The sequence below is a fragment of the Anaeromyxobacter oryzae genome (assembly GCF_023169945.1).
In the GTDB taxonomy this organism is placed as follows: domain Bacteria; phylum Myxococcota; class Myxococcia; order Myxococcales; family Anaeromyxobacteraceae; genus Anaeromyxobacter; species Anaeromyxobacter oryzae.
The window spans coordinates 4,020,596-4,076,102 of the sequence record NZ_AP025591.1 but is presented as its reverse complement, the minus strand read 5'-3'; the positions used below and the strand labels follow the sequence as shown (position 1 = coordinate 4,076,102).

Genomic DNA, 55,507 nt, shown 5'->3' with positions numbered 1-55,507 from the left:
TCGCGCGCTCGCTCGGCCTCCGCGCGAGCGACGACGAGGCCGCCGCCGCGGAGCGGACCTGGCTCTCGCGGGCCGGCGTGCCGCCCCGGCGGCGCGCCGCCTTCCTCGCCGCGCTCGGGCTGGACGAAGGCGCCGCCCGCAGGCTCGCCGAGGACCTCGCGCTCGACGCCAGGGCGCTCGCGCTGGCCGAGCGGCTCGTCCCCGACGGCCCGGCATGGCAGGAGGGCCTCGCGCTCGCGGCGCGGCTCTCCGGCGCATGGCTCGAGGAGGCGCTCCGGGTGGCGGCGCCTCCGGGCGGCTCGCCCTTCGACTTCGCGTCCCCGCGGACGCGGCGACGCGACCCTCGGGGCGGACGGAGGAAGGCGGGCGCTTCCCGCTCGCAGTCGCCGTCGAGCTCGCAGTCCCGTTCCCGCTCGCCTTCGCGCCCGCGCCCGAGGAGCCCCCGGTGACGAAGAAGAAGCCCCCCGTCGATGCGCCCGCCGGTCCGTTCAACCCGGCCCTGGCCGCCCTGCGCGACCGGCTCCCCGCCGGCTACACGCCGCCCGCCCCGTCCCCCGCTGCCGCCGCCTCGTCCTCCCCGGCGCCGGAGAAGGCGCCCGCCCGCGCGGTGGTCCGCATGGAGCGCAAGGGCCGCGGCGGCAAGGAGGCGACCGTGGTCGAGAAGCTCGAGCTCGCGCCGAAGGCGCTCGCCGGCTGGGCCGACGCGCTCAAGCGCGCGCTCGGGTGCGGGGGCGGCGTCGAGGGCGACGCCATCGTGGTCCAGGGCGACCAGCGCGACCGCGTGGCGCGCTGGCTCGAGGAGCGGGGCGTCCGGAAGGTGACGATCGGCTGAGGCCCCGCGGGGAGTGACCGCCGTCGCGCCGCGGGTTACAGGTGGCGCGTGCCCACCAGCGTCTTCGACCTCTTCAAGATCGGCATCGGTCCGAGCTCCTCGCACACGGTCGGCCCGATGCGCGCCGCCCGGTCCTTCGCCGGGGGGCTCGCCGCCTCCGGCGTGCTCGACCGCACGGCGGAGGTGCTCGCGACGCTCCACGGCTCGCTCGGCGCGACCGGAAGGGGGCACGGCACCGACCGGGCGGTCGTCCTCGGGCTGCTCGGCGAGACGCCCGACGGCGTGGACCCCGACGCCATCCCGGCCCTCCTCGCCGGCGTCCGCGCGCGGGGGCGGCTCGCGCTCCTCGGGCGCCGCGAGATCCCGTTCCGCGAGGCGGAGCACCTGCGCTTCGTGCACGAGGCGCTCCCGTTCCACCCGAACGCGATGCGCTTCGTCGCGCGCGACGCCGCCGGTCGCGTCCTCGCGGACCGCGTGTCGTACTCGATCGGCGGCGGCTTCGTCGTCGACGAGGGCGCCGGCGCGACGACCGGCGACGCGACGCTCGCGCCGTGCCCGTTCCACTCCGCCCGGGAGCTCCTCGCGCTCTGCGCGGCCCGCGGCGCCCGGCCGTCGGACGTCATGCTGGAGAACGAGTGTGCGACGCGGCCGGCCGCCGAGGTGTCGGCGCGGCTGCTGCGGATCTGGGAGGTGATGCAGGCCTGCGTGGAGCGCGGATGCCGGACGGAGGGCGTCCTCCCCGGCGGCCTCGAGGTGCCCCGCCGCGCGCCCGGACTGCACGCGGCGCTGTCCTCGCGCGCCGCGAAGGACGATCCGCTCGCGGCGATGGACTGGGTGAACCTGTGGGCGCTCGCGGTGAACGAGGAGAACGCCGCGGGCGGGCGCGTCGTCACCGCGCCGACGAACGGCGCGGCCGGCATCGTCCCGGCGGTGCTGCACTACTGGCGCCGGCTCGTGCCCGGCTCCGACGACGCAGGCGTCGTCCGCTTCCTCCTCACCGCCGGCGCGATCGGCGCGCTCTACAAGGAGAACGCGTCCATCAGCGGGGCCGAGGTGGGGTGCCAGGGCGAGGTCGGAACCGCGTGCTCGATGGCGGCCGGCGCGCTCACGGAGGTGCTCGGCGGGACGCCCGCGCAGGTCGAGAACGCCGCCGAGATCGGGATGGAGCACAACCTCGGCCTCACCTGCGATCCCGTCGGCGGCCTCGTGCAGATCCCCTGCATCGAGCGGAACGCCATGGCCGCGGTGCAGGCGATCAACGCCGCCCGGATCGCGCTCCGCGGGGACGGGCGCCACGCCGTCTCGCTCGATGCGGTGATGCGGACGATGCGGGAGACCGGCGCCGACATGAAGGCCAAGTACAAGGAGACCGCCCTCGGAGGGCTGGCCGTGCACGCCCCGGGCGCGCTCGTCCGGATCGGGGTCCACCTCCCGGAGTGCTGATCCGCCGCGTTGCGGGGCCTCTCCCGGCTGGCCAAGCTCGAGGGGCATGTCGAAGCCCACGGACGTGCCCGGGCTCGGACCGCACGCGCGCCTGTCCCTGGCCGGCCCGCTCCTCGTGCGGGCCCGCCTCGCGGACGTGCGCCGGTACGAGGGCGCCCTCTCCGGGGACGGGGAGCCCGACCCGGATGCGGTGCACGACATGCGCGTCGCGGCGCGCCGGCTCCGGGCCGCGCTCCAGCTGTTCGGCGACGCCGACCTCCTCGCGCTCGAGCGGCAGGTGAAGGCGCTGCAGGACGCGCTCGGCGCGGTGCGCGACGTCCAGGTGCAGCGGGAGTGGTTGCGAGGCGCGGCGGGCGGCGCGCGCGCCGCCGGGGCGCGGGCGCTCGCGGATGCCGTCGACGCGGCGCGACCGAGGCTCGAGAAGAAGCTGCATCGCGCGCTGCGGGGGTGGGCGGGGGCGATCGCGCCGGCCCTGGAGCGGAGCGCCCAGGCCGCCGGCGGGAAGGGGCGGCTCGGAGGCAAGCGGATCGCGAAGGAGCTCCGGCGCGCGCTGCGCCGCCTCGGGCGGCGCGCCGAGGCCGCGGAGGCGGACCCCGCGCCCGCTCCCGCGCACCGGCTGCGGATCGCCGCGAAGCGGGTGCGGTATCTCGGCGAGCTCGTGCAGGACGGCCGACCCGAGGCCGCGGAGCGGCTGCTCGCGGAGCTGGTCCCGCTGCAGGAGCGGCTCGGCGCCCTGCACGACACGGACGTGCGCATCGAGCGGCTCGCGGACCTCGGCCCGCGGACGCCGCCCCGGGCCCGCGTCACGGCGCGGGCGCTGCTCGAGGACGTGCGGCGGGACCGGACGCGTCAGGAGCAGGAGCTCCGGCGCGTGCTCGAGCGGTGGCGCGAGGAGGACCTGATCCCGGCGCTCGCGGCCGCGTTCGCGAGGAAGCGGCGCCGCGGGCGGGAGGCGGCGCGGCACGTCCCGGCGGTGGACGGGTCCGGCGCGCCGGCGTGATGCCAGCGACCGGTCGTGGTGAGCCTGTCGAACCACGAGCTCGCGCGGCTTGCCTTTCGACGGGCTCGGGGCGAGCGAGTGACCTCAGGCGCCGCCGAGGAGCTCCTTCGGCTCCAGGAACGCGGCCGCGGCGAACCCGCCGACGAACTGCGCCTCCTGGAGCTCGAGGACGTACAGCGCGAAGTCGAGGCTCAGGAGCCCGCGGGCGCCCCGGTGGCGCGCGGCGTAGCGGGCCTCCGCGTCCGGCCGCCCGGCCTCGCCGACCCGCGCGACGCGGCCGACGAGCGTGAGCCGCGCGGCGGTGCGCGGATCGCCGGCGGCCGCGGCCGCGTCGAAGACGAGCAGCGACGCCCGCGGGTCCACCTCGAGATTCTGCGTGTGCTGGGCGAGCGACGAGAGGAGCAGGAGCGGCGCGCCTCGCGCGTCGAGCGCGTACGGCACGAGGGTGCCGTACGGATGGCCCGGGTACCGCCGCGAGATCGTGGAGAGCACCCCGAAGCGCTCCCGCTCGAGCAGCTCCCGCGCCGCCTGCGCGCCCCCCAGGGCGTCCACTCCGGCCCGCCCCTTCCGCTCGAGCTCCTCGTTCTCCGCCATCGCGTCCTCCCGCCGCGGCACCACGCCGCCTGGCGTCCAGGTAGCGCGCACGGCGAAGGCCGGCCGCTCCCGGAGGGGCGGCGCGGCCGGGTGCCGCTAGAGCACCACGAGCCCCATCCGCGCGGCGCGGACGATCGCCTCCGCGCGCGATCCCGCCCCGAGCTTCGACAGGATCGCGTTCACGTGGAACTTCGCGGTGTGCTCCGAGATCCCGAGGCGCGACGCGATCGCCTTGTTCGCGAGCCCCTCGGCCAGGAGCGCGAGCACCTCGCGCTCGCGCGGCGTGAGCGGCTCGTCCGGCTCGGGGGCCTCCGGCGGACGCACGAACCCGCCGGCGAGCGCGGGGTCGAGCACCTCGAGGCCGCGCGCCGCCGCGATGGCGGCCGCCGCGAGGACCTCGGGCGGCGCGCCGCGGAAGATCACGCCGCGTGCCCCTGCGCGGAGCGCCTCCGCCGCCTGCGCCTCGTCGGCCGCGAGCGCCAGCACCGGGACGTCGCCCAGCGCGGCGAGGCCCCCGGCTCCGCCCGGCCCCGCGCCGAGGTCCCAGAGCACGACCTCCGGCGCCGACTCGGCCGCGAGCCGGCCGGCGTCGCGAGGCGCCGACTCGCCGGCGAGCGCGAGCTCCGCGCGAGCCGCGACGCGCGCCGCGAGGCCGCCGCGCGCGAGCGGGTCCGGGGAGACGACGAGCACGGGAACGGGCTCCATCGCGTCGTTCCTAACGGCCGGCCGGGCCCGGGGCTCGCGCACGCCGCGCCCCAGGGGCGCCCGCCTCGCGCTACACTCGCTCCCCGATGCGCACCCCCGCCCCGCTCGACGACGCCGGGATGGCGCTCGGCGCGCTCCGGGCGAGCCCGCTCCGGTCCCTCCTCACCGCCCTCGGCGTGGTGATCGGCGCCGCCACGGTCGTCGCCATGATGTCCCTCACGGAGGGGCTGCGGGTCGAGGTGACGCGCCAGATGGCGCTCCTCGAGGCGGGCGCGTTCCGGGTCGACAAGTGGCCGATGATCGTGATGGGCCACGCGGAGTGGCACCGGTACGCCCGGCGGAAGGACATCACGCGCGAGCAGGGCGAGGCGCTCCGGGCGCTGCCCCACGTGGCCTACGTCTCCGTCGAGGAGAGCGGCCGGCGGCCCGAGGCGCTCGCCACGCGCGCGCGCCGGACCCGCTCCGAGATCGAGGTCATCGGCGCCGTCCCGGACTACGAGTTCGCGAACGCGTTCACGGTCGCGCGCGGCCGCTTCCTGTCGCACGTCGACGTCGCGCTCGCGCGGCGGGTGGCCTTCATCGGCGCCGCGGTGGCGGACCTGCTGTTCCCGGGCGAGGACCCGGTCGGCCAGGAGGTCCGGATCCGGGGCGTGCCGTTCGAGGTGATCGGCGTCGCCGAGCGGATGGGGACCGTGCTCGGCCTCGAGTCGAAGGACGGGTTCGCGGTGGTGCCCTGGACCGCGTACGACGCGGTGATCGGCCGGTCGCGGAACACGAGCATCGCCGTCCGCGCGACCTCGATCGAGGACCAGGCGCAGGCCATGGTGGAGGTGAAGGCCGCGCTCCGCAGGAGCCGCGGGCTCGCGCCGCAGGAGGAGGACGACTTCGAGGTCTTCTCGAACGAGACGGCCGCGAACCTGTTCGACGACCTCGCGCGGCTGGTGGGCGCCGCCACGTTCGGGCTCTGCGCCCTGTCCCTGCTCGTCGGGGGCATCGGCATCATGAACATCATGCTGGTCTCGGTGACCGAGCGGACCCGCGAGATCGGCCTCCGGATGGCGCTCGGGGCCCGGCGGCGGCGCATCCTCGCCCAGTTCCTCGTGGAGTCGCTCGTTCTCTCGGTGGCCGGCGGGCTCCTCGGCGTCGCCCTCGGCGGCGCCGTCGCGGTCGCGGCCCGCGGCCTCGACCTCCTCCCCGCCCGTGTGCCCGCCTGGTCGATCGCGCTCGCGGTCGGCTCCGCGGCGGCGGCCGGCCTCCTCTTCGGGATCTACCCGGCGGCGCGCGCGTCGCGGCTGGATCCGGTCGAGGCCATGCGAACGGAGTGAGGCTCCCCAGCCGTTCGGGCAGGTCCGACGCCGTCCGTCCCGCCGATGTGCCGGGCGGACGGCGCGCCTAGGCTTCCTCTCGCGGCGCCAAGCCGCCGAAAGGAAGCACCGGAATCATGGAACCCGACGTCCTCACCCAGCTCTCGATCCGCGTCGCCGACCTCGCCGCGCGCGGCGCCACCCACGTCGTCCGCGTCGACGGGCGGCGCGTCCCCTCCTCCGGCGTGGTCTGGTCCGCCGACGGCGTGATCGTCACCGCCCACCACACCCTCGACCGCGACGAGGCCGTCACGGTCGCGCTCCCCTCGGGGGACGAGGCCGAGGCCGAGATCATCGGCCGCGACCCGACGACGGATCTCGCGGCCCTGCGCGTGAAGGCGAGCGGCCTCGAGGCGGTCGCCTGGGCGGACGAGGCGGCGCTCCGGCCGGGCCAGCTCGTCGTAGGGGTCTCGCGCCCGGGCCGGACGCCGCGCGCCGAGCTCGCGACGCTCGTCCGCGCCGGCGGCGAGTTCCGCGGCCCCGGCGGCGGGAAGATCGGCCGATTCCTCGAGACGACCGTCGAGCGCCACCCCGGCGTCTCCGGCGCGCTCGTGCTCGGGACGGACGGCGCGGGGATCGGCGTCGCGACCGCCGGACTGCACCGCGGCGCCGTGCTCGCGATCCCCGCGTCGACGCTCCGGCGCGTGGTGAAGGCCCTCCTCGCGCACGGAGAGGTGCGCCGCGGCTACCTCGGCATCGCCACGTCTCCCGTGCCGCTCCCGACCGCCGTCCGCGCGGCGACCGGCGAGGAGCTCGCGCTGCTCGTCTCGCGCGTCGAGCCGGAGAGCCCGGCGGCGCGCGCCGGCCTCCTGCTCGGCGACGCGATCCTCTCCGTCGGCGGAGAGCGGCTCCAGGACGCCTCCGAGCTCCTGGCGCTCCTCGCGGAGGACCGGATCGGAGACGCCGTCACCGTCCGGATCCTCCGCGCGGGAGAGGTCCGCGACGTCTCGATCACGGTGGGCGCCCGCGGCGAACGGAGGGGATCGTGACCGCGCTCCAGGCCTTCTCCCGCGACGTGGCGGACCTCGTGGCGCGCGCGGCCCCGGCCGTCGTCGGCGTCGAGCACCGGCGCGGACAGGGCTCGGGCGTCGTGCTCGCCGGGGACGGGTACGTCCTCACGAACGCACACGTCGCCCGGGGCGGTGGCCCGCTCCGCGTCCGGATCTCCGGGTCGCGCGTCGCCGCCGGCACCCTCGTCGGCGCGGACGAGCGGACCGACCTCGCCGTCGTCCGCGTCGAGGCGCGCGACCTGCCCGTCCTCGCGCTGTCCGAGCGCCGCCTCGACGTCGGCGAGATCGTCCTCGCCATCGGGAACCCGCTCGGCTTCGAGCGGTCCGTGACGGTCGGCGTCGTCTCCGCGCTCTACCGGAACCTCCCCGCGCCCCAGGGCGGGACGCTCGAGGGGCTCGTGCAGACCGACGCCTCGATCAACCCCGGCAACTCGGGCGGCCCGCTCCTCGACGCGCACGGCGAGGTCGTGGGGATCGCCACCGCGATGCTCCCGTGGGCGCGCGGGATCGGCTTCGCGATCCCCGCCCACACGGCGAGCTGGGTCGCCTCGGTGCTGATCCGCGAGGGCGAGGTCCGCCGCCCGTTCCTCGGCATCGCGGCGCGCGGCGAGGACCTCGAGCCCGCCGTCGCGACCGAGGCGGGCCACCCGCGCGCGGTGCGCGTGCTCGAGATCGTGGAGGGCTCGCCGGCGCAGGCGGCGGGGGTCCGCCGCGACGACCTGCTCGTCGCCGCGGACGGGAGCCCGGTGCAGACGCTGGACGATCTGCAGCGCGTGCTGGTGCTCTCGGCACGCCCGGAGATCGGTCTCGAGGTGCTGCGCGGCGGCCGGAGGCAGGCGCTCGCGATCCGGCCGCGGCCGCCGGCGGCGAGGGCGGCGTGAGCGGGCGCGGCCCCGGGGTTCACCCCGGGGCCGCGGCCGAGCCGCGCTCGCTGCGCCGCTCGTGGTGAGCCTGTCGTACCTCGAGCTCGGACCGTGGGCCCGAGCGGGAACCCGCGGGTTCCCTCACATCGACGTCTTCGGCGTGCCGGGCTTGTAGCCCGCCTTCTCGATCGCCTTCACGATCGCCGCGACCTCGACCTTCGACGCGTCGTACGTGACGACGGTCTGGGCCTTGTCGATGTCGGTGTCGGCGCTCTTCACGCCCTGCAGCGCCGTCACGGCCTTGTCGATGTTGGCGGCACAGCCGCCGCAGTGCATCCCGGACACCGGGATCACGACCTTCGCGTCCGCGCGGGCAGCGGCGGGCGCCTCGCCGGCGGCGGCGAGGACGGGCACGGAGAGGAAGAGGGCGGCGACTGCAGCGGCGACGAAGGTTCGCATCGATCGGGCTCCTGTTCGGGGAGCGGCGAGCATGCGTCCGGCCGCCCGCTCGCGCCACGTCACGGTTGGGCCCCTCGCGCGGACGGGCGCTCACGCGCTCCGGGAGGAGCCCCGGCAAGGCGAGCACGAGCTGCGGGAGCGGCGGGCCCTCGACCCGGGCCGCGGTCCGTCGACCCCGAGGGTCGCGTCCACCGCGGCGAGGCGGCCGAGGTCGCCGAGGCACGAGAGCTCGCCGGTGTAGCGCCGGCCCTCCCCGCGCGCGTCCTCGACCTCGAGGCCGCACCGCCCGAGGCTCCCATCCGGTGTAGATCAAGCTCTCGAATGCAGAGCCCTCGCCGCACCGCCCTCCTCGGCCTCGCCGTCTCGCTGCTCCTGCTCGTGCTCGTCGCGCTCGGGCTGCGCCTCCTCTCGCCCGCCCCCGCCCCCGCCCCCGCGCCGGCGCGGCCGACGCCGCCCGGGTCCTCCTCTGCGCCCGCGGTCGGCGCGACCGCGCCTCCGCCGGCCGGCCTCCCGATCCGCCTCGCGCCCCCGCCCGCCGCGCCGCGCACGCCGGACGCGGGGCCCGCGAGCTTCGAGGGGCGCGTCGTGAGCTCCGCGTCGGGCGACGGCATCCCCGGCGCAGAGCTCACGTTCTCGCGGGGTGGCGCCGCCGCGTCGGTGCGCGCCGGGAGGGACGGCGCGTTCCGCTTCGAGCCGCCCGCGGAGGGCCGGTGGCTCCTCGCGGCGGTCACCGCGCCGGGGTTCTTCCCGTTCGCGCCGGAGTGGGGCCATAGCCCGGTCCAGCTCGACGCGACGGCCGGGCGCCGCGTGTCCGGCGTCGAGGTCCACCTCGTCCCCGCCGCCGAGCTGACCGGGCGCGTCGTCGACGATCACGGCGCGCCGGTCGCGGGCGCCGAGGTCCGCCTGCTCGGCGCCACGGCGGAGGCCGCGCTCGTGCCCATCACCGATCGGTTCACGAGCGACGCGCGCGGCGCGTTCCGCTTCGCGGCGCCGGAGGGCGCCGTGCTCGAGGCGCGGAAGCCGGGGTTCCTCCCGGGGCGCGCCGAGGTGAGCACGCTGGCGACGCTGAACGGACAGGTCACCATCGAGCTCGGCCCGACGCACGCGCCGCTCGGCGCGCCGGCGCCCATCGCGGGGCAGGTCGTCGCGCGGGGCGCCGGGCCCATCGCCGGCGCGCTCGTCGTCGCCGAGGGCGAGCGCCGCTTCGGCGTGGACGTCCCCTCCGCGCAGGCCGTCACGAGTGGCGACGGGCGGTTCACGCTGGACGGGCTCGACCCCGGCACGTACCGGATCACGGCGCGGGCGGAGGGCCGCGCCCCGGGCTCGGTCCGGCGCGTCGAGCCCGGCGCGACGGGCGTGGTCGTGGAGCTCGCCCTGGGCGGCCGGCTCCGCGGCTGCGTCCGCGCCGCCGCGAGCGGCGCGCCGGTGGCGCCGTTCACGGTGCTCGTGCTCGAGCGCAGGTCGGCGCTGCGCCTCGTCCCGCAGCGGAGCCGATCCGTCATCGACGCGTCCGGCTGCTATGCGCTCGACGACCTCCTGCCCGGGCCGGCGGTGGTGGTCGTCTCCGCGCCGGGCTTCGCCCCCTCGCCGGAGCAGGCGGTGGAGATCCCGGCCCCGCCGGGCGAGGCGGTCGCGGACGCGGCGCTCGAGGCGGGCGGCCGGCTCTCCGGCGTGGTGCGCGACGACGCCTCCGGCGCGCCGCTCGCGGGCGCGCGCCTCTCGGTCGAGGGCGCGCTCTCCGGCGCCGCGTCGACCTTCCCGGTCCTCTCCGAGGCGACGACCGGCCCCGACGGCGCCTTCGTCCTGGGCGGCCTCCCGCGCCGCGTCTCGGTGCTCGCCGCCGCCGCGGGCCACCACGGCCGGATCGTGGGCGGCGTGGAGGTCCCTCCGGGCGGGGCCCGCGGGCCGGTGGAGATCCGGCTCCGCCCCGCCGCGGAGGGCGAGGAGCCAGAGGTCGATCTCGCCGGCATCGGCGTCGTGCTGACGCCGCTCGGGGACGCACTCGCGGTGACGTCGGTGGTGGCCGGCGGCGGCGCCGCGGAGGTGGGCCTCACCCGCGGCGATCTCGTCCGGGAGGTGGATGGGCGGCCGGTCTCGGAGCTCGGCCTCGGCGGCGCCATCGAGGCGATCCGCGGGCCGGAGGGGACCTTCGTGGTCCTCAAGGTGGAGCGCGGCTCGACGACGTTCGAGGCGCGCGTTCCGCGCCGGCTCGTGCGCGGCTGACCCTGGAGACGGCGGAGACGCCGACGGCCGGGCCCGTGGAGCGCCCGGCCGTCGTCTCGATCCAGGGTCGACGCCGGCTACTTGCCGGTGCCGCCGGGGGCGCCGGGCTCGGTGCTCGGCTGGCCCGCGCCCGTCGACGTGCCGCGGCTGCCCGTGTCGGTGGCGCCGGGGGTCGCCGTCTTCGACGCGCCGGACGCGCTCGACTTCGGCTCCTGCGCGCCGGGCTCGGTGCCCGCGCTCGAGCCGGTGCCCATCGAGCTCGAGCCGGTGCCCGTCGCGGCGGAGGTCCCGTGCGCACCCTTCTTCTCGGCCTTCGCGACCTTCTCGGTCTGCTTCGCCGCCTGGAGGTGGGACTGGAGCGTCGAGTGGGTCTGCTGGAGGAACGAGGCGAGCTCGGTGTGCTTCTCCTTGGTCGCCTCCTTCGCGAGCTTGTCGACGCTCTTCACGTCCTTCTCGTGGTCCTTCACCATCTGCTCCATGTACGCCTTGTCGAAGTCCGCGCCGGACTTCGACTGCAGCTTCTGCATCGTCTTCTGGTCCGTCTTCTGCTGGTCCTGGAAGGCCTTGCCGTTCAGGTCGGCGCCCATGGTCTGGGCCATCTGCGTGAGCTGCTCGTCGTTCTTCTGGTGATCGTCGACCATCCGCTGCGCGAACTGCTTCACCTGATCGTCCTGCGCGGAGCTCTGGGCCGCCTGCCCCATCGCGACCTCCGCCTGGTTCGCGGCGTGCAGCTTCTCGAGCCCGTCGGAGAGCGACTTCTTCAGCTTCACGGGCGCGCCGGTCGACGCCGCGGAGGAGCCGGTGCCCCCCTGCGTCGCCGTCGACCCCGCGGACGAGCTCGTCCCGCTCGTCCCGCCGCCCGCCCCGGCCGCACCTTGCGTCTCGGCGCTGCTGCCGCGCTCGCTCGCGCTCGTCCCGCTCGTCCCGCCGCCCTTTCCAGCCGCGCCTTGCGTGCCGGCGCTGTCCTGCGCGTGCGCGTTGCCGGCGAATGCCAGCGCCGCGGCCAGGCTGGCCGCGAGTCCCCATCGATTCCACGTCATTCCGTGTCCCTCCCTTTCGAGTACCGTCCGTGCCTTCGGCGGAAAAGGTGCGGAGGGCTCGGACCCACGGCACGCGCCGCGCGGGCATGCGCCCCCGAGCAGCGCCGGCACCCGGGGGGCCGTGGCGCAGGCGAGCGACCTCGCGCGTGGTGAGCACGCGGATCAGGCTGGGTGGAGCGCGGCCTCGATCCGGTCGAGCACGGCGGCGCCGAGCTTCACGCCCGACGCGCGCGCGTTCTCGGCCACCTGCTCGGGCCGGCTCGCGCCGATGATCGCGGACGACACCTCGGGTCGGCGAAGGACCCACGCGAGCGCGAGCTGAGCGAGCGTGAGCCCGAGCTCCGCGGCGATCGGGACGAGGCGCTGGACGGCCTCGAGCACGCGGGGGTCGAGCCGGCCCTGGAGGAACCCGCCCATCTGCTCGCTCGCCGCGCGGGAGTCCGCCGGCGGAGCTGCGCCGGGCCGGTACTTGCCGGTGAGGACGCCCTGCGCGAGCGGCGACCAGACGATCTGCCCGATCCCCTCGCGCGCGCAGAGCGGGAAGACCTCGGCCTCCGGCGCGCGCCAGAGCAGCGAGTACTGAGGCTGGCTCGACACGAACCGCTCGACGCCGGGGAGGGCGAGCGCGGCGCGGATCTGGTCCGGGCTCCACTCGGAGAACCCGAGCCAGCGCGCCTTCCCCTGCCGCACCGCCGCGGTGAGCGCCGCCATCGTCTCCTCGAGCGGCGTGTCCGTGTCGTAGCGATGGCACTGGTAGAGGTCCACGTGGTCGACGCGGAGTCGCCGCAGCGAGGCGTCGAGCTGCTTCGCGATCTGCCCCGCCGACAGGCCGCGGTCGGTCGGCGACATCGGGAAGTAGACCTTCGTCGCGAGGACGTATCGGTCGCGCGGCACGCCCGCGAGCGCCTCGCCGAGGAAGCTCTCGGCCCCGCCGGTCGCATAGACGTTCGCCGTGTCGATGAAGTTGACTCCCGCGTCGAACGCGGCCCGGAGGCAAGCCTCCGCGCGCTCGCGCGAGACGCCGCCGCCGTAGGTGAGCCACGACCCGAGGCTCACCTCCGAGACCACGAGATCGCTCCGCCCGAGCTTCCGGTACAGCATGGAGTCCCCTCCCGCTCGCGCGCCGGCGGCCCGGCGGCCGCGGGCGACGATGAGGGAATATGGATACCAGGCCGGCCCCCTTCACGGAGGCGCCCGCGCGTGCTAACGCCATGGGCATGCCGAACTTCGACGAGACCCGGGTGGGCGGCGCTCCGCAGGACACCGGCCGGGCGGCGACGGCGCGGGCGTCGCTCGTGGTGGTCCACTCCGCGAACGCGGACGAGCGCACGAGGCGCTATCCGCTCGGCGACGAGGACGTGACGCTCGGGCGCGAGGGCGAGAACACCGTCGTGATCGCGTCGGACCAGGCGTCGCGCCGCCACGCGCGGATCTTCGTCTCGGGCGGCGCGCACGTCCTCGTCGATCTCGACTCGACGAACGGCACGTACCTGAACTCGAAGCTCGTGAAGGAGCAGACCCTCCGGCACGGCGACGTCGTGCGGATCGCGTCGACCGTCCTGAAGTACGTCGTGGACGCGTAGCGACGACGCGCCGCTACATCATCCCCAGCTGCAGCTTCGCGGCCTCGGACATCCGCGACGGGTCCCACGGCGGCTCGAACACGAGCTCGACGGAGACGTCCTTCACGCCCTGGACGCCGAGCACCTTGTGCCGGACGTCCTCGACCAGCACCGGCCCGATCCCGCACGCGGGCGCCGTGAGCGTCATGTGGACGAGGACCCGGTGCCCGCCCTCCATCGGCTCGGAGGCGACGAGGTAGACGAGCCCCAGCTCGACGATGCTCGCCGGGATCTCGGGATCGTAGACCGTCCCGAGCGCGTCCCAGACCTTCTGCTCGTCGAACGGTCCCTCCGCCGCCGCGGCTCGCTCCGCGGTGGCCTTCGCGACCTCGGCGACGAGCTCCGGCCCGAGCGCGTCGGCGTCCTTGCCGTCCACGCGGACGAGGGCGCCGCGATCCGTCATCGCGGTGAGCTGGCCGCCGAGCGTCTGCTGGACCGAGAGCCAGGTGCCGGCGGGCAGCGTGACGCGCTCGCCCTGGGGAATCAGGAGCGCCTCCACGTCCCGGAGCGTCCTCAGGGGGGTGTGTGCCGTCGCCATTCGCTACTCCGTGGAGACCGGCGCCGCGGAGCCCTTCAGCGCCTGCCGGAGCGCGTGCCAGGCGAGGCTCGCGCACTTCACGCGCGTCGGGTAGTCGTGCACGCCGCCGAACACCGCGAGCTTCCCGAGGGCCTCCTCGTCGCCCGCGCGCGGGCCCTCGGTCACGAGGGCGTGGAACCGCTCGAACAGCCGGTCGATCTCGGGCGCGCTCTTCCCCTTCACGACGCCGGTCATGACGGACGCGGACGCCTTCGAGATCGCGCAGCCGCTGCCCTCGAACCGGACGTCGGCGACGCGGCCGCCGTCCACCTTCACGTGCACGGTGATGCGGTCGCCGCAGAGGGGGTTCAGGCCCTCCGCGTGGTGGGTCTCGCCCTCGAGCGGCCCGAAGTTCCGGGGGCGCTTGCCGTGGTCGAGGACGACCTCCTGGTACAGATCGGTCAGCTCGGACATCGATCGTTCACCTCGAGCGGGAGCCTGAAGGTTCACGCGAACACGTCCCTCACCGCGTGGAGCCCGCGCACCAGCTGGTCCACGTCCCGCGTGGTGTTGTACGCCGCGAACGAGGCCCGCAGCGTCGCCGGCACGCCGAACCGCGCGAGCAGCGGCTGCGCGCAGTGGTGGCCGGCGCGGACGGCGACCCCGTGCCGATCGAGGATGGTCCCCGCGTCGTGCGGATGGACGTCGCCGACCAGGAACGAGAGGACGCCCGCCCGCTCGCGCGGCGCGCCGACGAGGCGCAGCCCGGGGATCTCCGAGAGCGCCGCGTGCGCCTCCTTGATGAGCGCCCGCTCGTGCGCGGCGATGCGCTCGAGGCCGAGCTCTCCCACCCAGTCGAGCGCCGCCCCCAGCCCGATCGCGCCGGAGATGTTCGGGGTCCCCGCCTCGAGCTTGTACGGCAGCGCGTTGAAGGTCGTCTTCTCGAACGAGACGGAGAGGATCATGTCGCCGCCCCCCTGCCACGGCGGCATCTCCTCGAGGAGCGCGCGCCGTCCCCACAGGGCGCCGATGCCGGTCGGCCCGTAGACCTTGTGGCCGCTGAACGCGTAGAAGTCCGCGCCGACGAGGCCGACGTCGAACCCGAGGTGCGGCGCGCCCTGCGCGCCGTCCACGAGCACCGGGACGCCCTTCGCGTGTGCGCGCGCGACGATCTCCGCGATCGGCGTCACGGTACCGAGCGCGTTCGAGACCTGGGTCACCGCCAGGATCCGCGTCCGCGGCCCGAGGAGCCGGTCGAGGGCGTCGAGATCGAGGTCGCCCGCGTCGTCCACCGGCACGACCTTCAGCGTCGCGCCCTTCTCCTGGCACAGGAGCTGCCACGGGACGATGTTCGAGTGGTGCTCGAGCCAGGTGACGAGGACCTCGTCGCCGGGGCCGACGCGCTGCCGCCCGAACGTCTGCGCGACGAGGTTGATCGCCTCGGTGGTGCCGCGCACGAAGATCACCTCGTGCGGATCGCCGGCGCCGAGGAAGCGCGCCACCTTCACGCGCGACTCCTCGTACGCCCGCGTCGCGCGCTCGGAGAGCAGGTGCACGCCGCGATGGACGTTCGCGTTGTCCTCCTCGTAGTAGCGGCGGATCGCGTCGATCACGACGCGGGGCTTCTGCGAGGTCGCCGCGTTGTCGAGGTACGCGAGCGGCTTCCCGCGGACCGGCCGGGAGAGGATGGGGAACTGGGCGCGGATCGCGTCCACGTCGTAGTCCGGCCGCGGGGGCGTCTCCCGGCGGGAGATGCCGCGCGCCGCGACCTTGCGTTCGTCGAGGGCCCGGGACGTCATGCCGCCTCCAGCACGCGAGCGCCGGCGGGGAGCCGCGCCGCGACGAGCGCCTTCGCCCGGGCGCGCAGGGCCGTGGGCGAGACGCGATCCACCATCTCCGCGGCGAACGCCCAGATGAGGAGGCTCCGGGCCTCCGCCTCCGGGACGCCGCGCGACCGCAGGTAGAAGAGCGACGCCTCGTCGAGCTGGCCGACGGTGCCGCCGTGCCCGCACTTCACGTCGTCCGCGAAGATCTCGAGCTGCGGCTTCGTGTCGACGACGGCATCGTCGGAGAGGAGCAGGTTCGAGCTCATCTGGTACGCGCTGGTCTTCTGCGCGCCGGGGAGGACGCGGATCCGCCCGGAGAAGACGCCGCGCGACCGGCCGTCGAGGATGCCCTTGTACGTCTCCGTCGTGGTGCAGCGCGGGACGGCGTGCTCGACCCAGGAGAAGGCGTCCTGCACCCGCGTCGCGTCGGCCATGAAGAGGCCGGAGACCGCGATCTCCGCGCCCTCGCCGGCGAGGCGCGCGCGGATCTCGCTCCGCCCGATCTGCGCACCGAGGGAGACGCCGTGCGCCACGAGCCGCGAGGCCGCGGCCTGCTCGGCGAAGATCGTGCTCACGTGGAACGCGCGGACGCCCTCGTCCTGCAGCTTCACGTGCTCGATCCGGGCCCCCTCGCCCAGCACGAGCTCGGTCACGGCGTTCACGAGGTACACGTCGCCCGTGCCGACGTAGATCTCCGCGAGCGTGGCCCGGGCGCCGGCCTCGGCGACGACCAGCACGCGCGGCTGCGCGGAGACCGGGTGGGCAGCGCCGGTGACGAACACGAGCTCGATGGGCGCCTCGACCGCGACCCCGCGCGGCAGGAGCAGGAACGCGCCGTCCTCCAGCAGGGCCGCGTTGGCGGCGACGAACGGGAGCGCGTCGGGCGAGGCGAGCCGGCCGAGGTGCGGGCGGACCGCGTCCGGCGCGTGCCGGAGCGCGTCGGCGAGGCTCGCCAGCACCGCGCCCGCGGGGAGCTGCGCGCCGCTGGAGAGATCTCGGCGGAACCGGCCGTTCTCGAAGACTAGCCGGGCACCAGCGGGCCCGGGTGCGCTCGCGAGGAGGCGCGCCGCGGCGCCGTCCTCCTCCGGCGCGGGGCCGAACGTCACCGCGGCGAGCGGGGCGAGGTTCGTGAACCGCCAGTCCTCGTCGCGCGTCGTCGGCAGCCCGAGCGTGCGGAAGCGCGCGAGCGCCGCGCCGCGCGCTTGGGCGAGCCAGCCTGGCTCGGGCCGGGCGCGGTGGAGAGCCGCGAGGCTCGCTGCGGCGGCGGTGGTCACGAGAGCGCCCCCGCGGCCCGCTCCACCTCGGGATGCATCCCGGCGACCCAGGCGTAGCCGGTCTGCTCCAGCTCGTCGGCGAGCTCGGGGCCGCCGGAGCGGACGATCCGCCCCGCCGCCATCACGTGGACGCGGTCAGGCTTCACGTACTCGAGGAGCCGCTTGTAGTGGGTGACGAGCAGGACGGCGCGGTCCGGGCGGCGGAGCGCGTTCACGCCGCGCGCGACGACGCGGAGCGCGTCGATGTCGAGCCCGGAGTCGATCTCGTCGAGGATCGCCAGGGTCGGCTCGAGGATCGCCATCTGGAAGATCTCGTTCCGTTTCTTCTCGCCGCCGGAGAACCCCTCGTTCACGGAGCGGCTGCCGAACGCAGGGTCGAGATCGACGAGCTTCATCTTCTCCTTCGCGAAGGAGAGGAAGTCCATCGCGTCGAGCTCCTCCTCGCCACGCGCCCGGCGGATGGCGTTCAGCGCGGTGCGGAGGAAGTAGAGGTTGCCGACGCCGGGGATCTCCACCGGGTACTGGAACCCGAGGAAGACGCCGGCGGCTGCGCGCGCCTCGGGGGCGAGGGCGAGGAGGTCCTGGCCGAGGTAGGTCACCTTGCCGGCGGTGACCTCGTACGCCTCGCGACCGGCGAGCGCGCCGGCGAGCGTGGACTTGCCGGAGCCGTTCGGCCCCATGATCGCGTGGACCTCGCCGGCGCCGATCTGGAGGTCGACGCCCTTCAGGATCTCCCGATCCGCGACCTTCGCGTGGAGCCCCTCGACGTTCAGGATCGTGCCTTCCTTCACCTTCACGGCGCTCATCCGACGCTCCCTTCGAGAGACATGCCGAGGAGCTTCTGGGCTTCCACCGCGAACTCCATCGGCAGCTCCTTCAGGACCTGCTTCGCGAAGCCGTTCACGATCATCGAGACCGCGTCCTCCGGCGAGATGCCGCGCTGGCGGCAGTAGAAGAGCTGGTCGTCGCTGATCTTCGAGGTCGTCGCCTCGTGCTCGACCTTCGCCGAGGGGTTCCGGACCTCGATGTACGGGAACGTGTGGGCGCCGCAGCGGTCCCCGATGAGGAGCGAGTCGCACTGCGAGTAATTACGCGCGCCCACGGCGCCCTTCAGCATCTTCACGAGGCCGCGGTAGGTGTTCTGGCCCTTCCCGGCGCTGATCCCCTTGGAGATGATCGTCGAGCGGGTGTTCCGCCCCACGTGGATCATCTTCGTGCCCGTGTCCGCCTGCTGGTGGTGGTTCGTGAGCGCGACGGAGTAGAACTCGCCCACCGAGTCGTCGCCCTGCAGGATGCAGGACGGGTACTTCCAGGTGATGGCGGAGCCGGTCTCGACCTGGGTCCAGCTGATCTTCGCCTTCGTCATCGCCTTGCCGCGCTTCGTGACGAAGTTGTAGATGCCGCCCCGGCCCTCGGCGTCGCCCGGGTACCAGTTCTGGACCGTCGAGTACTTGATCTGCGCGCGGTCGAGGGCGACGAGCTCGACGACGGCGGCGTGGAGCTGGTTCTCGTCGCGCATCGGCGCGGTGCAGCCCTCGAGGTACGAGACGTACGCGCCCTCGTCGGCGACGATGAGCGTCCGCTCGAACTGGCCGGTGTCCTTCGCGTTGATGCGGAAGTAGGTGGAGAGCTCCATCGGGCAGCGGACGCCCTTCGGCACGTAGACGAAGCTGCCGTCGGAGAAGACCGCGCTGTTCAGCGACGCGAAGAAGTTGTCCGTCGCGGGCACGACCGAGCCGAGGTACTTCTCGACGAGCGCCGGGTGCTCGCGGACCGCCTCGGAGAACGAGCAGAAGACGATCCCGAGGTCCGCGAGCTTCTTCTTGTAGGTCGTCGCGACCGACACCGAGTCGAACACTGCGTCGACCGCGACGCCCGCGAGGCGCATCTGCTCCTCGAGCGGGATCCCGAGCTTCTGGAACGCGCGCTTCACCTCGGGGTCGACCTCGTCCATCGAGCCGAGCTGCTTCTTCTGCTTCGGCGCCGAGTAGTAGACGATGTCCTGGTAGTCGATGCGCGGGTAGTGCACGTTCGCCCAGGTCGGCTCCTCCATCTCGAGCCACTTCCGGTAGGCGTTGAGCCGCCACTCGAGCATGAAGCGCGGCTCGTCCTTCTTCGCCGAGATGAGGCGGATCGTGTCCTCGGACAGGCCCTTCGGGACCTTGTCCTCCTCGACGTCGGTGACGAAGCCGTACCGGTACTTCTGCTCGGTCAGCTCCTTCAGCTGCTCCGCCGTGCTCATGACGCGTGGGCTCCGATCGTGATGGGGGCGCTCTCCGCCGGCTCCGCGGGCGCGCGGCTCGGGGCGATGGCGGAGAGCGGCAGGTTCTGGAGGGCGCCGTGGATGGCGCGGGAGACGGGATCCCAGCTCGCCTTCGCGAGGCAGGTCGCCTCGATCCCGCAGCTCTGGGTGCCGGGCTGGGCGCACTCGGTGAGCGCGATCGGGCCCTCGAGCGCCTCGACGATCTGCGCGACCGAGATCTGCTCGGCCGGGCGGGCGAGCCCGTACCCACCGTGCCGGCCGCGGTGCGACACGACGATCCCCGCCTTCGAGAGCTCCTTGCAGAGCTTCGACACGGTGGGGAGCGGCACCTTGGAGCGGGACGCGAGATCCTGCGCCGTCATCGTGCCGCCGCTCCGCGCGAGGTGCGCGAGCAGCACGATCGCGTAGTCGGTCAGCTTGGACATCCTGATCATCCGTCCGCCCTCCGGGGCCCGGAGCGGCCTGGCGTCCTCCGGCACCGAGGGCGCGCCGCTCCGTAGCGTGGGAGCCAACATGGACCGAACCGGTCCAGTTAGACGGATATGTAAACGACGGCAGTCCGGTTTTCATCCCCGAACGCGCATCGCGGCGAGACCCTCAGGGGGCGCCCGCTCCGAATCGCCCCCGATGGAGGGGGCCATCGACCGTTCGCCCGTCGCGCTCGACGTAGAAGTGGTCGGCGACGATGGTGACGGAGGATCGGATTCTACGGTCATCACGCGCGGATAGCTCGGCGAGGAGCGCCGGCTCGACCGCCGCGAGCTCCGCCTGCGCGACGCGCCCGAGCTTCTCGCCCGCCGCTTCCGTCAGGAACGCTTCCATCCGACGCGGCGACTCGAACAGGACCGCGACCCGCGCGCCGGCATTCTGGGAGACGTCGCGCGCGATTCGCGCGGGCTCCGGCTTTCCCACCCGGACAACGAGCGAAGGCGTCCCGTCCAGGCGAGCGGCGGCGACGTCGGGCGCGTCCGGCTCGCAGAGGCCAGGGCCGAACTCGATCCGGTCCTCCCACTGCCAGAGCAGCGCCAGGACGCGTAGCCAGACACGCTCCATCGTCTCGGACGGATGGCGGGCGGCCTTGAGGACGAGCGCCTGATCGATCCCGCGGTCGACGTGCGAGAGATGAAGGTCGAGGTGGTACAGCGTCGAGGTCAGCGCCATCGCGCAGAGATCGCCGAAGAGCGCCGGAAAAGCCAGCGCGGGCAGGTTGAGTCGCGGTCGACGACGAAACGCGGGCGATCGCGTGCTGGCCCGCCTGCTGGTGCCTCGGCCGGGCGACCGTCTACACTCGGCAGACACACCCGGACGGAGGTCCGATGCGTACGCTGCTCCTTTCGATCCTCGTTGCCGCGCCGCTGGCGCGCGGCGAGGAAGCCGCGCCCGACCGCGCTCCCGCCGCCCAGGTCGCGCTCGCGGCACCTGCGACGGCGTCCTCCGGCACGGACCCGGCGGACCTTCCCCCTCCGCCCGCGCCCCCGGCCACGCCGGCCGCCACGGACGCGGCGGCGCCGCGGACCGGCTCGAGGTTCGGCGTCCAGGTCGAGACCGGCCTCCCGGAGGGCCTCGCGGTCGGAGTCACCTTCCGGCCGGTCTCCTCCGTGCGCCTCTGGGCGGGACCGGCGTGGAACTACGTATCGTTCGGCGGTCAGCTCGGTGTCGCGATCGTGCCGTTCCGGTGGGCGCTCTCGCCGGTGCTCTCGCTGGAGGCGGGCCGCTACTTCCGAGCGGATCTGTCGCGGTTCGTCAACGAGGGAACCGGCGCGCCCAAGGGCGTCGAGCCGCTGCTGAAGAACGTCTCGTACGACTACGCGGCGGCCCACCTCGGCTTCGAGCTGGGATCCCAGCGCGGCTTCGCGTTCTCGGTGCGAGCCGGCCTCGCGTACGTCCGGATGGCGACGCACGGGAGCACCGCACCGACCAGCAGCGGCACCGCAGGTGACGCTCAGGTCTACTTCGTGGATCCGCGCGTCAACGCCACGATCCCGTCGGTGAAGCTCGGGTTCCAGTACTCGTTCTAGGAGCCACCCTCATGCGCAAGTTCCTCGTCGGTGTCGCGCTCCTCGCCCTCGCCGGCTGCGGCGGTCCGCTCCTGTACGCCGAGCTCGTCATCCCCGAGCTCGGGATGACCACCCCCTCTCAGCCGTTCCCGGCGTCCAACGCCGATCCGAGCTACTGGTGCGCCGCGGACAAGCCGGACTGCATCACCACCGATTTCACGTACGACCTCGGCCAGCAGGTGGACCTCCTCACGAAGAAGGACGTCGAGTACGAGCTTCGCCTGACGGACCTGTCGATCGCGCTCGACGCGACGAGCGCCGGCACGGACCTGCACGGGGTGAAGTCCGCGGCGGTGGAGGTCATCCCGCCGGGCACGACGACGCCGGTCGAGGTCGCGTCCTACGCGCGCTCCGCGGCGAACCCGAGCCCGACCTCGATCTCGATCTCCGGGAACGCCAGCGTCGACCTCGCGCCGTTCGTGGACGCCGGCCAGGTCCACGTGCGCGTGAAGATGAGCTATGACGCGCCGACGCCCGCGTTCGCCGCGGACATCCGCGGGGTGTTCTACCTCCGGGTGAAGCTCGACTACGGCAAGACGCTCGGCATCTAGCGCGCCGCTACTCCGCCTCGCGCAGGATCGCGAGCAGCGCGTCGCCGTACTCCCCGAGCTTCTTCGGCCCGACGCCCTTCACTTCGAGGAGCGCGTCCTCCGTGACCGGTCGAGCGCGCGCGAGCTCCGCGAGCGTCGCGTCCGAGAAGACGACGAACGCCGGGACGCCGCGGGACCGCGCCTCGCCGGCGCGCCATTCCCGGAGCGCCTCGAAGAGCGCCACGTCCGCCTCCGCCGTCTCCGGTCCCTCGCGGCCCTCGCGGGCCTCCCGCCGCGACCGGTCGGCGCGCCGCCGGCGTCCACCGCCCGCGCCGCGCGCGGACGCCATCGCCGACGCGAGGACGTCGTCGCCGGTGCAGTGATCGCACGCGTCGCCGCAGGGATCCGCGACCTCTCCGAAGTGGCCGACGAGCCGCTCGTGCCGGCAGCCGCCCTCGTCCGCGAACCGGAACATCGACCGGGCCTGGCGGCGCTGTCCGTCCGCGAGCTCCGCGTCGGAGTCGTCGAGCATCCGGTCCCAGCTCATGACGTCCGCCCACGAGTAGAGGAGGAGGCATGTGCTCGGGTTGCCGTCGCGGCCGGCGCGCCCGATCTCCTGGTAGTACGCCTCGACGGACCGCGGTAGATCGCGGTGCAGCACGAACCGGATGTCGGGCTTGTCGATGCCCATCCCGAACGCGACGGTCGCCACGACCACGTCGATCTTGCCGGCCTGGAAAGCGTCCTGGACGCGGGAGCGGACGTCCGGCTCCAGGCCGGCGTGGTACGCCTCCGCGCGCACCCCGTTCTCCGCGAGGAGCTCCGCCGTCTCCTCGACCGACTTCCTCGACAGCGCGTAGACGATGCCCGCCTGGCCGCGGCGGGCCCTGACGAACCCGAGGAGCGCGTCCCGCGTCCGCAGGCCCTCGCCCTTCTTCGCGGCATGGATGCGCAGGTTCCGGCGGAGGAACGAGCCGCGGACCACGAGCGGATCGCCCATCCCGAGCTGAGACGCGATGTCGCCCGTGACCTCCGGCGTCGCGGTCGCCGTGAGCGCCAGCACCGGCGCGCGGAAGCGCGCCTTCAGGCCGGCGAGGTTCCGGTACGCGGGCCGGAAGTCGTGGCCCCAGTGGCTGATGCAGTGCGCCTCGTCGACGGCGATGAGCGACAGCCGAATGCCCTCGAGGGCGCTGCCGACGGACGCCTCGAGGCCTTCCGGCGCCGCGTAGAGCAGCTCGAGCTCGCCCTGCCGGAGCGCGCGGACGCGGTCGCGACGCTCCTCCGCCGACAGCGTCGAGTTGAGGTACGTCGCGCGAAGCCCCACGCGGGCCATCGCGTCGACCTGATCCTTCATGAGCGCGATGAGCGGTGAGACGACGAGGGTCGTGCCGCCCAGGAGCCGGGCCGGGATCTGGTACGTGAGCGACTTGCCCGCGCCGGTGGGCATCACGCCGATGCAGTCGCGGCCCGACAGCACCGCCGAGACTATCTCTCCCTGCCCTGGCCGGAACGCCGGGTGCCCGAACACCTCGCGGAGCAAGCGCCGGGCCTCGCCCGACGCGGGCGGCGCGGGGCGTGCGAGCGCGTCGGCGATCGCACGCAGCCGATCGATCGCGGCCGCGCCGAACAGCTCCGGCCCGTCGCGCCAGCGCGCCCGGAGGTCCTCGAGCCGCGCCTGGCACGCGGACCGGAGGCCCGGATCGGACGGATCTCCGGCCCGCCAGGTCGCGGCGAGGTCGTTCACCTCGGACTCGACGGCACGGCGTGCAGGCTCTGGAATCGCTCGGGGGGGAGACACGGGCGCGCGGACTCTAGCACCGACGGCTGGCAACGCGGAGCGGGCCCCCGGTACGTGCGCCGGCGCGTCCGCCGTGCCGAGGGCCTCGGTGCCGGGGGACTTTCCGGAGCGCTCAGGCCGCGGGGGCCGTGGTGCCGGGAGACTTTTCGGAGGGCTCGCGCCGCGGGGGCCGCGGCCGCGGTGCCGGAGGACTCCGCGACCGCATAAAAAAGAGTGGGTGCGGCCGAGCGGCCGCACCCACCCGAAACGGTCCCGCGGACCCGACTACTTCTTCGAGAGCTTCGCGTCCTCGAGGATGACGGGGTACTTGTACCCGGCGCCGAAGTCCTTCTCGATCCGGACGGTGCCCTTGGCGACCACGACGTCACCGACCGCGACGGTGTCGCTCGTCGTGACCGTCAGGTCGTTGTCCTTCGCGTCCGCCTTGCCGCTGCCGTCGCGGAGGTGCACCCAGTTCTTGCCCATGATGTCGGCGTTGAACTTCACGACCTTGCCGCGGATCGTGACCGGCTTCTCCTTCAGGGCGTCGCGCTGCGCGAAGACCTCCGAGACCGTCCGCGCATCCGCACCGCTCGCCTTCTCGACCTTCACGTCACCGACGTCGGCCGGACCGGCAGCGGCGGCAGCGTGCTGCGCCGCCATGTTGACCGGACCGCCCTGGCCCATCATCCCGGCCGCCGGCGCGGCGGCGTCGGCCCCGCCACCGAGGGTTCCGAAGTAGACGAGCTCGAACTTGCGGTTCAGGGTCTTCGACTCGAAGTTCGGCATCGGCGTCGCGCCCTTCACGGCGACGTCGGTCCCGTTCGCGACGTCCGTCTTCTCGACGGCCGCCCACACCTCGCCCTTGTCCGTCTTGAGCTTCAGGTAGCTGTAGGGCGGCGCGTCGATGCGCTCGACGACCTTCCCCTTGATCTCGGCCGCGGCAGCCGGCGCAGCGGCAGAGCCCGGGGCGGCCGCATCCTGCGGCGCCGGCTGCTGCTGAGCGGGCTCGGGCTTCTTGCAGCCCGCCACGGCCAGCGCAACGAGCAGGACGACGGACAGACGACGCATGTGGAGTGACCTCCGTAAGGGCGCGGGTATCGCGTGACCCCTGTTTCTATGGGGGCCGCAGCATAAACCCATGTCGACGCGAATTCGATCCCGAAAAGAGACCACCAGGTGCGACTCCGGCGCAGAACGACCGCGGTCGCCTGGCTGCCTGCCCGGACCGGCACCTTTCCTCCGGCACCGCTCCTCCGGTACGCGACCCGCCGGCACGCGAGCCGACGGTGTCGAGCGTCGTCACGCGGACCCGGTCACTCGCGCAGCCGGTAACCCGAACGCAGCATCAGGTACGCGGCCACCACGGAGACGGCCGCCAGCGCGGTGACGAGCGCGGGGCCCGCCCACGGCGTCGCGTCGGAGATCCCGAGGACACCGAAGCGCACACCGTCGACCATGTAGAACACCGGGTTCAGCAGCGTCAGCCGGCGCAGTGCCGGAGGAAGCATCCCGACCGAGTAGAAGACGCCTCCGAGGAAGGTGAGCGGGGTGATGAAGAAGGTAGGGAAGAAGTTCACCTGCTCGAAGCTCGACGCCCAGATGGCGGTCATGAACCCGAGGGCAGCGAACGCCACCGCCACGAGCGACAGGAGCCCGAGGGCGAGGACCGGATGAGCCAGGGTGAAGCCCCCGAAGGCGCCGGCGACGAGCCAAACGATCGAGCCCACGAGCAGCCCGCGAAGCGCCGCCGCGCCCAGGAAGCCGGCGAGGATCTCGCCGTACGACATCGGCGACACCAGGAGATCGACGATCGTCCCCTGGAGCTTCATCACGAAGAGCGACGACGCGCTGTTCAGGTATGCGTTCGACACGACGCCGAGCGTCACCAGCCCCGGCACGATGAACCGCGCGTACGGCACGCCCTCCACCTCGCGCAGGCGAGAACCCAGCGAGTAGCCGAACACGACGAAGTAGAGCGTCGTCGTGACCAGGGGCGACAGGAGCGTCTGCCCCGGCACCCGCATGAACCTGCGGATCTCCTTCGAGAGGAGCGTCCGAAGCCCGAGACTGATCACCGCCTCTCCTCCCCGCGTCCGGCGCGCGCGCCGTTCGCTCCCGCGAGGAGCCGGACGAAGACGTCCTCGAGCGTGGTCCGCCGGGTCTCGACGTCCTTCGGCGCGACGCCCGCGGCGGCCGCAGCTGCGAGCACCGCGCCGAAGCCCGCGTCGGCCGTCGTCTCGACCGCGATCGTCCCGCCGCCGTCCTCGAGGCGCGCGCCGAGCTGCGCGAGGGCCGGGGGGACGGCGGTCGCCGGCGCCGCGAGGACCAGGCGAAGCGTCTTCGCGCCGTGCCGCCGGAGCAGCGCGTCCTTCCCCTCCACGACCAGGAGGCGCCCGCGGTCGATCACTCCGACGCGGTCGGCGAGCTCCTCCGCCTCCTCGAGGTAATGGGTCGTGAGCACGACGGTGGTGCCCCGATCGCGAAGCGTCCGGACGTAGCTCCAGAGCGCCCTGCGCAGCTCGACGTCGACGCCCGCGGTGGGCTCGTCCAGGAACAGGACCCGCGGATCGTGGACGAGGGCCTTGCCGATGAGGAGGCGGCGCTTCATCCCGCCGGACAGCGCGCGACTGTTGGTGTGCCTCTTGTCCTCCAGCTCCAGCGCGCCGAGGATCTCGACGAGGCGCTCCTCTCGGAGTCGGACGCCGAAGTACCCGGCCTGGAACCGGAGCGTTTCCTCGACGGTGAAGAACGGGTCGAAGTTGATCTCCTGCGGGACGAGGCCGATCGCGCGGCGGGTCTCGCGGTAGTCACGGACCACGTCTTTCCCGAGGACGCGGACGGTGCCGGAGGAAGGGCGGAGCAGGCCCGCGACGATCGAGATGAGCGTGGTCTTCCCGGCGCCGTTCGGGCCGAGCAGCGCGAAGATCTCGCCGCGCTGGATGTCGAGATCGACCCCCGCGAGCGCCGTGAAGGCGTCGAAGGTCTTCGTGACTCCGCGGATCTCCACGACGGGCGGCATCGGAGCGCCGAATGTAGCCTGGAAAGGGCCGCGGCGCCCCGTTTCGGCCCCTCGCTACCCGAGCCGGCGATGGAAGCGGAGGTGGCGGCGGCGAGGATCGCGACGCCGATGCCGAGGAGCGCCACGAGCTGCGGCCAGACGTTCGCGAACGCCGCACAGCAGGACGCCTCGCATGATCTCGGGACCGAGGTGCCGGAGGACGCGAGCCGATCGGTGGGAAGAGGTGCCGGATGATTCGACGCGGCGCCAAGGTGCCGGAGGATTCGACGCGAGCCGATCGGTGCCGGAGTACCCGGAGGCGACGACCGGACGCCACGCAAGGACCACCGAACCGAACGAGGGGCGTGTCCGGACCGCACGACGGACCATCGGACGCGGCCCGGACTGTCCTCCGGCACAAAGCTCCGCAACTGCCGCGGCGCACCGCGGATCGGGCGTGGCGCGGACGTTGCTACGTGCTCGCCCGTGGGCCGCGTGGCGCGCAGATACCTCGTTCGCGAGAACTCGATCAACCACTGCACCTGGCGCAGTCACAACCAGGAGCACGTCTTCGCGAGCGACGGCGAGAAGGAGAAGCTCCTGTCGCTGATGAAAGCGCACAAGGAGCGGTACGGGATCCTCGTCCTCTCGTACTGCGTGATGGGAACGCACCCGCACGTCGTCTGCATCGCGACCGATGGTCAGGAGGCTTTCAGCTCGTTCTGGAGGGTCGTAAACCACTCGTATGCCCGGTGGTACAACGCGCAGCACGGGCGCCGCGGACAGGTCGTCATGGAGCGGCTGAGCTCCCCGCGGATACAGGACGATCGCCACCTCCTGAACGCGATGCGATACGGCGACCTCAACCCGGTTCGCGCAGGGTTGGTGCGCAGCGCCAAGGATTGGCGCTGGTCCAGCCATGCGCATTACGCGCTCGGCGTCCCCGACGAGCTGATCGACGACGCGGCGGCCTTCCTCGCCCTCGGGCGCAACCCGGTCGAGCGGCGGATCGCGTACCGCCACCTGTTCGCAATCCCGCTCACCTCCTCCCTTCTCGTGAAGCGGCGCGATCTCGTCTCGGCGCCGTTCATCGGCGACCCGGACTGGGTTTCGTCGTGTCGCACGGCGATCGCGAGAAGCGGCGTCCCTCCCCCCTTCTGAGAAGCGGAGCCGCGAAGGGGCCAGCGACCGAGCGTCCGGACTACGGCGTCGCCTTCCGCCGCACTACCCTAGCCGGCGCTGGAAGCGGAGGGTGGCGGCGGCGAGGATCGCGACGCCGATGGCGAGGAGCGCCACGAGCTGGGGCCAGACGTCCGCGACGCCCGCGCCGCGCAGCAGGACACCTCGCATGATCTCGGCGAAGTGGCGGATCGGGTTCAGGAGCGTGACCGGTTGCAGCCATTCCGGCATCGCCCGGATCGGCGTCATGAGGCCCGACAGCAGCACCGCCGGCACGGTGAACAGGAACCCGCCCAGGAACGCCTGCTGCTGCGTCGACGAGACGGTCGAGACGAGCAGGCCGACGCCGAGCGTCGTCATGAGGTAGAGGCAGGTGCCGAGGTAGAGGACCCCGAGGCTCCCGCGGATCGGGATCCCGAACAGCCACGTCCCGACCCCGACGAGGAGCGTCACGTCCACGAGCCCGATCACGACGAACGGCGCCATCTTGCCGACGAGGAGCAGCACGGGGCGCACAGGCGTCACGAGGACCTGCTCGAGCGTGCCCATCTCCCGCTCCCGCGCGAGGCCCATCGCCGACGTGAACGTGGTCACGATGACGAGCAGCATCGCGGCGATCCCCGGCACCATGTAGATGGCGGTCTCGAGCCCCGGGTTGTACGCGATGCGCGGCACGAGGACGAGCTGGGCCGGCGGCGGCGCTCCCCGGGCCTCGATCCGGTCCCGCGCCAGCGCCTCGGAGCGCTCCCCGAAGTACCGGGACACCGCCGAGCCGCTCACGGTCGTCCGGTTCGGATCCGTCCCGTCCAGCAGCACCTGGACGCGCTCGCCCCGCCCGGCGAGCAGGTCCGCCTCGGCGCGCGGCGGGATGACCAGGGCCGCCGCCGCGCGCCCGTCGTCGATCGCGCGGTTCGCCGCCTCCGCCGAGGTCGCGCTGCCGGCGCGCTCGAGCGTCCCGTCCGCGAGCAGCCGGCGCGCGTCCTCCCGCGATCCCGCGGTGCGATCGCGATCCACCACGACCGTCGCGACGCGGTCGACGTCGAAGTCGACCGCGAAGCCGAACACCACCGTCTGGATGAGCGGCGCGACGAGGAGCAGGAACATGACCCGCCGATCGCGGATCGTCTGCTGGACCTCCTTGCGGAAGACCGCCGCGAGCTGCACTCGCCCGGACGGCCGGAGCGGCGCGGTCACGCGAGCCTCCGCTGGAATCGGGCGGTGGCGAGCGCGATGACCGCGATCGCGAACAGGACCTGCGCGAGCAGATCCGGCCAGAGCACGTCGAGGCCGTTCCCCTTCAGCATGACCCCGCGGAGCCCGTGCACGAGGTAGCGCGCTGGCACGATGCGAGAGAGCGCCTGCAGCGGCGGCGGCATGTTCTCGACCGGGAAGATCATCCCGGAGAGCAGCAGCGACGGGAGCAGCGAAGACATCACGCCGGCCTGCGTCGCCACCGTCTGGTTCTTCGCGAGGACCGAGACGAGCAGCCCCTGCCCGAGCATCCCGACGAGGAACGTGAGCCCGAGGAGCGACAGGACGAGGCCGCTCCCGCGAAGCGGGAGGTCGAACGCCGCCATCCCGAACGCCACGACCAGCTGGAACTCCAGGATCCCTAGTACCAGGTACGGCAGGAGCTTCCCGAGCACGATCTCGAGGCGCCCGATCGGCGACGCGAAGAGCTGCTCCATGGAGCCGCGCTCCCACTCGCCCGCGATGGTGAGCGCGGTGAGGAGGACCGCCGTGATCGCGATGAGGTACGCGGCGAGGCCGGGCACCATGAACAGCGCCGAGCGGCTCGCGGGGTTGTAGCGCGTCCACACCCTGACCTCGACGGGCGGCGCCTGCGCCGCGAGCTCGGGCCCGGCGAGGCGGCGGGTCTCCGCGCGGACGAGGGCGTCGGCCTTCGCGAGGAGCTGGTTCGCGACGACCGGGTCGCCGCCGTCGACGAGCAGCTGGACCGGGACGCGCCGCCGCGCGAGGACGTCCCGCTCGAAGCCCTCCTGCACCACGACGGCGCCGACGATACGGCCGCGCCGGAAGAGCGTGAGCACCGCGTCGGGGCCGCCGGCGTCGGCCGCGATGGCGAGCTCGTCCGACGCGACGAGGCCTCGCACCAGCGCGCGCGAAGCCGCGGTCCGATCGTGATCGACGACCGCGATCGGGATCCGGTCGAGGTCGAAGGAGATGCCGAAGCCGAACAGGAACAGCATCACGACGGGCATCCCGAGCGACATGTACAGCGTGCGCGGATCCCGGACGATGTGGCGCGCCTCCTTCGCCGCCATTGCGCCGACGCGGACCGCGGACCGCCAGAGGCGCGCCTTCATGGAGCCGCCTCCCCTCGCCCATCGCGCCCGACCACCGCGAGGAAGACGTCCTCGAGCGACGGCTCGGCGACCTCGACGGCGACGTCCCGCGCGCCGGCGCGTGACAGCGCCGCCGCGATCTCGTGATCGACGGCGGCCGCGGCGGGATCGACGCGCAGGTGCAGCCCCGCGCCGAACGGCACGACGGACCGGACCGCCGCGACCGCCCGCAGCGCCGGCGTCGCCCCCGCGAGCGCCTGGCCGCGAACGTGGAGGACGCGATCGGGCACCCACGTGCGCTTGAGCGCCGAGGGGGTGTCGAGCGCGACGAGACGCCCGTCGACCATGAGGCCGATGCGGCGGCAGTACTCGGCCTCGTCGAGGTAGTGCGTGGTCACGAACACGGTCGTGCCGCCGGCCGCGAGCGACCGGATCAGGCGCCAGAACGCCCGCCGCGCGACGGGATCGACGCCGGCCGTCGGCTCGTCGAGGAAGACGACCCCGGGATCGTGCAGCACCGCGCCCGCGAGGGCGAGCCGCTGGCGGAGCCCGCCGGGGAGCGCGCCGGTCACCGCCGTCGCCTGGTCCGCGAGGCCCGTGAGCTCGAGCAGCTCCTCCGCCCGCCGCCGCAGCGCCGGCCCGGAGAGGCCGTACGCTCCGCCGAAGAACAGCAGGTTCTCCATGACCGGGAGATCGAGGTACAGGGAGAACTTCTGGGACATGTAGCCGATCGCCGCCTTCACCGCGTCGGGATCCCGCGCGACGTCGTGGCCGGCCACGATCGCCGTGCCGGCGGTCGGCGCGAGGAGGCCGTTGAGCATCCGGATCGTCGTGGACTTCCCGGCGCCGTTCGCGCCGAGGTAACCGAAGATCTCGCCGCGCTCGACCTCGAACGAGACCGCGTCGACCGCGGTGAAGCCGCCGAAGCGCTTCGTGAGGGCGTGCGCCTCGATCGCGGGGGCGGTCACGACGCCTCCCCGACGCGCGAGAGGAACAGGTCCTCGAAGTCCGGGGCGACGCGCTCGAGCGCCGCTCCGAGCGGCGCGAGCACGCGCGCGACCTCGCCCGACGCGCCGCGCCGGACCACGATCCGCAGCCGCTCGCCCGCCGGCGAGGCGGCACGCACGTCCCCCGCGCCCGCGAGCGCGACGTCGACGCGCTCGCGGTCCCCTCCCCGCACCTCGTACGCCTCGTCCTCGAACCCGGCGATGAGCGCGCCCGGCTCGCCCTCCAGGAGCAGCCGGCCGTGGTGGACGAGCGCGACGCGCCCGCACCGCTCGGCCTCGTCCATGTAGGGCGTCGAGACGAGGACTGTCATGCCGCCGTGCACGAAGTCGTGCAGCAGCGCCCACAGCTCGCGCCTGGACACCGGGTCCACCCCGTTCGTCGGCTCGTCCAGCACGAGGACGTCGGGCTCGTGCAGGAGCGCGCACGCGAGCGCGAGCTTCTTGTACATGCCACCCGAGAGCGCGTCGGCCCGGCGATCGATGAACGGCGCGAGCCGGGTGATCTCGAGGAGGCGCTCGGCGCGGCGGCGGTAGACGTCGCGGGGCAGGACGTAGATGCGCGCGAAGAAGCGGAGGTTCTCGCCGACGGTGAGGTCGCGGTAGAGGCTGTACTGCTGGGGCATGAGGCCGAGCCGCTCGCGGACGCGACCGTCGGACGGGTCGAGTCCGAGCACGCGCGCCTCGCCGCCGTCGAGCCGGATGAGGCCGGCGAGCGCGCGGATCGCGGTGGTCTTGCCGGCGCCGTCGGGGCCGACGAGGCCGTACAGCTCCCCGCGCCCGACCTCGAACGACAGGCCGTCGAGCGCCGTCACCGCGCCGAACCGACGGACGAGCCCGCGGGCGGCGAGCGCCGAACCACCGTCGCCGTCCCGCGCGGCGGGCGGCTGCGCGGGCGGGCCGGGCTCGCGGGGGAGGTGCTCCATCTACTTCCCCGTCCCGGGGATCGTGACCTGGACCGGCATGCCCTGGCGTAGCTTCTGGTCCCTGTTCCGGACAGTCACCTCGACCGGATAGACGAGCCGGTCGCGGTCGGTGCGGGTCTGGATGTTCCGCGGCGTGAACTCCGCCTCGAAGGACACGGTCCGGACGATCCCCTCGAACTCCTCGCGCGGCCACGCGTCGGCGACGACCACGGCGCGGGCGCCCGGCTTCACGGCGCCGACCTCCGCGTTCGGCAGGTAGAAGGTGGCCTTCACCTCCGAGAGGTCGACGAGCCGGGCGAGCGTGGCGCCGGGCTGCACCAGCTCTCCGGCCTCGTGCGGCAGCGTCGAGACCTCGGCGGCGCGAGGCGCGCGCACCTCGCACTCACCGGCGAGGATACGGGCGCGCGAGACGGACGCCTCCGCGGCGCGGACCTGCGCGAGGGCGGCGTCGGCCTGGGCGCCCGCGGCGTGGATCCCGACCTCGGCGGCGCGGACCTGCGCCGCGCTCGCGGCGGCCTGCGCCTTCGCGGCGCTCGTCTGGTGCGCGAGCCCGGCCGCAGACGCCTCGGTCTGATCGATGCTCGCGGCGGCGACGTCGGCGGGGAGGGCCGCGAGGCGCCGGGCCTGCCGCTCGGCCGCTGCCGCCTGGGCGCCGAGCGCGGCGGCCTGGGCGCGTGCCGCGTCCTCGGCGGCCGTCGCGGCGACGCGGGAACGCTCGGAGGCCTTGATCTGGGCGCCGGCGGCGACCGCCTGGGCCCTGGCCGCCGCGAGCCGCGCCTCGGCCTCGGCGAGCGCGGCCTCCGGGTCGGCGCAGTCGAGCCGGACGAGGAGGTCTCCCGTCTTCACGGCGTCGCCCTCGCGGACCTTCACCTCGACGATCCGGGCACCGACCCGGGACGACAGGTCGACCGTCACACCCTCGATCTCGCCCGAGCCGCCGGAGGGCGCCGCCAGGGCACGCGCCTGGGTCCAGAGGCGACCGGCGATCAGCGCGCCGAGGACGATGACCAGAACCGCGAGGACGACGACGACTCTGCGCATCGAGGGCTCCCGGGGGAGCGCGATCTGTCGCACCCCTTGACGAGCGGACACCTCGCAAGCCGTGTGCCGCGGGGATCCCGGCTCGTCCGGGGGCGTTTCCCTCCGGCTCCTCCGGAATCCCCCCGTCCTCCGGCACCACCCGCCGTCCTCCGGCACCGACCGCGCCGACGGGCCCGTAAGGAAATCCGACACCCTTGCTGCCGGCCCGAACGGCCGAGTCCTCCGGCACCGGCGGAGACGACCGCCGGTGCCGCCGAACACGCCGGATCCACGCGGCAGCATGTCTCGGCACTCCGCTTGCTCCCGGGACCGGTGCGCTTCGGGCGCTCGCGTGAAGGAGAAACGCACCGTGAAGACCCCCACCGCCAGCGCCGTGCTCGCCCTCGCCCTCGCCCTCGGGGCGCCCCTCGCGCTCGCGCCTGCCACCCCGCTCGCGGCCGCCCCGGCCGTGGCGCCCGCGACCCCGGCCCCGGCCCAGGCCCCCACCCCGGCTCCGGCCCCGACCCCGGCTCCGGCCCCGGCCCCGACCCCGTCCCCCGGCCTCGCTCCCGCCCCGACCCCACCCCCGGCCACCCCCGAGCTCTCGCTCGCCGACGCTCTCGCGGAGCTCGATCGCCAGAGCCTCACGCTCGTCCAGGCCCGCAGCCGCGCCGACGAGGCGCGCGGGATCGTGCGCCAGTCGGCGTCGGCCCTGCTCCCGGGCCTCTCCGCCCAGGCCAGCTTCGTCGAGAACAGCGACTCGGCCGCGTTCGTCCGCCCGGGCGCCGGGCTCCTCATCATCCAGCCGTTGCACTCCGTGACGGCGACCGGGGCGGCGCGGGTCCCGGTCGTCGTGCCGAACGCCTGGTTCGATCTCGCCCAGGCGCGCGACGCGGCGCGCGCGGCGGACGCGAGCGCGGAGGCGACGAAGCTCCTCGTGCGCACCGGCTTCGCGCAGTACGCCTACGCCGCCGCCGCCGCCGAGGAGGTCGTGGTCGTCGCGGGGCAGGCGGTCGCGAGCGCCGCCGAGCTCGCGCGGAGCGCCGAGCGTCGCGTCGCTGCCGGGACCGCGCCGCCGCTCGACGTGCTCAGGGCCCAGACCGAGCTGGTGCGGCGCCAGAGCGAGCTCGCCCGCGCCCGCGCGGAGCTCGATCGCGCGCGGCTCGCGCTCGGCGTGCTGCTCTCGCGCGAGGGGCCGGTCCGGGTCCGGGTGCCCGAGGTGGACCGCGGGCCCGTGCCGGAGCTCGCGGCGCCACGAGACGCGCTCGCGGCGGACGCCCTCGCGCGACGGCCGGAGACCCGCGCGCAGCGCGCCCAGGTCGACGCCGCCGAGGCCGGGGTCCGCTCGGCGTGGGCCCGCCTCGCGCCGCAGCTCTCCGCCTCGGGGTCGATCTTCGCCTCCGACGTCCCCTTCGTCACCGGCGAGAAGCAGGGCTGGCGCGTCTCGCTCGATCTCACCTGGGCCCTGTACGACGGCGGCTTCCGGTACGGGAAGCGGACGCAGGCGGAGGCGCAGGCGGCAGGCGCGCGCGCCGCGGCGGAGGCCCAGCGGCTCGCGATCCTGCAAGAGGTCCAGGACGGGCGGCGCGACGTGGAGGTCGCGGACGAGCGGCTCCGGCTCGCCGAGACCCAGCGCCGCCTCGCGGCCGACGCGGCGGCCTCGGCGCGGCGGAGCTACGCGGCGGGGATCGCGTCGAGCCTCGACGTGCTCGACGCGGACGACCGCCAGTACCTCGCGGACACCGGGCTCGCCGATGCCCGGGCGCGACTCGCGCAGGCGCGCCTCGCCCTCGCACGCGCCGTCGGACGGGGGCCGTAGCCGTGATGCGCACGGACTCGGACGGGCGTATGTTCTCCGACTGGACGGACCACGACGGCATGCCCCTTCCCGGCCACCGCGAGATCGAGCGCGAAGAGCTGTCGCGCCTCTTCGGGCGGCTCGTCTGGGCGCGGCTGTTCGTCCTGCCGGTGCTCGCCGGGATCGCCCTCTGGATGGCCTCGGTGGAGCGGACGCCCTGGCGGCGCGCCGTCCTGCTCGGCGTCGTCCCGTTCACCGTCGTCTTCTTCGTCGGCGAGTGGGTCCGGTACCGCCGCCACGGGTTCGTGGCGCGCGCCGTCCCGCTGAACCTCGCCCTCGCGGCCCTCGCCCACCTCGTCGTCTGCTTCTGCACCGGCGGGCTGGACAGCCCGCTCGTCTACGTCGTCCTGCCGATCGCGATCCTCACCGCGGTGTTCGTCCGCGCGCCCTGGCACCTCCTCACCATCGCCGCGCAGGCCGCGGCGCTCTGGGGGTTCGCCGCGCTCGGCGCGTCCGGCGCCGTCTCGCTGAACCCGACGGCGTTCGGCGGCGGCGCGCGCCTCGGCGGCCCGCCCGCGTACCTGTGGGTCCACGTGCTCGTGCTCACCACGGTGCTCGTGATGGTCGGGTTCGCGGGGCGCTCGATGCGGCGCGCGTTCGAGGCGACCGTCCACCGCGCCCTCGCCGCGCAGCAGGAGTCGCTGCGGGCCCACGCCGAGCGCGCAGAGGAACTGATCGCGCTCTCGGGCGAGATCGCCCACGAGCTCAAGAACCCCCTCGCGAGCGTCAAGGGGCTCGCGGGGCTCCTCGCGACGAGCGTTCCCGACGGGAAGGGGACGGAGCGGCTCGCCGTCCTCCGGCGCGAGGTGGACCGGATGCAGTCCATCCTCGACGAGTTCCTGAACTTCTCGCGCCCGCTCGTCCCCCTCGCGCTCGGCGAGACGGACGTCGGCGCCCTCTGCGCCGAGGTGGCCGCGCTCCACGAGGGCATGGCGCGCGAGCACGGCGCGGAGATCGTCGTGCGCGCCGGCTCCGTCCCGGTCCGCTGCGATCCCCGCAAGGTGAAGCAGGTCCTCATCAACCTCGTCCAGAACGCGCTCGACGTGACGCCCCGCGGCGGCGTGGTGGAGCTCGAGGCGGCGCCCGCCGGCGGCGGCGCCGCGATCCGCGTGCTCGATCGCGGGCGCGGCCTCGATCCGGCCCTCGCCGACGCGGTGTTCACTCCCGGCGTGACCAGCAAGCCGAGCGGCTCCGGGCTCGGGCTCACGATCGCGCGATCCCTCGCGCGGCAGCACGGTGGCGACCTCGCGCTACGGCCCCGCGCGGGCGGCGGCACCGTCGCCGAGCTCTCGCTGCCCGCGCGGCCGTCCGAGACGGGCGGGAGGGCGGCGTGACCGCCGCCGCGCCGCGCCCGCGCGTCCTCGTCGTCGACGACGACCCGGGCGTCCGCTACACGCTCCGCGAGATCCTCGAGAGCGAGGGGCTCGAGGTCGTCGAGGCGAGCGACGGCGCCGACGCGCTCGCCGCGTTCGACGCCGCGCCCGTGCCGCTCGTCGTCTCCGACCTCCGGATGCCGCGGCTCGACGGCATGCAGCTCCTCCGCGAGCTGCAGGCCCGCACGCCGCCGCCCCGGGTGGTCCTCATCACCGCCCACGGCTCCGAGCGCCAGGCCGTCGATGCGATGAAGGCCGGCGCGTTCGACTACTTCAAGAAGCCGTTCGAGACCGACGACCTGCTCGCGGTCGTCCGGCGCGCCGTCGAGGCGGTGCGCCTCACGCACGAGAACGAGGTCCTGCAGGGCGAGCTCGTGCTCGCGCGCAGCATGGTGTTCGCGTCGGACGCGATGCGCCGGCTCGCCGTCCTCGTCGCCCGCGTCGCGCCGAAGGACGTGACCGTCCTCGTCACCGGCGAGAGCGGCACCGGGAAGGAGCGCGTCGCGGAGGCGCTCGTGCGCGGCTCGCACCGCGCCGACCGGGCCTTCGTGCGCTTCAACTGCGCGGCCCTCTCGCCGGAGCTCGCGGAGGCCGAGCTGTTCGGCCACGCGCGCGGCGCGTTCACCGGCGCGATCCGCGCCCGCCCCGGGCTCTTCGGGGAGGCGGACGGCGGCACGATCCTGCTCGACGAGGTGGGCGAGCTCGCGCCGAACGCCCAGGCGAAGCTGCTCCGCGTGCTCCAGGAGGGCGAGGTGCGGCCCGTGGGCGAGGAGCGCGCGCGGAAGGTCGACGTGCGCGTCATCGCCGCGACGCACCGCGACCTCGAGGAGCGCGTCCGCGCCGGCGCGTTCCGGGAGGATCTCTTCTACCGGCTCAACGTGGTCCAGCTCCGGATCCCGCCGCTCCGGGAGCGGCCGGAGGACGTGCCCGTCCTCGCGCGCTTCTTCCTGGAGCGGTTCGCGGAACAGTTCGGCGTCTCGCCGCTCGTGGTGCCGCCGGGGCTGCTCGACCGGCTCGCGGCCCACCCCTGGCCGGGCAACGTCCGCGAGCTCGAGAACGCGCTCGAGGGGCTCGTCGCGCTCTCGCCCCCGGACGGCCTCGATCTCTCGCTCCTCCCGGGGGCGGCCCCCGCGGGCGGGGCGGCCCCGCAGCCCGCCGGGGCGCCGCTGCCGCTCAGGCAGCGCGTCGAGGCCTACGAGCGGGGCCTGATCGTCGAGGCGCTCCGCGCGGCGCGGGGAAACCGCAGCGAGGCGGCCCGCCGGCTCGGCGTCTCGCGCGTCACCCTCCACGACAAGCTCCGCAAGTACGGGCTCGGTGGGGGCGACGAGGAGCCGGAACGCGGCGGGTGAGAGGGGCCGCGCCGGGGCGGCCCCATCTTCCCTCCCGGCCGGAGGCGCCCGCGCGCGCGGTGCTTGCGCATCGTCTGCCGCGGATGACGCTCGCCGCCGTCGTCGCCGCCACGCTCCTCGCGCAGGCCCAGGCCCCCGCCGCGGATCTCGCGATCCGGCCCGGGGGCGACCTCTCGGGCCCGATGCGGGCGCGGATGCTCGAGCGGGGGCCCTTCACCGGAGGTGAGCTCGCCGCCGCCGGTGCAGGCGCCCTCCTCGGGGACGCGGCGGTCATCGGGCTCGCGTACGGCACCTTCCACCTGTTCACGAGCGGCGGCATCTCTCCCACCGCGACCCACTATCGCAACGCCGCATTCGGCCTCGGCGCGGCGACGCTGCTCCTGCCGCCGCTCGGCGCGGTGCTCGGCGGCAGCTTCGCGCGAATGGGGCCGGCGCGCGGCGCGCCCTGGAAGGCGTTCCTGCTGTCGCTGCTCGGCAACGCGCTCGCGCTCGGCGTCGGCTACAGGCTCGCGCCGAACTACTGGGCGATCCTCCCCGTCCAGCTCGCGACCATGACCACCGGGACCTCGTTCGGCCTGCACTGGGGACCGTCGCCGCGGGCGCCGCTCGACGCGGTGGCGCCTCCCGCGCGGCGCGACGCGCCGCCGCCGGCCGTGGCCGGGTGGTCACCGCCGCTCTGCCTCGACGCGTCCTGAGGCCGCGTCGCCCGCGGACGTCAGGGGGAGAGGAGGCGGCGGTGCTCCTCGTCCTGCCTCGCGAGCTGCACGAAGAACGCGCGGAGGTCGGCGTGGCCGGTCGACGCGATGAGCTCCGCGTGCGACGCGGCGAACCGGTCCTCGAGCGCGGAGAGGTTCCGCTTCACCTCGTCGAGGTCGTGCCCGAAGGAGCCGTCCTCGATCGCCCCGAGCACCGCGTCGCCCTCGGCCAGCAGGCGGTCCAGCGTGCCGCGGTCGGCGCTCGCGCGCTCGAGGAGCCGGGGATCGTGCCGGTACCGGGCGGCGAGGAGCCGCACGCGCCTCGCGTGCTGCACCTCCTCGGCCTGGAGCCGCACGAACAGTCCGTACGCGTCGGGGTCGCTGCGGAACCGCTCGGCGAGCGCAGCATAGATGGCCGCGGAGAGCAGCTCCACCCGCTCCGCCCGCTCGAAGAGCTCGTAGGTGGTGGCCAAGGCGCGCCCGGACCGTAACGCCCCCCCAGGTCCTCCACAAGGCACATGCTCGTGGGGTACACGGAGAGCGGTCGATCGCCGCCCCGGAGGGACCGCGCGCGGGGGACCCCGGCCCGGCGCGCCGGCTCCACGAACCTTATCTTCGGCGCCACGACGGAGGCCACATGTCGAACGGACTCTTCCGCATCCCGGAGCCCCGCAACGAGCCCGTCCTCTCCTACGCCCCCGGTACGCCCGAGCGGACCGCGCTCAAGAAGCGGCTCGACGAGCTCTCCGCGCGGGAGCTCGAGATCCCGCTCGTGATCGGCGGCCGCGAGGTACGCACCGGGCGGATGGCGGAGGTGCGCGTGCCGCACCGCCACGCGCAGCGGCTCGCGCGCTGCCACCAGGCCGGGCCCGCAGAGGTCCAGGCAGCGATCGAGGCGGCGGCGCAGGCCCGGCGGACCTGGGCCGCGATGGACCCGCACGACCGCGCCGCGATCTTCCTCAAGGCTGCCGACCTCCTCGCCGGCCCGTGGCGGCAGACCCTCAACGCCGCCACGATGCTCGGCCAGTCGAAGACGCCGTACCAGGCGGAGATCGACGCCGCGTGCGAGATCGTCGACTTCTGGCGCTGGAACCCGCACTTCATGGAGCGCATCCACGCCGACCAGCCGGTGTCGCCGCCCGGCCAGTGGAACCGCGCCGAGTACCGGCCGCTCGAGGGCTTCGTCTTCGCCGTCACGCCGTTCAACTTCACCTCGATCGCGGCGAACCTGCCCACCGCGCCCGCGCTCATGGGGAACACCGTCGTCTGGAAGCCGGCGTCGTCGGCGGTCTACTCCGCGTGGTACGTCCTGAAGCTCCTCGAGGCGGCCGGGCTGCCGCCGGGCGTCGTGAACTTCGTGCCCGGGCCCGGGCGGCAGGTGGGCGATCCCGCCCTGGCGAGCCCGGAGCTGGCGGGCCTCCACTTCACCGGCTCGACGGCGGTGTTCCAGGGCATGTGGCGCGCGATCGGCGAGGGCCTCTCGCGCTACCGCGGCTACCCCCGGATCGTGGGCGAGACCGGCGGCAAGGACTTCGTGTTCGTCCACCCGTCGGCCGAGGTGGACGCGACGGCGGTCGCGCTCGTCCGCGGCGCGTTCGAGTACCAGGGGCAGAAGTGCTCGGCGGCGTCGAGGGCCTACGTGCCCGAGAGCCTCTGGCCGCAGGTCCGCGATCGCATCCTCGCCATGATCGCCGAGATCCGCGTGGGCGAGGTCGAGGACTTCTCCACGTTCATGGGGGCGGTCATCGACCGCGCCGCGTTCGACAGCGTCCGCAAGTACATCGGGATCGCGCGCGACTCCTCGCAGGCGAAGATCCTCGCCGGCGGCCGGAGCGACGACACGAAGGGCTTCTTCATCGAGCCGACCCTCATCGAGACGGTGAACCCCCGGTTCAAGCTCATGGAGGAGGAGATCTTCGGGCCGGTCCTCACGGTCTACGTGTACGCCGACATCCGCCTCGACGAGGCCGCCGAGCTGTGCGCGTCGACGTCGCCGTACGGCCTCACCGGCGCAGTCTTCGCCCGCGATCGCGACGCGATCGCCGATCTCACGCGCCGGTTCGTGGACGCCGCGGGCAACTTCTACGTGAACGACAAACCGACGGGAGCCGTCGTCGGGCAACAGCCGTTCGGCGGCGCGCGGGCGAGCGGGACGAACGACAAGGCGGGGAGCATGGGGAACCTGCTCCGCTGGGTGTCGATGCGGGCCATCAAGGAGACGTTCGACCCGCCGACACGGTACGAATACGCCTACATGCGAGATCGCTGAGCCCCAGTTCAAAGCTTGGCGGATACCCCGGATCGGGTACATTGCGCCCGGGCATGCGGTCGCATGCCCGGTCTCAAACACCCCATCCGGAGGATCTCGATGAAGAAGATCGTCGTCGCCCTTGCCGCGCTCGCGTTCGCGGCGCCCGTGTTCGCGCAGCAGCAGCAGCAGCCGACGGATCACCGCGCCCAGTTCGGCCTCGGCGTCTCCATCATCCCGCTCCTGCCGACGACGCAGAGCGTCGCCCTCTCCCCGACGATCGAGGTGTACGTCCCGATCCAGGCGGGCCCGAACCTCCGCATCGAGCCGTCGCTCGGCATCCACACGAACGACCAGCCGACGGCGAGCGGCCAGCCCGACCGGAGCAACATCACCCTCGGCGTGGGCGTCTTCGTGCAGCAGAAGGTCGCGGTGCCGGTGGACCTCTACGTCGGCGGCCGCCTCAAGCTGAACTTCGCCAGCACGAACCCCGGCGACTCCGGCACCGACTTCATCATCGCCGCGGCCGCTGGCGGCGAGTACTACCTCGTCCCGAAGTTCTCGGTCGGTCTCGAGGGGCAGCTCGGCTTCTACTCGAACTCGAGCGTCTCCGGCGACGACTCGGGCTTCTTCACCAACGGCCTCGGCTTCCTCCGGGTCTACTTCTAGGCCGTCGCGCAGCATCTGGGCCCGCCGCTCCCCCGCGGGGCGGCGGGCCCTGCTATTTTCCGAGGGATGCAGCGGAAGCTCCCCGCGAGCGTCGCGACCGCAGTCGCCGCCCTCCTCCTCGTCACGGCGATCCAGGTCGCCGCCGTCGTCGCCCTCGGCCTCCAGCAGCAGGTCGGACGGCCGCAGGCGCTCTTCAGCGCCGCGCTCGTCGTGCTCCTCGTCACCGGGCTCGTCCGCCGGTGGCGGCTCGCGTGGCTCTGGGGCCGCTACCTCCCGATCTTCCTCGCGATCGTCATCGCGGGCGTGCTCCTCTGGAGCTGGCGGAGCCTGCCCCCGCTGAAGCTCGCCCTCGGGCTCCTGCTGTTCGCGGTGCCGCTCGGCGTCGCGGGCGTCGCGCTCGGACGGCCCACTGCGTTCGAGTGGTTCCGGCTGGTGTGCCCGGAGTGCGGGGCGCGGAGCGGGCGCGGCGACCTCCTGCTCCGGAACGTCCGCTGCCCCCGGTGCGGCGACGTCTTCTAGGTACGCGCCGCCGGGAGCGACACGCGGAACACCGTCCCATCCGCTGCGCTCTCCACCGTGATCGTGCCGCCGTGCGCCGCGGCGATCCGGCGCGCGAGCGCGAGCCCGAGCCCCACCCCGCCCGTCCCGCGGGCGCGGCTCCGGTCCGTCCGGAAGAACGGGGTGAACAGCCGGGGCAGGTCGGCCGGATCGATCCCGATCCCGCGGTCGCGCACTTCGAGCTCGACGGCCCCGGTCCGCGCGCGGGCTGCGAGCGTGACGGGCGCCGGCGCCTCGGAGTACTTCGCCGCGTTGTCGAGGAGGTTCAGGACGAGCCGGCGGAGGAGCCCCGCGTCCCCGTCGAGGGGCGGGAGGTCGGGCTCGACCGCGAGCTCGAGCGTCCGGCCCGGCCACGCCTCCCGGAAACGCTCCACCGCGGCGGCGACGACGCCGGCCGGGTCGAGCCGCTCCTTCCGGAGCGGGAGGGCTGCCCCGCCCGCGATGAGGTCGAGCCGCGCGGCCGAGAGCACGTCCGCGACGAGCCGGTCGAGCTCGTCGAGGTCCGCGCCGATCTCGGCGAGGTACCGGCGCGCCTTCTCGAGGTCGCCCTCCGCGGCGAGCTCGAGCGCGACCCGGATCCGCGCGAGCGGCGTCCGCAGCTCGTGCGAGACGTTCGCGAGGAGCTCCTGCTCGCCGCGGACGAGCCGCTCGAGCCGGCCTGCCATCTCGTCGAACGCTCTCCCGAGCGCGCCGACCTCTCCGCGCGCCCGCACGTTGGCGCGCGCGGAGAGATCGCCGCCACCGAGCGCCTCGGCGGCGCGCGTGAGCTGCTCCACCGGCGCCGCGATGGAGCGCGCGAGGGGGGCCGATCCGATGGCGAGCGCGACGAGCACGGCCGCGAGCACGAGCAGGGGGCGGCGGGGGTCGGGCTGGCGCCCCGCCGAGACGAACACCGCCTGGCCGCCGCCATCCGGGAGCGGCACCGCGAAGCCCACCCCGTGGCCCCGCAGCCGGAGCGGTCCCTCGCGCGGCACGCCCGCCGGGAACGCCGGCGCGAGCGGCGGGTCGACGCTCGACGCGACGACGGCGCCGTCCGGGCCGTACACGGTCGCCTGGACGCCGAAGACGTCGCGCACGCGCTGCAGCTCGTCGGCGAGGCGCGCCGGATCGCGACGGAGCTCGGTCACGCGGTCGGCCGCGTACGCGGCGACCTTCTCCGGCTCTCGCCAGGTGCCGCGGGAGAGGGCGTACCCGACGCTGCCCACCGCGAGCGCGACCAGGACCAGGATGAGGAGCCCGTGGATGTAGACGCGCCAGAAGAGGGCGCCGTGCGGGCGCCGCCACCTGCCGCCGCACGGATCGGCTGCGCGGCTCACTCGCCCTCCGCCGCGAGCACGTACCCGGCACCGCGGACGGTCTTGATGAGGCGCGGCCGCTTGGGATCGTCCCCGAGCTTCTGGCGCAGGCGCGAGACGTGGACGTCGATCGAGCGGTCGAACGCCTCCTCCGCGCTGCCCTTCGCGAGCTCCATGAGCTGCTCGCGGGAGAGGACGCGGCCGGCGCGGCGCGCGAGCGCCTCGAGCAGCGCGAACTCGTAGGCCGTGAGGGGCAGCTCCTCGCCGTCGAGGGTGGCGCGCATCGCCGCGGGATCGACGACGAGCGCGCCGACGCGGACCGCGGTCCGCGCCGGCCCGGCCCGCCCGCGCGCGCGCCGGACGACGGCGCGGATCCGGGCGAGCAGCTCGCGGGGCGAGTACGGCTTCGCGAGGTAGTCGTCGGCGCCGAGCTCGAGCCCCATCACCCGGTCCGCCTCCTCGCCGCGCGCGGTGAGGACGATGATCGGCACGTCGGAGCGGGCGCGGAGCTCCCGGCAGACCTCGAGGCCGTCCTTCCCCGGCAGCATGAGGTCGAGCAGGACCACGTCGAACTTCCCGCCGACCGCCTCGGCGAGCCCGCGCGGGCCGTCCGCGACGTGCACCACCGCGACCCCGTGGCCCTCGAGATACTCCTTCGTCAGCGCGGCGAGGCGGCGATCGTCCTCGACGAGGAGGGCGAGGACGGGGGGCGTGGTGGTGTCCGGCACGGGGGGGATCATAGCGCTACCGCTGCATGTGCTTCTCGACCTTCGCGGTCACCTTCGCCCGCTGGTCGGGCGTCAGGATCCCGTGCGCCTCGACGCCAGCGTCGACGGCCTGGTGGGCGAAGGCGCGGAGCGCGTCGATGCGCTGATCGACGAGGGCGTGGAGCTTCGCCGCGTCGGGCTGATCGGACTTCCACTGCGCGAGCACCTCGGCGCGGGCGTCCTGCTGGCCGCTCCGGAGCTGCTGCGCCTGCGCGAGGAGGCGATCCTTGATCGCGTGGAGCTGGTCGCGCTGCGCCGGCGTCGCGTCGATCTGGTCGAGCGCCTCGTCGAGGTGCTCGGTCACCATCGCGTTCACCTGGGCGGGGTCGTGGGCGCGGTGGGCGCCGCAGCCGCCGCCCCGGAACCCGGTGAGGAGCGCGAACCCCGCCGCGGTCGCGGCGAGGAGGGCGAGGGTCTTCTTCATGGCGTCCTCCGATCCGGGCGGCTCGCCCGGGCGCGCGGCCGCCCGGGGGTGGGCGGCGGCGACGGTCGGAGCATGACGCCCGCCCGTCGAGCGGGCTTGTCGCGGGGGTGAAGAAACGTTAATTGTCCGGCGCCCCGAGCCGGTCGCGAAGGGCTTCCCCCGTGAGCCTCGTCGCCGCGAAAGACCTCTCCCTCGCCTACGGGCCGCGGGTCCTGCTCGACGGGGCCGCGTTCGCCATCGGTCCGCACGATCGCATCGGGCTCGTCGGCGCGAACGGGACCGGCAAGTCCTCGCTGATGCGGATCCTCGCCGGCCAGATCGGAGCCGACGCCGGCGAGCTCACCTTCCGCCGCGGCGCGCGCGTCGGGTACCTGCCCCAGGACGTCGCAGCGCTCCCGGACCTGCCGCTCGTGGAGGCCGTGCTCGCGAGCGTCCCCGGCCGGAGCGCGCTCGAGGAGCGGCTCGCGCAGGCGCACGCGGGCCTCGCGGCCGCGCGGTCCGAGGCGGAGCAGCTCGAGCTCGCGGGCGCGCTCGCCGAGCTGCACGACGAGCTCGATCACTTCGAGGAGCACTACGGCCGCCGGCGCGCGGAGCGCATCCTCGGCGGCCTGGGCTTCCAGCCGGCGGACGGCGACCGGCCGGCGCGGACGCTGTCCGGCGGCTGGAAGATGCGCGCCGCGCTGGCGGGGCTGCTCCTCCAGGATCCCGACCTCCTCCTCCTCGACGAGCCGACGAACCACCTCGACGTCCCGACGCTCACCTGGTTCGACGGCTTTCTCCGCGCGTCGCGCAAGGCGCTCCTCCTCGTCAGCCACGACCGCGACTTCCTGAACCGGCAGATCGATCGCGTGCTCTCGCTCGAGGTCGAGGGTCTGCGCACCTACGCCGGCAACTACGACGAGTACCGGCGCCTCCGCGCCGAGGAGGAGGAGCGGCTCCTCGCCCAGGCCGAGCGGCAGGAGGCGAAGCGCGCCCAGCTCGAGCGGTTCATCGAGCGGTTCGGCGCGAAGGCGACCAAGGCCCGCCAGGCGAAGTCGAAGGAGAAGCTCCTCGAGAAGATGGACGAGGTGCAGACCCTCGAGCACCGCGACACGCTGCGGTTCCACTTCGCCGAGGCGCCGCGGTCGGGGAAGGAGGTCCTCCGGCTCGAGGGGGTGCGCAAGGCGTTCGGGCAGCGGATCGTCTACCGGTCCCTCGACGGCGCCATCCAGCGGGGCGAGCGGATCGGCGTCATCGGCCCGAACGGCGCCGGGAAGTCCACGCTCCTCAAGCTCGCGGCGGGCGAGGCGCGGCCCGACGCCGGCGAGGTGAAGCTCGGCCACTCGGTCGTCCTGGGCTACTACGCCCAGCACCACTTCGAGAAGCCCGAGCACGCGGTGGACGGGACGTCGTCGACCGGCACCCTCGACCCGGACCGCACCATCCTCGACACGCTCTGGGACCTGGTGCCGGATCGTGGCGAGGCCTACGTCCGCTCCGTCGCGGGGTCGTTCCTCTTCTCGGGCGACGACGTCGAGAAGAAGGTCGGCGTCCTCTCCGGCGGCGAGCGCGCGCGGGTGGCGCTCGCGAAGCTGCTGCTCGTCCCGGCGAACCTGCTCGTCATGGACGAGCCCACGAACCACCTCGACCTCGACTCCTCGGAGGCGCTCATCGACGCGCTGAGGGGCTACGACGGGACGCTCCTCTTCGTCTCGCACAACCGGAGCTTCCTGAACCAGCTCGCGACGGTGATCTGGGAGGTGAAGGACGGCGGGATCCTGCCGTCGCCCGGGAACCTCGACGACTGGCTCTACCACCAGCGCCAGCTCGAGGCGGCCGCCGCGGGCGACGCCGCCGCGGCGCCCGGGAACGGCGCGCCCGCGGCGCGCGGCGGAGGGGCGGTCGCGTCGCCGCCGATGACCGAGAAGGAGCGCCGGCGCGCCGAGGCGGAGGCGCGGAACGCGCGCGCGCGGCGCGAGAAGCCCGTGCGCGACGAGATCGCGCGGCTCGAGGCGGAGATCGCGCGGCTCGAGGGCGAGGAGCGGGAGACCACCGCCGCGCTCGCCGATCCGGCCCTGTACCAGGACTTCGCGCGGGCGAAGCCGCTCATCGAGCGGCAGGCCGCCGCGAAGGCCGCGCTCGAGAAGGCGTTCTCCGCGTGGGAGGACGCGCAGGCGCGGCTCGAGGCGATGCAGGGGGCGGAGCTGCCGGGGGCGTGACCCCACACCGGCGTCGCCCGTTGCGGCCCCCTCACCCCGGCCCTCTCCCCCGGTGGGGGAGAGGGAGGACTCCATGCTGCGGTGGTGAGGCAGCCAGGGCCTGACGCCCGGCCTGAGGCCGGCTCTACTTCACCGCCTTCAGCGCGGCGTCGTAGTCCGGCTCCTGCCCGATCTCCGGCACGAGCTGGCGGTAGACGACCTTGTCGTTCTCGTCGAGGACGACGACCGCGCGGGCGGTGAGGCCGGCGAGCGGGCCGTCCTGGATGAGGACGCCGTAGTCCTTGGCGAAGTGCTTGCCGCGGATGAGCGAGAGCGTGACCACGTTCTGGAGCCCCTCCGTCGTGCAGAAGCGCTTCGCCGCGAACGGGAGGTCCGCCGAGACGACGAGGACGACGGTGTTCGGGAGCGAGCCGGCCTGCTGGTTGAACTTGCGGGTGGAGGTCGCGCACACCGAGGTGTCGAGGCTCGGGACGATGTTCAGGATCTTCTTCTTGCCCTTGTACTCGGCGAGCGTGACGTCCTTGAGGTCGCCGGTCGTGAGGGTGAAGTCGGGCGCCTTCGCGCCGACCTGGGGGAGGTCGCCGTTCGTGTGGATCGGGTTCCCCTTGAGCGTCACCTGGGCCATCGGTCGATCTCCTTCGTGCGGTCCGCCCGGTGGACGGCCGCGAGAGTTCACGTTGCGTCGCGCGAAAGAGTCCCCTCCCTCGCGCCGAGCCTGCCTTGCCTTGGGCGCCGAATGTAACCGGGGGTGGGGCCGGACGCTCGCGGGAAGGGGCGTCAGCGCCCCGTCGGGGGGCCGGAGGACGCCGGCGGCGGCAGCATGCCGCGGAGGAGCGGCGACGGGGCCCCCGGCACCGTGATCCAGAGCTGGTGCGCGGCGCGGGTGACCGCGACGTGCAGCCGCCGCCGGGCCTCCTCCGCGTCGGGGTAGGCGCGGGCGGTCGCGTCCGGGACGATCACGTAGTCGAACTCGAGCCCCTTCACGCTCGCGACGTCGGTCACGTCGACGCCCGGGCGGAAGGTGAACTTCCCGTCGAGGGCGAGGCGTGCCTCGGGGAGATCGGCGAGCAGACGGTGAATGCCCCGGGCGACGTCCGGCGCGTGGCAGACCACCGCCGCCGAGGCGCGCGGCTCGCGCTCGAGCAGGTCGCGGATCGCGCCGACGAGGAACAGGTGCGCGTGCGCCTCGGTGGGGAAGTCGAACCGGGAGACCGGCGCCCCGTCGCGGCCGGCGCGCGGCGGGCCGGCGGGCGCGATGGGGCCGAGGATCGCGTGGGCGAGCTCGGCGATGGGCCGCGGGCAGCGATAGGTCGTCTCGAGCCGGACGGTGGCGGCCCCCTCCGCGCCGAGCGCGGCGAGCGCCTCCGGCCACCCGGCGTACGACGAGAACGTCTGCTGGCTCTCGTCGCCCGCGAGCGTCACGCTCCGGCCGGCGAGGTGCTTCCCGAGGACGTACAGCTCGAACAGCGAGACGTCCTCCGCCTCGTCCACGACGAGGTGCGCGCTCCGCCTCCCGCCGACCCCGCCGCGGAGCGCGGAGAGGAAGAGGAGGATCGGGAGGTCCTCCGGATCGAGGGTCCCGGCGGCCGCCTCGGGCGTGTCCTCGTCGATCGCCTTGCCATCGAGGGTCTCGCGGCGGTCCGGGTCGACGCCGGCGAGGAGATCGTCCGACGGCGGCGCGAGCTGCAGGCGCGTGTGGCGAACGGTCTCCTCGATGGCGGTCGTCGGCAGATCTCCGCCGGCTGCCTTCACGACGGTCTCGAGGAAGCCGCGGTCGACGAACAGGTCGCCGAGCTCGCGCCGGAGCCGCGAGAGCGAGGGGCGCTCCCGCGCGACGTGCGGCCGCCGGCGCAGGATCTCGAACAGCGCCGGGTGTCGCTTCAGGCGTGCGGCGAGCGGCGGCGTGTCGCCGAAGAGGCGCGGGGGCGGCGCGCCGAACGCGCTCTGGAAGGCGCCGCGGGACCACGTGTCGAGGGTGCGCACCGGCGCCTTGTCGAACCCGAGCGGCTCGAGGAGCCGCGCCGCGAGCCGCGCCAGCCCGACCTCGGGCACCACCACCTGGAGCCGCCCGGGCGGGAAGCGGCGCGGGTCGTCGAACGCGATCCGCGCGAGCCGGTGCAGCGCGACCGTCGTCTTCCCGCTCCCGGCGGATCCGAGGACGAGGAGCGGCCGGTCCGCGGGCGCGGCGACCGCCTCGAACTGCTCGGGGTCGAGGAGCGCGGTGATGTCCGGCGCCGCGGCGCGCCCGCGGGCGCCCGCGCCGGTGCCGAGCGCGCCCTCGCGGGCCGCCGTCCCCTCCCCGCCCGCCAGGGCGGCGGTCTCGGCGGCGGCGCTGCGCCAGCGGCCGTCCCCGCCGCGCGCGACCGTCCGGGCGCCGGCCGAGACACGGGTGAGGACGCCGCGCTCGATGACGACGATCCGCCGAGCGTCGACGACGCCGGCGGAGACGCGCCCCGGGAACGGCTCCTCGAACTCCTCGCCCTCGCGGTACCGGTAGAACAGCCCCGCGACCGGCGCGAAGCGCCAGTCCACCACCCGCACCCCGGCGGCCCGGTCGACGAACGTATGGCGCCCGAGGCAGTAGTCGCGCACCTCGCCGCCCTCGCGGACACGGAGGTGGGCGAAGTACGGCGCCGCGGGATCGGGCAGCGCGTCGCCGCGCTTGCGCTCCATCACCGCGCGGACGAGCCCCATCTCCTGGAAGACCGTGGGCAGATCCTTGGGCGTCGCCTCGAGGGCCTCGTCGCGCAGGTCGCGGAGCCTCGAGACGAGATCGCCCTCGGCGCGGAGGGTCGTCCGGCGCGCCTCGAGCGCCGCCTGCACCGCGGCGAGGACCGCCTCCTCCTCCTCGACGAGCGCGCGCTCCTCGACGGAGAGCTCCGCGAGGTCCGGCGCGACGGCGCGCTCTGTCCGGTTCAGGGCCAAGTGCTGACCTTTAAGGTGTCCCGTCGGCGCCCGCACGGCGCCTCGCGAGGCGGCGAATCCTACTCGCGCCCCACCCGGTTGCGGCGAGAATCGTGGAGGTCGCACGTTGCGTCGGTGCACACCGAGGAGGGCGCCGCCGGCGCCGGTCCCGCAGTCGAGCTCCGGAGGTCGGAGAAGCCGCGCCGCCTCCCGGAAGGCGCCGAAGCCCGCAGGTGATGCACGAGGCGATCGGGCGGGAGGGCGACGAGGAGCTCGCCCGTCCGACCGGCGGGCTGATCCGTCATCGGCGGCGTCGCGCTGGTCGCGGCGCTGAACCACGCGCAGGTCGTCGCGAGCCACCGCGACCCGACCTCGCGACCGTACGTTCACGAAACCGTCACGGACGGGCGCTGCGCGGGCGCCGGCCCTCCGGTATGGTCCCGCTCGCGGGTCGCCGGGTCACGGCGGCGATCCGCGGGGCGCGCCGGCCCGACCGCCGGGCCGCGCGCCCCGCATCCCCTTTCCTCCCCGGCCGCGTCCGGTTACGTTCCACCCGCATGGATCGTCCAGCCGCGCCCGCCGGCGCCGTCGCGACGCGGCCCGTCGTGCGCGACGGCGCCGAGACCGTCGACGCCGTCGCCGTGGAGGAGCCGCTCGAGATCCGCGTCGACGGGGATCGCATCGCGACCACGATGCGGACGCCCGGGAGCGACCACGATCTCGCCCTCGGGTTCCTCCTCGCCGAGGGGATCATCGCGGGCGCGGAGGACGTCGGCTCGATGTTCCACTGCGGCCGGCCCGGCGAGGAGGGGTACGGCAACGTCCTCGACGTCACGTCCGCTGGCGGGCACCGGATCGACCCCGAGCGGATCCTCGACAGCCGGCGGTTCCTGCCGGTGAGCAGCGCCTGCGGCGTGTGCGGCCGCGAGGCGATCGACCGCCTCCTCGCGCGCGTCCCAGCCGTCGCATCGGACGCGCGCGCCGATCGCGCCCTCGTGGTCCGGGCGATGGACGCGCTCCGGCGGAGCCAGCCCGTGTTCGAGCGCACCGGCGGCCTGCACGCGGCGGTGCTCGTCGGCGCCGGCGGCGAGGTGCTCGCCGCCGCCGAGGACGTCGGGCGCCACAACGCGGTGGACAAGGTCGTCGGCGCGCTGCTCCGGCAGGGCGTGCTCGGCGCGCGCGCGACCGCGTCCGGCCGGCCCGTGGTGCTCGCCGTGAGCGGGCGGGCGGGGTTCGAGATCGTGCAGAAGGCGGCGGTCGCGGGCGTGCCGGTCGTCGCGAGCGTCTCCGCGCCGTCGTCGCTCGCGGTGGACCTCGCCGTCCGGGCCGGCGTGGCGCTGCTCGGCTTCGTACGTGGCGAGCGCATGAACGTCTACGCGCACGCGTGGCGCGTCGACGCCACGGCCTCGTGCCCACGCTGACCGACGTTGCGTAACGCCGCAGGGCCCCCCAGCTTTTCCGGCGAGGGGGTACGTCTCCATGGCGAAGCTTCCGGTCGTTCCGGAGTGGCCCGTGCTGCGGCAGCTGCGTTCCGGCGACGCGGCGGGCCTCGGCGCCACCGCCGCGAGCGCGCGGACCCGCGAGCTCGCGCCGCGCACCGCGTCCGCGGACCGCGTCGCGCGGTCCGTCTGCCCGTACTGCGCGGTCGGCTGCGGCCAGCTCGTCTACGTGAAGGACGAGAAGATCATCGACATCGAGGGCGATCCCGACTCCCCCGTGTCGCAGGGCTGCCTGTGCCCCAAGGGCGCGGCGACCTTCCAGCTCGTCACGGGATCTCACCGCCTCGACCACGTGCTCTACCGCCGGCCGGGCGGGACGGAGTGGGAGCGTATCCCCCTCGACCAGGCGATGGAGATGGTGGCGCAGCGGGTCAAGAAGACGCGGGAGGAGACCTGGCAGGAGCGGATCGAGGAGCCGGGCGCGGAGCACGAGGGCGCCCTCGTTCGCCGCACGCTCGGCATCGCGCACCTCGGCGGCGCGACCCTCGACAACGAGGAGAACTACCTCATCAAGAAGCTGTTCAGCGCGCTCGGCGTCGTGCAGGTGGAGAACCAGGCCAGGATTTGACACAGCTCCACGGTCCCCGGTCTGGGGATCTCCTTCGGCCGCGGCGGCGCCACGACGTTCCCGGCGGACCTGCAGAATTCGGACTGGATCGTCGTCCAGGGCTCGAACATGGCCGAGTGCCACCCGGTGGCGTTCCGCTGGGTGATGGAGGCGAAGAACCGCGGCGCCACGATCATCCACGTGGACCCGCGGTTCACGCGCACGAGCGCGGTCGCCGACCTGCACGTGCCCATCCGCCCCGGCTCGGACATCGCGTTCCTGGGCGGGATCGTCCGGCACGTCCTCGAGCACGACCTCTGGTTCAAGGAGTACGTCGAGAACTACACGAACGCGTCGACGATCATCGACGAGGGCTTCAAGGACACCGAGGAGCTGGAGGGCTTCTTCAGCGGCTTCGACGCGAAGACGAACAAGTACTCCTGGGACACGTGGAAATACGAGGGCATCGACGGCGTCGTCCCGGCCGCCGGGCACAAGGAGGTGTACGGCGAGAAGGGCGCCGGCCGGCACGACCTGCGCGGCACGAAGATGCTGCAGCGGAAGACCGATCCGATGCTCCAGCACCCGCGGTGCGTGTTCCAGCTCCTCAGGAAGCACTTCGCCCGGTACACGCCCGAGATGGTGGAGGAGACCTGCGGGATCCCGAAGGCCGTGTTCCTGCAGGTCGCCGAGACGCTCGCCCGGAACTCCGGCCGGGACCGGACCGGCGCGTTCTGCTACGCCGTCGGGTGGACGCAGCACACCGTCGGCGTGCAGTACATCCGGACGGCGGCGATCCTCCAGCTGCTCCTCGGCAACATGGGGCGGCCCGGGGGCGGGATCATGGCGCTCCGCGGCCACGCATCGATCCAGGGGTCGACCGACATCCCGACGCTCTTCGACCTGCTCCCGGGCTACCTGCCGATGCCGCACGCGGTGCTGCCCGATCGCGGCCTCGACCAGTACGTGAACAACAACGCGTCGGGCACCGGCTGGTGGAGCGAGTTCCGCAAGTACGCCGTCTCGCTCTGCAAGGCGTGGTTCGGCACGGCGGCCACCGCGGAGAACGACTGGCTCTTCGACACGCTCCCGCGCCTGTCCGGGAACCACTCGCACATGACGACCGTCTCCGAGATGGCGGACGGGAAGGTGAAGGGCTACTTCGTGATGGGCGAGAACCCCACCGTCGGCTCGATGAACGGGGCGCTCCACCGCGAGGGGCTCCGCAAGCTCGACTGGCTCGTCGTGCGGGACTTCACGCTCATCGAGACCGCGGAGTTCTGGCGTACGGCACCCGAGATCGCGCGCGGCGAGGTGCGGACCGAGGACATCCGGACCGAGGTCTTCTTCTTCCCTGCCGCGACGCACACGGAGAAGGACGGCTCGTTCACCAACACCCAGCGGATGCTGCAGTGGCACCACAGGGCCATCGAGCCGTCGGGGGACTGCCGCAGCGAGCTGCACTTCGTCTTCCACCTCGGGAGACGCCTCAAGGAGCTGTACGCCGCCTCGCGCGACGAGAAGGACCGCGCGATCCAGGCGCTCACCTGGGACTACCCGACCCACGGGCGGACCGCGGAGCCGAGCGCCGAGGCGGTGCTGAAGGAGGTGAACGGCTACACCGTCGCCGACGGCAAGCCGGTGGCCGGGTTCACGGAGCTGAAGGCCGACGGGTCCACGGCGTGCGGCTGCTGGATCTACTCCGGATGCTTCAAGGACGGCGTGAACCAGCCGGCGCGGCGCAAGCCGCAGTCCGAGCAGCACTGGGTCGCGCCCGAGTGGGGATGGGCGTGGCCGTCCAACCGGCGGATCCTCTACAACCGCGCCTCCGCGGATCCGGAGGGGCGTCCCTGGTCGGAGCGGAAGCGCTACGTCTGGTGGGACGAGGAGAAGCGGCTCTGGACCGGCTACGACGTGCCGGACTTCATCAAGGACCGGGCGCCCTCGTACCGGCCCGCCCCGGACACCGAGGGCATCGCGGCGATCTCCGGCATCGATCCCTTCATCATGCAGGCGGACGGGAAGGGCTGGCTGTTCGCGCCCTCCGGCCTGCTCGACGGGCCGTTCCCCACGCACTACGAGCCGCAGGAGTCGGTCGTCGAGAACCCGCTCTATCCGCAGCAGTGCAACCCCGCGCGGATGGAGTGGCACCGGCGGGAGAATCCGTACCACGCCGCGTACGGCGACCCGCGCTTCCCGTACATCCTCACCACCTACCGGCTCACCGAGCACCACACCGCGGGCGGCATGAGCCGGTGGCTCACGTGGCTCTGCGAGCTGCAGCCCTCGATGTTCTGCGAGGTGTCGCGCGAGCTCGCCGCCGAGAAGGGGCTGCGGAACGGCGGCTGGGCGACGATCACCACGGCGCGGGGGGAGATCGAGTGCCGCGTCCTCGTGACCGCCCGGCTCCGGCCGCTGCGCGTGAGGGGCCGGACCGTCCACACCATCGGGCTGCCCTACCACTGGAGCTACGTCGGTCGCGTTCGCGGCGATCCGGCCAACGAGCTCATCGAGTTCGTCGCCGACCCGAACGTCTCGATCCAGGAGGACAAGGCGCTCACCGGCACGATCCGCGCCGGCCGCCACTCGCAGGGGCGGAGGTCGGCGACCGACGGCGAGGAGCTCCGCCGGCCCGAGCCGCAGGTGCTCCCGCCGCGCGACCTCCCCGGCCTGCACGCCGTGAAGCGCAACCCGCCCGTCGAGCCGAAGAGGTGACGCGATGCAGGAGATGGGCTTCTTCACCGACACGACGCTCTGCATCGGCTGCAAGGCCTGCGAGGTCGCGTGCAAGCAGTGGAACCAGCTCCCGGACGACGGCTTCGACTTCCTCGGGATGAGCTACGACAACACCGGCCACCTCGGCGCCTCGACCTGGAGGCACGTGGCCTTCGTGGAGCGCCCGGCGGAGCTGCCTGGCCAGGGCAGCCCGCGCGACGGCGTGGAGGCCGGCCACCGCGCCTTCGCGGAGCTGGCGCCGCTCGGCCAGGCCGGCCCGACCACGCTGCTCCACGACATCGCGCCGACCCAGATCCAGACGCCGGTGCCGCTCGGGCCGACCCAGCAGGCGCTCTCGAAGTTCTCCTGGCTGCTCCTCTCGGACGTCTGCAAGCACTGCGAGCGCGCGGGCTGCCTCGAGGCGTGCCCCACCGGGGCGATCATCCGCACCGAGTTCGGCTCGGTCTACGTGCAGCCGGACGTCTGCAACGGGTGCGGCTACTGCGTGTCGGCGTGCCCGTTCGGCGTCGTCGAGCGGCGCCTCGACGACGGGCGCGCGTGGAAGTGCACGCTCTGCTACGACCGCCTCAAGGGCGATCTCGTGCCCGCGTGCGCGAAGGCGTGCCCCACGGCGTCGATCCAGTTCGGGCCGCTCGACGCGCTGCGCGAGCGCGCCGCGAAGCGGGTCGAGCAGCTCCGGACGCGCGGCGTGGACCAGGCGTACCTGTACGGCGCGGACGCGGAGAGCCAGCCCGGCACCGAGGGGTTGCACGCGTTCTTCCTGCTCTGCGATCGACCCGAGGTCTACAACCTGCCGCCCGATCCGGTGGTGCCCACCGCGAAGATCGTCCGGAGCTGGAAGTCGATGGCGGCCGGCGTCCTGTCGCTCGCGGCGCTCGCGGTCGGCGCCGTCTTCTCGGCGAGGAGGGTGTGATGGATCCGCTCCGCGAGGCGATGACGAGCCGGGACGGCCGGGACATCGATCCCCACGTCGGGGCGCTGGCGGGCGAGGCCGCGCAGCAGCGCGTGAGGCATCCGGATCGCATGCCGCACGAGGAGCAGGAGGCGGAGCGCGTCACGCCGGCGCCGCAGGCAGTCGAGGAGCCGGAGGGGCCGTCGTACTACGGCCTCCCGGTCCTCAAGGAGCCGGTCTGGCGCTGGGAGATCCCGGCCTACATGTTCGTGGGCGGCCTCGCCGGCGCCTCCGCCGTTCTCGGCGCCGCCGCCACGCTCGCGGGTGGGCGCGGGACGTCGACGCTCGTCCGGCGTTGCCGGCTCGTCGCGGCGGGCGGCGCCGCCGCGAGCGCGGCGCTGCTCATCAAGGACCTCGGGCGCCCGGCGCGGTTCTTCGCGATGCTGCGCGTGTTCCGCCCGACCTCGCCCATGAGCATGGGGAGCTGGATCCTGTCGGGGTTCGGGGCCTGCGCGGGCCTCGCGGCGCTCCCCGGGAACGTGCCCGGCGCGCGGGCGCTCGCGCCGCTCGCCGGGCCGGCGAGCTACGGCGCGGCCGCTCTCGGGCTGCCGCTCGTCGGGTACACCGGCGTCCTCATCGCGAACACCGCCGTCCCGATCT

52 protein-coding genes (2 of these 52 cut by a window edge) are annotated in these 55,507 nt (G+C 74.2%); 24 read left to right on the top strand and 28 right to left on the bottom strand.

Going from position 1 to position 55,507, the window contains the following annotated elements:
• The 4 genes in view from AMOR_RS17800 to AMOR_RS17785 are tightly spaced (at most 48 nt apart) and all read left to right on the top strand, a layout consistent with a single transcriptional unit that may run on beyond the window.
• Nucleotides 1-449, top strand: partial view of a TfuA-like protein gene (locus AMOR_RS17800; protein WP_248352959.1) — the 3' portion only. The gene continues 868 nt to the left of window position 1, outside the view; 449 of the gene's 1,317 nt are visible here — the last part of the coding sequence; the start codon falls outside the window, past its left edge; it ends in the stop codon at nt 447-449.
• Nucleotides 446-832, top strand: coding sequence for a translation initiation factor (locus tag AMOR_RS17795; protein ID WP_248352956.1), 387 nt, complete (start codon nt 446-448; stop codon nt 830-832). Before AMOR_RS17800 ends, AMOR_RS17795 begins: the two co-directional genes overlap by 4 nt.
• Nucleotides 833-880: 48 nt before the next feature.
• Nucleotides 881-2,275: an L-serine ammonia-lyase gene (locus tag AMOR_RS17790; RefSeq protein WP_248352954.1), complete on the top strand. Its 1,395-nt coding sequence runs from the start codon at nt 881-883 to the stop codon at nt 2,273-2,275.
• Between the two features lie 46 nt (nt 2,276-2,321).
• Nucleotides 2,322-3,275, top strand: a complete 954-nt coding sequence (locus AMOR_RS17785; RefSeq protein WP_248352952.1) for a CHAD domain-containing protein — start codon at nt 2,322-2,324, stop codon at nt 3,273-3,275.
• An 84-nt stretch (nt 3,276-3,359) separates the two neighbouring features.
• On the opposite strand, the gene AMOR_RS17780 is transcribed toward AMOR_RS17785, so the two are convergent.
• A complete protein-coding gene (locus AMOR_RS17780; protein WP_248352950.1) occupies nt 3,360-3,869 on the bottom strand; it encodes a CREG family protein in 510 nt (169 codons plus the stop codon).
• A gap of 96 nt (nt 3,870-3,965) precedes the next feature.
• A complete protein-coding gene (locus AMOR_RS17775) occupies nt 3,966-4,574 on the bottom strand; it encodes a response regulator transcription factor (RefSeq protein ID WP_248352948.1) in 609 nt (202 codons plus the stop codon).
• A gap of 86 nt (nt 4,575-4,660) precedes the next feature.
• Between AMOR_RS17775 and AMOR_RS17770 the strand changes: the two genes are divergently transcribed.
• The 3 genes from AMOR_RS17770 to AMOR_RS17760 all read left to right on the top strand — a co-directional run bounded on the left by AMOR_RS17770 (nt 4,661) and on the right by AMOR_RS17760 (nt 7,829).
• A complete protein-coding gene (locus tag AMOR_RS17770; protein ID WP_248352947.1) occupies nt 4,661-5,899 on the top strand; it encodes an ABC transporter permease in 1,239 nt (412 codons plus the stop codon).
• A gap of 116 nt (nt 5,900-6,015) precedes the next feature.
• Nucleotides 6,016-6,927, top strand: a complete 912-nt coding sequence (locus AMOR_RS17765) for a S1C family serine protease (protein WP_248352946.1) — start codon at nt 6,016-6,018, stop codon at nt 6,925-6,927.
• Nucleotides 6,924-7,829: a S1C family serine protease gene (locus AMOR_RS17760; protein WP_248352945.1), complete on the top strand. Its 906-nt coding sequence runs from the start codon at nt 6,924-6,926 to the stop codon at nt 7,827-7,829. Before AMOR_RS17765 ends, AMOR_RS17760 begins: the two co-directional genes overlap by 4 nt.
• A gap of 123 nt (nt 7,830-7,952) precedes the next feature.
• On the opposite strand, the gene AMOR_RS17755 is transcribed toward AMOR_RS17760, so the two are convergent.
• Entirely contained in the window at nt 7,953-8,270 is a 318-nt protein-coding gene (locus AMOR_RS17755; RefSeq protein WP_248352944.1) for a heavy-metal-associated domain-containing protein, read from the bottom strand.
• Nucleotides 8,271-8,591: 321 nt separating this feature from the next.
• Here AMOR_RS17755 and AMOR_RS17750 point away from each other — a divergent pair, with 321 nt between their 5' ends.
• Entirely contained in the window at nt 8,592-10,493 is a 1,902-nt protein-coding gene (locus AMOR_RS17750) for a carboxypeptidase regulatory-like domain-containing protein (protein WP_248352943.1), read from the top strand.
• A gap of 77 nt (nt 10,494-10,570) precedes the next feature.
• Here the strand turns inward: AMOR_RS17750 and AMOR_RS17745 are convergent, their stop codons facing one another.
• Nucleotides 10,571-11,533, bottom strand: coding sequence for a DUF4142 domain-containing protein (locus tag AMOR_RS17745; protein WP_248352942.1), 963 nt, complete (start codon nt 11,531-11,533; stop codon nt 10,571-10,573).
• 162 nt (nt 11,534-11,695) lie between these two features.
• Nucleotides 11,696-12,634, bottom strand: a complete 939-nt coding sequence (locus tag AMOR_RS17740; RefSeq protein ID WP_248352941.1) for an aldo/keto reductase family protein — start codon at nt 12,632-12,634, stop codon at nt 11,696-11,698.
• A gap of 116 nt (nt 12,635-12,750) precedes the next feature.
• Between AMOR_RS17740 and AMOR_RS17735 the strand changes: the two genes are divergently transcribed.
• Entirely contained in the window at nt 12,751-13,116 is a 366-nt protein-coding gene (locus tag AMOR_RS17735) for an FHA domain-containing protein (RefSeq protein WP_248352939.1), read from the top strand.
• A 13-nt stretch (nt 13,117-13,129) separates the two neighbouring features.
• Here AMOR_RS17735 and sufT read toward each other — a convergent pair whose 3' ends face one another.
• The 8 genes from sufT to AMOR_RS17695 all read right to left on the bottom strand — a co-directional run bounded on the left by sufT (nt 13,130) and on the right by AMOR_RS17695 (nt 20,196).
• Nucleotides 13,130-13,693 (bottom strand): putative Fe-S cluster assembly protein SufT, encoded by a 564-nt coding sequence (gene sufT, locus AMOR_RS17730; RefSeq protein ID WP_248352937.1) that lies wholly within the window; start codon nt 13,691-13,693, stop codon nt 13,130-13,132.
• A gap of 3 nt (nt 13,694-13,696) precedes the next feature.
• Nucleotides 13,697-14,146, bottom strand: a complete 450-nt coding sequence (gene sufU / locus AMOR_RS17725) for a Fe-S cluster assembly sulfur transfer protein SufU (RefSeq protein WP_248352935.1) — start codon at nt 14,144-14,146, stop codon at nt 13,697-13,699.
• Nucleotides 14,147-14,178: 32 nt separating this feature from the next.
• Nucleotides 14,179-15,471, bottom strand: a complete 1,293-nt coding sequence (locus tag AMOR_RS17720; RefSeq protein WP_248352933.1) for a cysteine desulfurase — start codon at nt 15,469-15,471, stop codon at nt 14,179-14,181.
• Nucleotides 15,468-16,772: a Fe-S cluster assembly protein SufD gene (gene sufD, locus AMOR_RS17715; RefSeq protein ID WP_248352931.1), complete on the bottom strand. Its 1,305-nt coding sequence runs from the start codon at nt 16,770-16,772 to the stop codon at nt 15,468-15,470. Before sufD ends, AMOR_RS17720 begins: the two co-directional genes overlap by 4 nt.
• Nucleotides 16,769-17,578, bottom strand: a complete 810-nt coding sequence (gene sufC / locus AMOR_RS17710; protein WP_248352930.1) for a Fe-S cluster assembly ATPase SufC — start codon at nt 17,576-17,578, stop codon at nt 16,769-16,771. Before sufC ends, sufD begins: the two co-directional genes overlap by 4 nt.
• Complete coding sequence (gene sufB / locus AMOR_RS17705) at nt 17,575-19,014, bottom strand: Fe-S cluster assembly protein SufB (protein ID WP_248352929.1); 1,440 nt, start codon at nt 19,012-19,014, stop codon at nt 17,575-17,577. Before sufB ends, sufC begins: the two co-directional genes overlap by 4 nt.
• Entirely contained in the window at nt 19,011-19,460 is a 450-nt protein-coding gene (locus AMOR_RS17700; protein WP_248352928.1) for an SUF system Fe-S cluster assembly regulator, read from the bottom strand. Before AMOR_RS17700 ends, sufB begins: the two co-directional genes overlap by 4 nt.
• A gap of 172 nt (nt 19,461-19,632) precedes the next feature.
• Entirely contained in the window at nt 19,633-20,196 is a 564-nt protein-coding gene (locus AMOR_RS17695) for a YaeQ family protein (protein WP_248352927.1), read from the bottom strand.
• 155 nt (nt 20,197-20,351) lie between these two features.
• On the opposite strand from AMOR_RS17695, the gene AMOR_RS17690 reads away from it, so the two are divergent.
• A complete protein-coding gene (locus AMOR_RS17690) occupies nt 20,352-21,053 on the top strand; it encodes a hypothetical protein (RefSeq protein ID WP_248352926.1) in 702 nt (233 codons plus the stop codon).
• Between the two features lie 11 nt (nt 21,054-21,064).
• Nucleotides 21,065-21,643, top strand: a complete 579-nt coding sequence (locus AMOR_RS17685) for a hypothetical protein (RefSeq protein ID WP_248352925.1) — start codon at nt 21,065-21,067, stop codon at nt 21,641-21,643.
• Between the two features lie 7 nt (nt 21,644-21,650).
• Here AMOR_RS17685 and AMOR_RS17680 read toward each other — a convergent pair whose 3' ends face one another.
• The 4 genes from AMOR_RS17680 to AMOR_RS17665 all read right to left on the bottom strand — a co-directional run bounded on the left by AMOR_RS17680 (nt 21,651) and on the right by AMOR_RS17665 (nt 26,421).
• Nucleotides 21,651-23,420, bottom strand: coding sequence for a RecQ family ATP-dependent DNA helicase (locus AMOR_RS17680; RefSeq protein ID WP_248352923.1), 1,770 nt, complete (start codon nt 23,418-23,420; stop codon nt 21,651-21,653).
• A gap of 264 nt (nt 23,421-23,684) precedes the next feature.
• Nucleotides 23,685-24,470 (bottom strand): OB-fold nucleic acid binding domain-containing protein, encoded by a 786-nt coding sequence (locus tag AMOR_RS17675; protein ID WP_248352921.1) that lies wholly within the window; start codon nt 24,468-24,470, stop codon nt 23,685-23,687.
• Nucleotides 24,471-24,715: 245 nt separating this feature from the next.
• A complete protein-coding gene (locus tag AMOR_RS17670; protein WP_248352919.1) occupies nt 24,716-25,477 on the bottom strand; it encodes an ABC transporter permease in 762 nt (253 codons plus the stop codon).
• A complete protein-coding gene (locus tag AMOR_RS17665) occupies nt 25,474-26,421 on the bottom strand; it encodes an ABC transporter ATP-binding protein (protein ID WP_248352917.1) in 948 nt (315 codons plus the stop codon). Before AMOR_RS17665 ends, AMOR_RS17670 begins: the two co-directional genes overlap by 4 nt.
• A 474-nt stretch (nt 26,422-26,895) precedes the next feature.
• Here AMOR_RS17665 and AMOR_RS17660 point away from each other — a divergent pair, with 474 nt between their 5' ends.
• Nucleotides 26,896-27,561, top strand: a complete 666-nt coding sequence (locus AMOR_RS17660; protein WP_248352915.1) for a transposase — start codon at nt 26,896-26,898, stop codon at nt 27,559-27,561.
• 63 nt (nt 27,562-27,624) lie between these two features.
• Here AMOR_RS17660 and AMOR_RS17655 read toward each other — a convergent pair whose 3' ends face one another.
• From AMOR_RS17655 to AMOR_RS17635, 5 genes are read right to left on the bottom strand one after another with little or no spacing between them, the layout of a single operon-like run.
• A complete protein-coding gene (locus tag AMOR_RS17655; protein WP_248352913.1) occupies nt 27,625-28,773 on the bottom strand; it encodes an ABC transporter permease in 1,149 nt (382 codons plus the stop codon).
• The gene (locus AMOR_RS17650; RefSeq protein ID WP_248352912.1) at nt 28,770-29,906 is read right to left on the bottom strand and encodes an ABC transporter permease; all 1,137 of its coding nucleotides are present in this window, start codon (nt 29,904-29,906) and stop codon (nt 28,770-28,772) included. Before AMOR_RS17650 ends, AMOR_RS17655 begins: the two co-directional genes overlap by 4 nt.
• Complete coding sequence (locus tag AMOR_RS17645; RefSeq protein WP_248352910.1) at nt 29,903-30,853, bottom strand: ABC transporter ATP-binding protein; 951 nt, start codon at nt 30,851-30,853, stop codon at nt 29,903-29,905. Before AMOR_RS17645 ends, AMOR_RS17650 begins: the two co-directional genes overlap by 4 nt.
• Nucleotides 30,850-31,815 carry an ABC transporter ATP-binding protein gene (locus tag AMOR_RS17640; protein WP_248352908.1) on the bottom strand — a complete coding sequence of 322 codons (966 nt, stop codon included), beginning with the start codon at nt 31,813-31,815 and terminating at the stop codon, nt 30,850-30,852. Before AMOR_RS17640 ends, AMOR_RS17645 begins: the two co-directional genes overlap by 4 nt.
• Nucleotides 31,816-32,856 (bottom strand): HlyD family secretion protein, encoded by a 1,041-nt coding sequence (locus AMOR_RS17635; RefSeq protein ID WP_248352906.1) that lies wholly within the window; start codon nt 32,854-32,856, stop codon nt 31,816-31,818.
• A gap of 349 nt (nt 32,857-33,205) precedes the next feature.
• On the opposite strand from AMOR_RS17635, the gene AMOR_RS17630 reads away from it, so the two are divergent.
• The 4 genes from AMOR_RS17630 to AMOR_RS17615 all read left to right on the top strand — a co-directional run bounded on the left by AMOR_RS17630 (nt 33,206) and on the right by AMOR_RS17615 (nt 38,110).
• On the top strand, nt 33,206-34,654 hold the full coding sequence (locus AMOR_RS17630) for a TolC family protein (RefSeq protein ID WP_248352904.1): 1,449 nt from the start codon (nt 33,206-33,208) through the stop codon (nt 34,652-34,654).
• A gap of 59 nt (nt 34,655-34,713) precedes the next feature.
• Complete coding sequence (locus AMOR_RS17625; RefSeq protein WP_248352902.1) at nt 34,714-36,027, top strand: sensor histidine kinase; 1,314 nt, start codon at nt 34,714-34,716, stop codon at nt 36,025-36,027.
• Nucleotides 36,024-37,415 (top strand): sigma-54-dependent transcriptional regulator, encoded by a 1,392-nt coding sequence (locus tag AMOR_RS17620; RefSeq protein WP_248352900.1) that lies wholly within the window; start codon nt 36,024-36,026, stop codon nt 37,413-37,415. The genes AMOR_RS17625 and AMOR_RS17620 overlap by 4 nt, the downstream gene beginning before the upstream one ends.
• 83 nt (nt 37,416-37,498) lie before the next feature.
• Nucleotides 37,499-38,110 carry a hypothetical protein gene (locus tag AMOR_RS17615; protein WP_248352899.1) on the top strand — a complete coding sequence of 204 codons (612 nt, stop codon included), beginning with the start codon at nt 37,499-37,501 and terminating at the stop codon, nt 38,108-38,110.
• Between the two features lie 20 nt (nt 38,111-38,130).
• Here AMOR_RS17615 and AMOR_RS17610 read toward each other — a convergent pair whose 3' ends face one another.
• A complete protein-coding gene (locus AMOR_RS17610) occupies nt 38,131-38,583 on the bottom strand; it encodes a ferritin family protein (protein WP_248352898.1) in 453 nt (150 codons plus the stop codon).
• A 164-nt stretch (nt 38,584-38,747) separates the two neighbouring features.
• Here AMOR_RS17610 and pruA point away from each other — a divergent pair, with 164 nt between their 5' ends.
• From pruA to AMOR_RS17595, 3 genes are all read left to right on the top strand, one after another.
• Complete coding sequence (pruA, locus tag AMOR_RS17605; RefSeq protein WP_248352897.1) at nt 38,748-40,379, top strand: L-glutamate gamma-semialdehyde dehydrogenase; 1,632 nt, start codon at nt 38,748-38,750, stop codon at nt 40,377-40,379.
• Between the two features lie 99 nt (nt 40,380-40,478).
• A complete protein-coding gene (locus AMOR_RS17600) occupies nt 40,479-41,027 on the top strand; it encodes an outer membrane beta-barrel protein (RefSeq protein WP_248352896.1) in 549 nt (182 codons plus the stop codon).
• Nucleotides 41,028-41,093: 66 nt separating this feature from the next.
• Nucleotides 41,094-41,546 (top strand): zinc-ribbon domain-containing protein, encoded by a 453-nt coding sequence (locus AMOR_RS17595; RefSeq protein ID WP_248352895.1) that lies wholly within the window; start codon nt 41,094-41,096, stop codon nt 41,544-41,546.
• On the opposite strand, the gene AMOR_RS17590 is transcribed toward AMOR_RS17595, so the two are convergent.
• The 3 genes from AMOR_RS17590 to AMOR_RS17580 are packed head-to-tail and all read right to left on the bottom strand — an operon-like array spanning nt 41,543 to nt 44,071.
• Nucleotides 41,543-42,901, bottom strand: coding sequence for a sensor histidine kinase (locus AMOR_RS17590; protein ID WP_248352894.1), 1,359 nt, complete (start codon nt 42,899-42,901; stop codon nt 41,543-41,545). The genes AMOR_RS17595 and AMOR_RS17590 overlap by 4 nt on opposite strands.
• Nucleotides 42,898-43,620 carry a response regulator transcription factor gene (locus AMOR_RS17585; protein WP_248352893.1) on the bottom strand — a complete coding sequence of 241 codons (723 nt, stop codon included), beginning with the start codon at nt 43,618-43,620 and terminating at the stop codon, nt 42,898-42,900. Before AMOR_RS17585 ends, AMOR_RS17590 begins: the two co-directional genes overlap by 4 nt.
• A 4-nt stretch (nt 43,621-43,624) precedes the next feature.
• Nucleotides 43,625-44,071 carry a Spy/CpxP family protein refolding chaperone gene (locus tag AMOR_RS17580; RefSeq protein ID WP_248352892.1) on the bottom strand — a complete coding sequence of 149 codons (447 nt, stop codon included), beginning with the start codon at nt 44,069-44,071 and terminating at the stop codon, nt 43,625-43,627.
• 161 nt (nt 44,072-44,232) lie between these two features.
• Here AMOR_RS17580 and AMOR_RS17575 point away from each other — a divergent pair, with 161 nt between their 5' ends.
• On the top strand, nt 44,233-46,269 hold the full coding sequence (locus tag AMOR_RS17575; RefSeq protein ID WP_248352891.1) for an ABC-F family ATP-binding cassette domain-containing protein: 2,037 nt from the start codon (nt 44,233-44,235) through the stop codon (nt 46,267-46,269).
• A 124-nt stretch (nt 46,270-46,393) separates the two neighbouring features.
• Here the strand turns inward: AMOR_RS17575 and tpx are convergent, their stop codons facing one another.
• Together tpx and AMOR_RS17565 are read right to left on the bottom strand one after the other, a co-directional pair.
• Nucleotides 46,394-46,894 (bottom strand): thiol peroxidase, encoded by a 501-nt coding sequence (gene tpx / locus AMOR_RS17570; RefSeq protein WP_248352890.1) that lies wholly within the window; start codon nt 46,892-46,894, stop codon nt 46,394-46,396.
• 152 nt (nt 46,895-47,046) lie between these two features.
• The gene (locus AMOR_RS17565) at nt 47,047-49,194 is read right to left on the bottom strand and encodes an ATP-binding domain-containing protein (protein WP_404800903.1); all 2,148 of its coding nucleotides are present in this window, start codon (nt 49,192-49,194) and stop codon (nt 47,047-47,049) included.
• A gap of 536 nt (nt 49,195-49,730) precedes the next feature.
• Here AMOR_RS17565 and fdhD point away from each other — a divergent pair.
• The 4 genes in view from fdhD to nrfD are tightly spaced (at most 58 nt apart) and all read left to right on the top strand, a layout consistent with a single transcriptional unit that may run on beyond the window.
• Complete coding sequence (gene fdhD / locus AMOR_RS17560; RefSeq protein ID WP_248352889.1) at nt 49,731-50,594, top strand: formate dehydrogenase accessory sulfurtransferase FdhD; 864 nt, start codon at nt 49,731-49,733, stop codon at nt 50,592-50,594.
• A 58-nt stretch (nt 50,595-50,652) separates the two neighbouring features.
• The gene (fdh, locus tag AMOR_RS17555; RefSeq protein ID WP_248352888.1) at nt 50,653-53,934 is read left to right on the top strand and encodes a formate dehydrogenase; all 3,282 of its coding nucleotides are present in this window, start codon (nt 50,653-50,655) and stop codon (nt 53,932-53,934) included.
• 4 nt (nt 53,935-53,938) lie between these two features.
• Nucleotides 53,939-54,868, top strand: a complete 930-nt coding sequence (locus AMOR_RS17550; RefSeq protein WP_248352887.1) for a 4Fe-4S dicluster domain-containing protein — start codon at nt 53,939-53,941, stop codon at nt 54,866-54,868.
• Nucleotides 54,868-55,507: the 5' portion of an NrfD/PsrC family molybdoenzyme membrane anchor subunit gene (nrfD, locus tag AMOR_RS17545; RefSeq protein ID WP_248352886.1), read on the top strand. 539 nt of this gene lie beyond the right edge of the window; 640 of the gene's 1,179 nt are visible here — the first part of the coding sequence; its start codon is at nt 54,868-54,870; its stop codon lies off the right edge, out of view. The genes AMOR_RS17550 and nrfD overlap by 1 nt, the downstream gene beginning before the upstream one ends.

What these genes read in the sequence shown, in the direction of transcription:
- AMOR_RS17785 (WP_248352952.1), top strand. Translation starts at nt 2,322, where the DNA reads ATGTCGAAGCCCACGGACGTGCCCGGGCTCGGACCGCACGCGCGCCTG.
- AMOR_RS17780 (WP_248352950.1), bottom strand. Translation starts at nt 3,869, where the DNA reads ATGGCGGAGAACGAGGAGCTCGAGCGGAAGGGGCGGGCCGGAGTGGAC.
- AMOR_RS17775 (WP_248352948.1), bottom strand. Translation starts at nt 4,574, where the DNA reads ATGGAGCCCGTTCCCGTGCTCGTCGTCTCCCCGGACCCGCTCGCGCGC.
- AMOR_RS17770 (WP_248352947.1), top strand. Translation starts at nt 4,661, where the DNA reads ATGCGCACCCCCGCCCCGCTCGACGACGCCGGGATGGCGCTCGGCGCG.
- AMOR_RS17765 (WP_248352946.1), top strand. Translation starts at nt 6,016, where the DNA reads ATGGAACCCGACGTCCTCACCCAGCTCTCGATCCGCGTCGCCGACCTC.
- AMOR_RS17755 (WP_248352944.1), bottom strand. Translation starts at nt 8,270, where the DNA reads ATGCGAACCTTCGTCGCCGCTGCAGTCGCCGCCCTCTTCCTCTCCGTG.
- AMOR_RS17750 (WP_248352943.1), top strand. Translation starts at nt 8,592, where the DNA reads ATGCAGAGCCCTCGCCGCACCGCCCTCCTCGGCCTCGCCGTCTCGCTG.
- AMOR_RS17745 (WP_248352942.1), bottom strand. Translation starts at nt 11,533, where the DNA reads ATGACGTGGAATCGATGGGGACTCGCGGCCAGCCTGGCCGCGGCGCTG.
- AMOR_RS17740 (WP_248352941.1), bottom strand. Translation starts at nt 12,634, where the DNA reads ATGCTGTACCGGAAGCTCGGGCGGAGCGATCTCGTGGTCTCGGAGGTG.
- AMOR_RS17735 (WP_248352939.1), top strand. Translation starts at nt 12,751, where the DNA reads ATGCCGAACTTCGACGAGACCCGGGTGGGCGGCGCTCCGCAGGACACC.
- sufT (WP_248352937.1), bottom strand. Translation starts at nt 13,693, where the DNA reads ATGGCGACGGCACACACCCCCCTGAGGACGCTCCGGGACGTGGAGGCG.
- sufU (WP_248352935.1), bottom strand. Translation starts at nt 14,146, where the DNA reads ATGTCCGAGCTGACCGATCTGTACCAGGAGGTCGTCCTCGACCACGGC.
- AMOR_RS17720 (WP_248352933.1), bottom strand. Translation starts at nt 15,471, where the DNA reads ATGACGTCCCGGGCCCTCGACGAACGCAAGGTCGCGGCGCGCGGCATC.
- sufC (WP_248352930.1), bottom strand. Translation starts at nt 17,578, where the DNA reads ATGAGCGCCGTGAAGGTGAAGGAAGGCACGATCCTGAACGTCGAGGGG.
- sufB (WP_248352929.1), bottom strand. Translation starts at nt 19,014, where the DNA reads ATGAGCACGGCGGAGCAGCTGAAGGAGCTGACCGAGCAGAAGTACCGG.
- AMOR_RS17700 (WP_248352928.1), bottom strand. Translation starts at nt 19,460, where the DNA reads ATGTCCAAGCTGACCGACTACGCGATCGTGCTGCTCGCGCACCTCGCG.
- AMOR_RS17695 (WP_248352927.1), bottom strand. Translation starts at nt 20,196, where the DNA reads ATGGCGCTGACCTCGACGCTGTACCACCTCGACCTTCATCTCTCGCAC.
- AMOR_RS17690 (WP_248352926.1), top strand. Translation starts at nt 20,352, where the DNA reads ATGCGTACGCTGCTCCTTTCGATCCTCGTTGCCGCGCCGCTGGCGCGC.
- AMOR_RS17685 (WP_248352925.1), top strand. Translation starts at nt 21,065, where the DNA reads ATGCGCAAGTTCCTCGTCGGTGTCGCGCTCCTCGCCCTCGCCGGCTGC.
- AMOR_RS17675 (WP_248352921.1), bottom strand. Translation starts at nt 24,470, where the DNA reads ATGCGTCGTCTGTCCGTCGTCCTGCTCGTTGCGCTGGCCGTGGCGGGC.
- AMOR_RS17665 (WP_248352917.1), bottom strand. Translation starts at nt 26,421, where the DNA reads ATGCCGCCCGTCGTGGAGATCCGCGGAGTCACGAAGACCTTCGACGCC.
- AMOR_RS17650 (WP_248352912.1), bottom strand. Translation starts at nt 29,906, where the DNA reads ATGAAGGCGCGCCTCTGGCGGTCCGCGGTCCGCGTCGGCGCAATGGCG.
- AMOR_RS17640 (WP_248352908.1), bottom strand. Translation starts at nt 31,815, where the DNA reads ATGGAGCACCTCCCCCGCGAGCCCGGCCCGCCCGCGCAGCCGCCCGCC.
- AMOR_RS17635 (WP_248352906.1), bottom strand. Translation starts at nt 32,856, where the DNA reads ATGCGCAGAGTCGTCGTCGTCCTCGCGGTTCTGGTCATCGTCCTCGGC.
- AMOR_RS17625 (WP_248352902.1), top strand. Translation starts at nt 34,714, where the DNA reads ATGCCCCTTCCCGGCCACCGCGAGATCGAGCGCGAAGAGCTGTCGCGC.
- AMOR_RS17615 (WP_248352899.1), top strand. Translation starts at nt 37,499, where the DNA reads ATGACGCTCGCCGCCGTCGTCGCCGCCACGCTCCTCGCGCAGGCCCAG.
- pruA (WP_248352897.1), top strand. Translation starts at nt 38,748, where the DNA reads ATGTCGAACGGACTCTTCCGCATCCCGGAGCCCCGCAACGAGCCCGTC.
- AMOR_RS17600 (WP_248352896.1), top strand. Translation starts at nt 40,479, where the DNA reads ATGAAGAAGATCGTCGTCGCCCTTGCCGCGCTCGCGTTCGCGGCGCCC.
- AMOR_RS17595 (WP_248352895.1), top strand. Translation starts at nt 41,094, where the DNA reads ATGCAGCGGAAGCTCCCCGCGAGCGTCGCGACCGCAGTCGCCGCCCTC.
- AMOR_RS17585 (WP_248352893.1), bottom strand. Translation starts at nt 43,620, where the DNA reads ATGATCCCCCCCGTGCCGGACACCACCACGCCCCCCGTCCTCGCCCTC.
- AMOR_RS17580 (WP_248352892.1), bottom strand. Translation starts at nt 44,071, where the DNA reads ATGAAGAAGACCCTCGCCCTCCTCGCCGCGACCGCGGCGGGGTTCGCG.
- tpx (WP_248352890.1), bottom strand. Translation starts at nt 46,894, where the DNA reads ATGGCCCAGGTGACGCTCAAGGGGAACCCGATCCACACGAACGGCGAC.
- fdhD (WP_248352889.1), top strand. Translation starts at nt 49,731, where the DNA reads ATGGATCGTCCAGCCGCGCCCGCCGGCGCCGTCGCGACGCGGCCCGTC.
- AMOR_RS17550 (WP_248352887.1), top strand. Translation starts at nt 53,939, where the DNA reads ATGCAGGAGATGGGCTTCTTCACCGACACGACGCTCTGCATCGGCTGC.